The organism is Haloplanus natans DSM 17983, assembly GCF_000427685.1.
Taxonomy (GTDB): Archaea; Halobacteriota; Halobacteria; order Halobacteriales; family Haloferacaceae; genus Haloplanus; species Haloplanus natans.
On the sequence record NZ_KE386573.1, the window covers coordinates 1,767,914 to 1,823,130 of the forward strand.

Consider the following 55,217-nt stretch of genomic DNA (forward strand, 5'->3'; position numbering starts at 1 on the left):
GAAGTCGAGTCGATTCGACGAGTTCCGCTTGCGTGAGACGGCCCTCGTATTCGAGTGTCTTGACGACCAGTTTCGCGCTCGGTGGGAGTGCTCGTAACGACGAGACCTTCGTCGACGAGGGGACGGTAACGTGACCAGCCATTGGTACCGGGAACGGCGGGAATCGTCTTAACCCCGTAGCGCCTGTGCATCGTCGTCACACGCTCGGATTCGACCGTCGTCGGTCCGCGACGGAGTACTACTGACGGATCTCTCGGGAACGCGCGCTCTCTCGATGACGGATCGGTCCCTCCCAAAGAACAGATCCGGTCGCACACGACGTGATCGACTGACCTGGCGAAGAAACTGTAATGTATCCTGTTTGAACGCGGTTGCACACTCGCCGGGACTATTTGCCGTCGTTCGGTGAACGAACGATCGGTGACAGTCGATGGATACTGACCTCGGACCCACCGGGACGGAAACGCTCTGTGACGTGTGTACGACCGAACTGGATCGCGTATCGAAAGTCGGACGGCTCGCCGACCGGGAACTGGACCTCCTCCGACAGCCCAAACGTCGTATCAACGTGAACATCCCGATACGGATGGACGACGGGAGCGTGGAGGTGTTCCCCTCCTTCCGGATCCAGTACAACACCGCCCGTGGACCGACGAAAGGTGGGATTCGCTACCACCCGTCGGTGAACGCCGACGAAGTCGACGAACTGGCCTTCCTGATGTCGCTGAAGTGTGCCGTCGCCAACATCCCGTTCGGCGGCGCCAAAGGGGGGATACAGGTCGACCCGTCGCGGCTCTCGAAGGGGGAACTGGAGCGCCTCTCGCGGGGCTACATCAAGGAGTACCACCGGAACATCGGCCCGGAGACGGACGTCCCCGCGCCCGACGTGAACACCGACGGCCGGATCATGGCGTGGATGCGGGACGAATACGAGTCGATCACCGGGCGGCAGGCACCGGGCGTGATCACGGGGAAACCGGTCGAACTCGGCGGGAGCGAGGGCCGCGAATACGCCACCTCGCTCGGTGGGGCGGTGATCCTCGACGAGTTCGTGAACGAGAGGGGGATGACACGGAAGGGAACGACCGTCGCGGTTCAGGGGTTCGGAAACGTCGGCTCCTACCTCGCGGAGTTCCTTTACGAGCGCGGATACGATGTCGTTGCGGTCAGTAACGTCGACGGCGGAATCCACGATTCGAGCGGCATCGACGTGCCGGCGCTGTTCGATGCGTACGAGTCGAGCGACGACCTATTCGAGTTCGGTGCGGCGGAGATTACCAACGCCGACCTGTTGACACTCGACGTCGACGTGCTGATTCCGGCCGCCATCGAGAATCAGATCACCGAGGCCAACGTGGCGGAGGTTCAGGCGGATGCAGTGCTGGAGATGGCCAACGGACCGACGACGTCGCGGGCCGATGAACACCTTACCGAGCGGGGGATTCCGGTCATCCCGGACATTCTCGCCAACGCCGGCGGGGTCACGGCGTCGTACTTCGAGTGGGTGCAGAACACGACGAACGAGTACTGGACCGAAGAGCGGGTGCGTGAGAAGTTGGCGACACAGCTCCGAGAGGCGTTCGCCGACCTTCGGGAGATCAAAACGGCGTCCGGGACGACACGCACCTGGAGAGAAGCGGCCTACACGCGCGCCGTCGAGAGCGTGTTACAGGCGGAGGCGTACCGGGGCAACGTCGCGAGAGAGAACGCCGGGGACTGATCACCGTATGTCAGAGCCGGTCGGCTTAGACCCAGCTTCCTGTGATCGGGTAGGAATCACGTTCAATGGCCCAATGACCGGATCCGTCTGACCGCGGTATAGATGTAGCGAACCACGGGACGAAACCGCCACCTTTCGGGATCGTTCAAAATCAATATGATCCGTGAATCGGTATTCGATAGAGACGGTGCGAATCTGACTACAGAGGGCTACTGATAGGGGTTATCGTAACTGTCTATAGATTCTCGCCGGGACGGTCCGGCGAGAATCTCTGATGACTTCCAATAATCCCTGTGAGTTTTCTCGAAGAAAGCATCCTCAAATGAGGATATCGAAGGGAGATAATTGGTCACCCTTTGAGGTCGTGAACGGAACGGCAATCGCCGTCAGAGCATTCTCGTTTCCCACGTCGTTTCACACGACGAGACAAGAACAAGTTCCCCTCTGCTCCGAGCCTTCCGTTGGGCTGACGCATATCACTCAGCCACTTCTTCGGAGATAGCTCAGTGGTCGCTGAGACGAAGTTCGAGTCGGTCGAGGATTTCCCAGAGCAACGGAACTGGCTGGAGACTGCTGAAGGAGATAGGCTCATACACGTACTCGTCATTAGCCGCCGGACGTTCTTGATAGTGTACCCATCCGTCTACGTGCGGGTTTGGTTCGTGGTGCCACCCACAGTCGAAGCCGGAGCTATCGCTGTAGTGAAAGGCGAACTCTGGATCTGCGTCGGCAGTCTCGCCCGCGTACCAACGAATCGTGAGCGTCCTCTCGTCTGCTTCGCTGGCGAGGATGGCCGAATCAAGCGTCGCAACGACACGGATGAATTGGCCCGGTGGTTCCTCACTCGCATGGTGAACAGCAGGATGCCGCTCAATCGTACGTCCGAGTTCGAGTAGAATCGTATGCGATGCCTGTCCGGGGTCGTCGCCGCCGTCGAACGCGAACATCCGGTCAGGCGGGTGCTGGGGCACTCCCAGTGTAGTCGGAGTAGTGTTCGATAGCGTCCTCGACGAGCCGGAGGCGGTACGCGATGATGTCCCAGTCGTTCGCAATCTGGCGCATCTCTCGCGTTTTCTCAGCAGTGTCGACATGTGCCGCCCGCTCGCGAAGCTCGCTCGGTGAATCCGCGTCGTACTCGGTTTGCCATTCCTCAACCTGTTCTTGCAGGTCGCCACATACTTCGAGAAGGTCGTCGCGGTTGCGATTATCGAGCAAGTCACGGAGTGCCTGCATTCGCGTGTAGAGGGGGTCGGGTTCGTACTGTGTTGCGCTCCCTTCAGAGACGGTCCGGAGAACGTTCATTTCGACGAGCCGCTGGAGGTGGTCACGCGCAGTGTTACCCGCGACGTGAGCTTGCTCCGCAATCCAGTCAGCGGATTTGGCTTCGGAAACGGTAACCGCGACGGAGCGTACGCGGTCGAAGGCACTCTGGTGTTCTTTCCAGCGGTCGACACCCGGCGCTTCAGTCATACGCGGACGTTGGCCCGGAGGTACAATAATTCTAATGATGATGCAAACTATTGAACAGAGACTGGTGTGAAGAGAGTAGACTGACCGCGCGAGCCACGGAACTATTCAACGTCCAACGTGCCAGCACCTGTATCATACTCTACGGTGATTTTGACTCCAGCGAATCGCACGACGGAGGAGACCGGGATGACGTGACATAATGGACTCTACTCCAATATCGGAGGAAGGATTAAATATACCACGTCGCCGTCCGTTGGCTCCTAGGTGTTATGCGGCAGGATGGGCGCTGCAGGATTTTGAACCACGGTCGCTCGCTGCGCTCGCTCCCTGATGTAAATCCCTCGCGGTGCATCTTCCGCTCCTCACATCCGTTCGTCGCAGGAAGATGGGCGCTGCAGGATTTGAACCCGCGACAATCTGGTCCGAAGCCAGACACTCTGTCCAGGCTGAGCTAAGCGCCCCGTCGTCCGTAATCGGACACCGCCCGTTGATAAAGTAACCGATTCCATGGAGGACAGGGTTTACGCCCGAGCCGATACAACGACCGGCTATGACCGACGTAGAAGTCGAATACTGCGTTCCGTGCGGATTCCTCGACCGGGCCGAAACCGTACAGCACGCCCTGCTTACGTCGCTGGGCGAGGAACTCGACTCGGTCGCGCTGGTGACGGGCGAGAAGGGCGTCTTCCGGGTCAGCGTCGACGGGGAGACGATTTACGACAAGGACGAGGACGGCGACTACGACGCCGACGACCTCGTGCGGGCGGTCCGCGACCGAATGAGCTAAAACAGAACCCTTACCTCCGCACCGGCGCCAGATCGGGTATGTCCGAGGCCGAAACAGGGGCCGGAGCGGCACTCGTCGCCGAGGGCGTGTCGAAGCGCTACGGCGACACCGTGGCGCTCGACGGCGTGTCGTTGTCCATCCCCGCGGGCGAGGTGTTCGGGCTCGTCGGACCGAACGGCGCCGGGAAAACGACGCTCGTCCGCGCGCTGACGGGGACGACCCGGTGTGAGGGCTCGATCGGCGTCCTTGGGGCGGCGCCGAACGCCGTCGACGCCCAGCGTGTCGGCCTCCTCCCCCAGTCGTTCAACCCGGCGGACCGTCTCACTGCGCGGGAACTGATCGCCTACTACGCCGGGCTCTACGACGAGGCCCGCCCCGTAGCGGCCGTTCTCGAGGACGTCGGCCTCGCCGACGACGCCGACACGTGGTACGAGAACCTCTCCGGCGGGCAGCGACGCCGGGCCTGTGTTGGCACGGCGCTCGTCAACGACCCCGACGTGCTCTTTTTGGACGAGCCAACGACGGGTATCGATCCGGCGGGTCGACGGGCGCTGTGGGGGCTCGTCGACGACCTGGCGGCGGGTGGCACGACCGTCCTGCTCACCAGTCACTCGATGGCCGAAGTGGAACGGCTGGCGGATCGGGTGGGCCTGCTCCGTGACGGCTCGCTCGTCGCCGTCGGGTCGCCCGCGGAGTTGATCGCGGCCCACGGCGGCGACAGTCGCCTGCTCGTCGACGGCGCGGACGTCGACCCCGCGGCCGTCGCCGCCGCACTGGACGCCGAGGTGGGCGAACGCGACGGCCGGCTGGTCGTCCGGAACGTCTCGCTCGCACAGGTCGGCGAACTCGTCGCCGATTTGGAGGCCGCAGGCGTCGACTTCGACTCGTTTACCTGGGCCGAACCGAGCCTCGAAGACGTCTACCTCCGGCTCACGGGCGAGACGATGGCCGACGTGGACGCCGGCGAGACGGTCGACGCGGAGGTCGAGGCAGGTCGATGAGCCGGCTTCGCCGCATCCACTCGACGTTCCTCGCCGCCCTCCGCGCGTTCGTCCGGCGGAAGACGGCCGTCTTCTTCACGTTCTTCTTTCCGATCCTGATCATCCTGATCTTCGGCGCGCTGGTCCGGACGCAGCCGACCGGCGGCCTGTTCGCGCGGGAGCCGGCGTACTACATTCCGGGCTATCTCGGCGTCGTCGTGGTGTTCACGCCGCTCTCACGGGTCGGAAGCACCATCGCCCGTCACCGCGACGGCAACCGATTCGAAAAGCTGGCGACGACGCCGCTCCGGCGCTGGGAGTGGCTGCTGGCGCACACGCTCGTCAACGTCGCCATCATCGGCCTCGCCGCGCTGATCCTGTTCGTCCTCGTGCTCGGCGTGACGGGTGCGAACGTGGTCGTCGGCCCGCGGCTTCTGGTCCTCGTACCCCTGGTGGCCGCGGGCGTCGCGCTGTTCTGTGGCCTCGGCGCCATCATCGGGCGCGTCGCGAGTTCACAGGACGGCGTCATCGCCGTCAGCAACGCCGTTGCCTTCCCCGTCTGGGTGCTCTCGGAGACGTTCGTTCCGCCGTCGATGCTGCCGACCTGGTTCCGCTCGGTCACCGCGTTCTCGCCGCTAACGTACTTCTCTCGCGGCGTCCGCGCGGCGGCCACCGGCACTGATCCGACAGTCGCCGTCCTCGTCCTCGCGGCCCTGTCACTCGCCGTCTTCGTCGTCGGCGCCCTCGCTGTCCCGCGGACGGAGTGAAACGGTTCCAGCCGAGGGCTCGAGCGTCACAGGTCGGCGTCCTCCACATCGTCCGTATCCGCGTCTACCGCCTCGTCGAGCCACCCACGCCGCGCCGCGAGGGACTCCCGGAGTCGCGTCGCGAGGGTCCCACGGAGGCCGTCGGCGTCCGCATCGGCCACGTCGACGGCGGCGGCGTCGCTCCCGACCAGGGAGAGCGACCCCGCGGTGTCGGCGGTCACGGTCGCCACGTTCCACCGCCGCTGGAAGACCGTCCGCGAGTCGATCACGGTCTGTATCCGGTAGTACGGGACGACCTTGATTCGCCGGCGGAGGAACCCGTTGCGGGTGACGAGATGGTGGTCGCCGAGCCAGTAGCCGCGGTGGCGCCACTTGAGGTGAGCCGCGACGGGCGCGAGGAGTGCGAGCGGTACCGGCGAGTAGGGTGGCCACGGGAGGGCGTTCGCCGTGACAGCGTCGACGCCGTAGAGAAGGGCAGTGAGCGCGCCGAGGACGAGGAGATACCGGACGGCGTACCGCCGGCGTACGCGTTTTGGCGGCCGCCGGAACGCCGGCGTCCCGAACGACTCGATGCGATTGGCGAGGGCGAACACCCGGTCGCGACTGGCGAGGGGCACGGCCGCCTCGGAGCCGCTCTCGCCGCTGCCGGGCGCGTAGCCCGCCGTCTCGATCCTGAGCGACGCGTAACCGAAGTAGCGTTTCAGCGGGTCGTCGACGACGGTCAGGGTCTGCACCTTATCGAGCGGAATGGACCCGTCGTACCGGCGTAACAGGCCGCGTTCGTACTGGAGTTCGTCCTCGACCTGCGTCAGCCGGAAGTCGTAGTAGTTGAGGACGGCCGCGGCGGCGCCGGCCAGCCACGCAACGAGGAGGACGGCGAGGGCGACGCCCACGAGGCCGAGAGCGAGGACGATCACGCTCCCCTCCAGAGGGATGACCGACGACACCGCGGGGAGACTCCCCGAAACGAGGACGAAAAGGAGGCCCGGAATCCGAACGTCGAACGAGAGCGCGCCGACGAGGGCGAGTTCGCGCGACGAGAGGCCGAACAGTTCCTCGGTTGCGGGTGGGTCGCGCCCGTCGTCGCCCGCCTCGTCGCCGCCGCGTTTCAGCCGCCCGATTTCGCGCTGGAGGCGTTTGGCCTCCTCGAAGTCGACGAAGCGAAGCGAGGCCTCCGTCTCGCTCCCGCCGGCCGTCTCGAAGTCGACGGCCGCGATACTCAGAAACCGCTGGACGACGTTCCGGCTGATGTCGACGTTCTGTACCCGCCGGATGGGGATTTCGCGGTTGCGCCGCGAGACGACGCCCGAGCGGATGTCGAGGGTGTCGGCGCCGAGGTCGTACTCGAAGCGGCGGTAGTAGGTCACCTCGTAGGCGATCAGCGCGAGGAACACGAGGCCGACGAGAGCGATGCCGACGAGTCCCCCCGCCGGACCGAACACCCTCGACGCGCCCGAGGAGAGGATCAGCGCGGTGAAGACGATGCTCCCGCCGCGCTCGAGGATCCGGTAGGGGACCGAAATCGGGGAGAGCGTCCGACTCATGGGGACTGTCGGGCCTGTGTCTCCGTGGGTCGTCGGAACGGCTCGATGGTCCGCCAGCGCACGCCACGCCCCGTCATACGGCGTCCTCGCCTTCGGCGCGGATGGCGAGTCGCTTCAGCCGTTCCCGCAGGTCGTCGGCGCCGTCGGGCGTCAGGCCCGGAACCGACACGTCGGCGCCGCGGGAGCCGGCCGTGTAGACGACGGTGCTTGCGAGGCCGATCAGCCGCTCCAGTGGCCCGCGCGAGGAGTCGACGTGCTGGATGCGGACGAACGGGACGACGGTTCGAACCCGCGTGAAGACGCCGCGTTCGAGATAGAGGGCGTCCTCCCTGATCTCGTAGCGCCAGACGCGATACCGCAGGAGCGCGAGTCCGACGCCGCCGCCGAAGGCGACGAGGAACACGGCAGGCGGAATCCACACTGGCAGGGGGACGGCGAGACGGCTCACGGAGAACGCGACGAGGCCGAGCACGGCGGCCGTGATCGTGGCCTTCCCCGCCCAGACGACGCGAATCCGTGGATGGAGCCGGTTCATCGCCACCCACCACCGCGGCGGTCGAACATGCCCACGGCTTCCGGTCGGCGAGGCAAATAGGTGCCGGAGGCTACAGCGCGTCGAGCAACGCGTCGACGTCGCCGGCGGTGTTGAAGACGTGCACCGACGCCCGAACCGCGTCGGGATAGGGGAGCGACCGGATGTGGATGCCCTCGTCGGCGAGCCGATCGACCAGGCGCTCGGGGTCGTCGGCCGTGAACGTCACGAGCCCCGACTCGTACTCGCGGGGGCTCAGAAGACGGTCGCCCAATCCGTCCTTGAGGCGGTCGGTCAGGCGCTCGATCCGCCCGGTGATCGTCCCGTAGCCGAGGGCGTCGACGGTGTCGATAGCGGCGATCAGACCCCGGTAGGGCGCCGGCGAGGTGGTTCCCACCTCCAGGCGGGGGGCGCCGGGCGCGAGTTCCAGATCGGCGGCGCCGGTGTCCGCGACGCTCCGATACCCCACGACACCCGGGGTCAGCCCGTCGGCCACCTCGCGGTCGACGTAGCAGAAGCCGGCCCCCCACGGCCCCAGCAGCCATTTGTGGCCCGCGGCGGCGACGAAGTCAGCGCCCCACTCGCTCACGTTGACGGGCACCTGTCCCGGCGACTGGACCGCGTCGACGAGGACGCGCGTGTCGTGGTCGTGGGCGATGTCGACGATCTCCGAGATGGGGAGCTGTGTCCCGTAGTTCCACGTGATCGAGTTGCAACAGAGCAGGCGGGCGTCGGGATCGGAGACGGCGTCCGTGAGGGCATCGCGGTCGATCCGCCCGGCCTCGGTCTCCAGCACCTCCACCTCGACGCCCCGATCCCGGAGGTTCCACCACGGAATCACGCCGGCGGAGTGTTCGAGGTCGGTCCGCACGACGGTATCGCCCGGTTCCCAGTCGATCGCGGCGGCGACGCGGGCGATGCTGTCGGCCGTGCTCTCGGTCAGCGCGATCTCGAGGGGGCCGGCGCCGAGGAAGTCGGCGACAGCCGCCCGCGTCTCGTCGAACGTCTCGAAGGCGGCGGGGTAGGCCCCCTCCTCGATCGGAGCGGCGTACTCGTGGTGTTCGAGGAAGTCGGTCGTCGCCTCGACGACGTGCCGGGGAGCCGGTCCGGACGCGCCGGTGTTGAAGTAGACGGCGCGATCACACACCGGGATCGACGCACGGAGGTCTTCGGGGTCCATACGATACCGTGTGGCTGGCGGTCACCTGATACTGTCGACTGCAGCCGTTTCGAGATGGTCGCCGCCTCGCGGTGGCGCCTCGAGTGCCTCGCAGCCGACGGTTCCTATGGTGTCGTGGCGAGGCCGCGTTCGACCCGTCGCCGGGTACGCTCCAGCCGGCTACCGAGGTCCGCCAGCGAGGCGAGGACGGGGTAGGACGCCGACAGGTCGTGATAGAGGTACTCACAGAGGTCGGTCGGGACGCCGGGGAGGTCGTTTCGGTGACTCCGGAGCGTCTCCTGGCGTCGGAGGCCGACACCGTCGATGCGCGCTTCGAGATCCCGGGTCGCCGTCCACAGGTCGTGCAGCTCGTCGAAGCTCCGGGTGGACAGCGGACGGTCGTCGAGGGTGTCGAGGTCGGTCGAAAGCGCCTCGATGTCGTCGGCCGCCGTCGCGAGCGAGTCGGCCTCGCGATCCAACACGTCGAGAAACTCCTCGCGTTCTCGCTGGGCCGCGTCCGTCGCCGCCCTGACCGCGTCGCGCAACTCCGGCGTCAGCGCCGTCCCGCCGATGATCGCGGCCGCGAGGTCGTCGCCGAACTCGGCGGCGAGGCTCTCGGCGACCGTGTCGCCGTACTCCGCCTCGTAGTGTGGGGTCGCCATCACCGTCTCCGCGTACGCCGTGCGGAGGCGTGACAGCGACTGCCCCGACGGCCGCGGGTCCGCGACGAGTGGCGGCCCCGTCGAGACGGTCACGGTCGAAAGCCCGGCGACCCGTCCGTCGAACGCCGTCAGCGCGCTGCGTTCGTCCCGAAGCGTCGCCCGCTCGTCCGCGACGGCGTCGAGCGCCGCGTCGATCCGGGCCGTCATCCGGCGACACTACTCGTTCGTGGCCGCCGCGCGCCGGTCGATGGCCCGGCGGCGACAGCGTCGTCGGCCCACCCTCTCGGGCACGACTCACCGGCCGCATGCTCGTGTCTCATAGTACGCGACACTGGTTGTGTCAAGATAAAAATAACGTATATACTGTATAGACTGCCGTGAGCGGTCCATTGAGGAACGTTCCCGTGGGTATCCGTGGTCTCTCAAACGGCTGTTTGTGCCTTGGGAGGGGTTTTGGGCCGTCGTGGCGTATCGCGATCCATGAACCGACGACGACCGATCGGCGTGGTGCTCGTAGCGCTGGTACTGCTCGCCGGCTGTGGCGGTTCGGCCGGCGGTGCAGCGGGCGGCGGTGGTGACTCGGCAGCCCTCGCGGAGACGAACGTCGAGGCCGAACGAGCCGCGGACGCCGGCGGTGGCGACGGCGGCGACGCCGCTCGGACGGACGGCACGGCCGCGGCCGAGCGGTCGATCATCCGCACCGGCGAGGTCCGGTTGCGCGTCGAGGATTACGAGCGGGCGCGGACGAACCTGACCGCGGCCGTCGAGGCCCGCGGGGGCTACGTCAGCGACTCGACGAAGCAGGTCAATGACCGCGGCGAGGCGTCGTGGACCACCGGTCGACTCGTCCTCCGGGTGCCCGCCGAGAACTTCTCCGGTACGATGACCGCCGTCGAGAGCGAGGGCCGAGTGCTCGAATCGAGCACGTCGACCCAGGACGTGACCGATCAGGTGGTCGACCTGCAGGCCCGACTGGACAACCTCCGCGCCGAACGCGACCGACTCCGCGAACTGTACCAACGCGCCAACGACACCGAGGACGTCCTCGCCGTCGAGCGTCGCCTCTCCGAGGTGCAAACCGAGATAGAGCGAACCGAAGCGCGTCTCCAGAACCTCCAGCGCCGGGTCGCCTACTCCACGATCACTGTCGAGATGACCGAACCTCGGCCCGACCGCCCGGCGCCCGACCAGTGGTACGACACGCCCGTCCTCGCCGCCTTCCTCGACTCGGTCCACGGCGTCGGCGTCGTCCTCCGGGCGGCAGTCGTCGGCTTCGCCTACGCCGCCCCCTACCTACTCGTCTTCCTCGCGCCCTTTGCCGTCGTGGGTGCGCTCGTCTATCGCTTCCGTCGCCGCATCCTCGGCGGCGACGGGGAGTAGCGTTTTGCGCCGAGCGTCCCTAGCCCCGCTATGGCCCGGCTCTCCGCCCCGCTCGATATCGGGTCCGTCACCGTTCCGAACCGGCTCTACCGCGCCCCGCTGCTGGAGTGTGCCGGCAACGGCGACGACGCCGTCGACCGCCTGATCGACCACCTCGAACCCGCCGCGGCCGCCGGTGCCGGCCTCGTGTGTCAGGGCGCGACCATCGTGCGCGGCGAGGGCGGCTGTGCCGCCCCCGGCATGACCCGCGTCCACGACCCCGACTTCGTGTCCCGCCTCGCCCGCCTGACCGACCGCCTCCACGGCCACGGCGCGACCGTCGCCATCCAACTCGAACACGGCGGCCTGCGGAGCATGGAGACGTGGCACGCCGGCTACCGGCAGGAACATCCGAACCTCGGGCAACTCGCCGTCTCGCGCCCGCCGGCCCTCCTACGCGCCCTCGATGCCTTCGGCTTCCTCGACTACGACGCCCACGTCCTCACGACCGACGAGGTGTACGACCTGGCCGACGACTTCGGGCGCGCCGCGGGCCACGCCGCCGACGCCGGCTACGATCTGATCCACCTCGCCGGCGCCAACATGGGTATCGTCCACCAGTTTCTCTCCCCCTTCTACAACCGCCGCGACGACGAGTTCGGCGACAGCGTCCGCTTTCTGGAAGTCGTCCACGACGCCGTCCGCAACCACGCGGGCGACGTGCCACTCATGACGAAGGTGCCCGCGGAGACGGCGGCACCGGCCGTGATCCGACGCCGCCTGTCGAGCGAGGACGCCGTCGGGATCTGTCGCCGACTCGACCGGATCGGCTACGACGCCCTCGTCCCCGTCTCCGGCTCCGTCTTCTGGGATATGAGCATCGTCCGTGGGCGGTTCCCGGCGCGGGCGTGGCGCGACGACGGCTTCCGCGAGGGGTACGCCGAGGCGTTCGGCGGACCGCTTCGAGCCCGCCTCGTCGCCCTCGCCAACCGGGTGCAGGCCCGCTGGTACGACTTCGACCCCGCGTGGAACGCCGACCTCTGCCGGACGGTCCGGTCGGTGGTGGACGTGCCCGTGCTCTGTGAAGGCGGCATCCGCGACCGCCCGCGCATCGACCGTCTCCTCGGCGACGCCTGCGACATGGTGGGGATGGCCCGCCCCTTCTACGCCGAACCCGAACTCCCCGCACGCCTGCTCGCCGACGACGCGGCGAGTGCCGTCTGTGCCTCCTGTAATAACTGCGCGGTGCCGCAGGTGACGGGCGCGCCCGGCGTCTGCCGGACGCCCGCCGTCCTCGACGAGGCGGGCCGCCTCCGGAAGCAGGGTGCGTACGACCGGGACCGATAGTATTGCCCTAATCCCACAAAACTGTTAAGGCAGTTCGGCGACGACTGTGTGGTGATGAACGACACCGACGACATCGAACGGATTCGCGCGGAGAAACGCGAGCGGCTCGAACGCGAACGCGACGGGGCCGACAGCGCGGCTGCGGCGCCCGACGAACCCATCCACGTCGACGGGCCGGACCACCTCGCCGACCTAGCGGCGACGTACGACGCCGTGCTCGTCGACTTCTACGCCGACTGGTGTGGGCCGTGTCAGATGCTCGAACCCATCGTCGAGTCGCTGGCGGCGTCGACGCCGGCAGCCGTCGCCAAAGTCGACATCGACGCGAACCAGGAACTCGCCTCGCAGTACGGCGTCCGCGGCGTGCCCACGCTGCTTCTCTTCGCCGACGGTGACGCCGTCGAGCGCGTGGTCGGCGTCCAGAGCGAGGAACAGCTCTCGGACCTGATCGACGGATACGTCTAAGCCCGTTTCGAACGCGCCGCTACAGCCGCGCCCGTCGCGCCCGGAACGGCACCGCGGCGCCGGCGTCGACGACTCCCGCGATGGCGTCGGCGGCGCCGAGCAACCATTCGGCGCGTTCGATCCGTGACTCCAAGTCGCCCGGTCCGATACGGAAGCGCTCGACTAACTCCTCGGCGCTCGCCCCCTCGGTCCACTCGTGGAGGACGCGTGCCGTCTTCACCGCCGTCAGCCACCCCTCGAAGTCGTCCGTCTCGCCCATGCGGGTCGTGAACTCGTCGGCGTGGTCTTGTGCGAACTGATACATATCGGCGCGCTCGCGGTTGCCGAGATACGTATCCTGCATGTCCGGCGTGTCACAGATTATCTCCAGCGCCGTGAGCCCCGTCGCCTCCACGTCCGCCGCCGTTCGCAGGCCGTCGACGATCCGGGCGCCCGTCTCAGGCGTGACGTACTGCCGCGACACCTGGGCACCGAGGTCGGTCGCGGCCAGTCCGTCGTTGTCGACGATCATCCCCATCGCGACGAGATCCGCGACGGCAGTGTCGACGACGCCACCGAGGTCGCTCGTGGGCGTCCCGTGGGCGAAAAACGTCGCATCGAGCACGTCGAGGACGCCCTCACGCGACGCCGCGAAGTCCGAGGCGACGACCGAGAGGACGTGGGTCCGGAGCGCGTTCGGATCGGCGAGCTGGGACTCCACCCGCTCCGGTTCGGCGTCGACGTACCGCTCCCACAGCTCCTCGCGTGTCGTTTCGTCGCCGACGAGGATGGCTTCACCGTACGGGTCGAGGCCCGGGCGCCCCGCCCGCCCGCACATCTGGTGGACTTCGAGCGTCGGCAACCACTCGGTTCCCGACCCCGTGTATCGCTTCTGGTCACGGACGACGACCCGGCGCGCGGGGACGTTGACGCCGGCGGCGAGTGTCGGCGTCGCGCAGATGGCGCGCAGACGGCGGTCCCGGAAGGCGCGCTCGACCGCGATCCGGTGGGCGCTCCGCAGGCCCGCGTGGTGGAACGCGACGCCACCTTCGATGCAGTCCGCGAGGCGCCGCCCCGTCTCCGTGTCGTCGAGGTCACGAATCTCGTCGGCCACGTCCGGCGCGGCGCCGACCCCCGACAGGCGTTCCGCCAGCGTCTCCGCCTCGCGGCGCGACCGGACGAACGCCAGCGCCTGTCCCCCCTCGTCGACCACCTCGGCGACGAGGGCGTCCGTCGCGTCCGTGGCGTCGTCGGGATCACCCGGAATCGGCAGCCTGCGCTCCGTCCCGTCGTCGCCGGCTTCGCCGGCTGCCCGAGGCGTCTTCGACGCCTCGCTGTCGAACGTCACGTCGTCCGCGGCGTAGACGCCGGTCCGGAGATCGACCGGCCGCCACGTCGACTGCACCAGTCCCGCGTCGAGCCAGTCGGCGAGTTCGTCGGGGTTGGCGACCGTCGCCGACAGCGCGACGATCTGGACCCCCGGCGCCCGGCGCCCGAGGGTGGCCAGGGTGACTTCGAGGGTCGGCCCTCGCCCCTCGCTCCCGACGAGGTGCACCTCGTCGACGGCGACACAGGACAGGTCGGTGATCCAGTCGGCGCCGTTGCGGATGGCCGAGTCGACCTTCTCGCTCGTCGCGACGACGATGTCGTTGTTCGCCAGTTCGGCGGCACTGGAGTCGAAGTCGCCGGTCGAGATGCCGACGCTCACGCCGGGCAGATCCGAAAAGGTCTCGTATTTTTCGCGGGCGAGCGCCCGGAGCGGGACGATGTAGAGGCCCGGTCCGTCGGCGGTCAGCATCGCGAGCGTCGCGACGAACGTCTTGCCGCTGGCGGTGGGAACGGCGGCGACGAGGCGGCGCCCCTCGCAGACGCCGGCCTCGACGGCCGCGGCCTGTGGCGGGTAGAGCTCCGTGATCCCTTGGGACTCGAAGTGGTCGATAACGGCGGTCGACAGCGGGAGGTCCCGGACGCGCATCGGGTAGTCGTGGGGCGTCTTGATACTTGACCCCTCGGCCGACCCGGCGGCGTCAGGAGTCGTGGCGCGGCGGCAGTTCGCCGGTTCCCAACAGTCGCTCACGGAGCGTGCCGTCGCCCGCTGGCGGGTCGGGGAGAAGCCCACGTTCCCGAAGCTCCGGAACGAGGTGGGTCGCCACGTCCTCGAACGTCCGCGGGACGAGCGGCGCCATGACGACGAACCCGTCGGCGCCTGCCGCACCCCACCGTTCGAGTTCGTCGGCCACGGAGTCGGGCGTCCCGACGAGTTCCGCGGTCGGATACCGAGCGTACCGGATTGCGGCGTCTCGGACCGTCCACTCCCGGTCGTCCGCGAGGAACGTCGACAGGACGCCTCGAATACCCTCTACGCCGACCTCGCGGAGCGGCGCGTCGAGATCGTATTGCGCGTAGTCGTGGTTTAGATGATTCGACAGCCGAACCAGTCCGGTCTCCGGTTCGATCAGGTCGAGCACCCGGTCGTGGAGCGCCCGGGCCTCGTCGTCCGTCGGAGCCACGTACGGCGTGATCGCCGGATACAGGTTGTACGACGACGGCGACCGGTCGACCGTCGCCGCCCGTTCCGCCACGTCGTCGGCGTAGTCCTCGAACCCATCGAGCGAGAGGTGAAACGAAAAGAGCGCCTCGGCGTGGCGGACGCCGAACGTCCGGCCCCGGTCCGACTGGCCGGCCTGAAAGAGTACGGGTGTCCGCTGCGGCGTCGGCGCGCACAGGTGCGGGCCGGGTACGTCGACGTACTCCCCCTCGTAGTCGACGAAGGAGACACGGTCCGGGTCGGCGTACACGCCCGCCTCCGCGTCCTCGCGGACTGCGTCGTCGGCCCAGCTATCCTCCCAGAGCCGCCGACACGCCGCCACGTGTTCCGCGGCGCGGTCGTACCGCTCGTCGTGGGGGACGTACTCCCCGACCACGTTTGCGAACTCCAGCGACCCCGAGGAGGTCACCACGTTCCAACCCAGGCGACCGTCCGAGAGGTCGTCGATGGTCGAGAACTTCTTCGCCAGCAGATACGGCGGGTAAAACGACGTGGACGCGGTCACGACGAGCCCTAACCGTTCTGTCGTCGCCGCGAGCGCCGAGAGCAACGGGAGCGGGTCGTTCTCCGGCACCTGCTCGCCCCGGCGGACCGTCGGCTCGACGCTCCCCTGGTAGCGGTCGGCGACGTTGTACGCGTCGGCGAAAAACAGGGCGTCGAACCCCCCGCGTTCGAGCGTCGACGCGAGCCCCGTCCAGAAGTCGAGATGGCGGTAGCCGGCGGACTGCTCGTGATCCGACGCGCGCCACGCGTCCTCGACCGTCGGGGAGTGACTGCAGTTCGTGTACGCGATCAGATCGAACATTGACGTTACGTCTCCGGTTCAGTCTGAGAGGTGTATAGTCGTTTCGACGAAGCGTATCGAAAAAAATTTGTCTTCGAAAAAGGATATCGGAAAGAATTATTAACTTACGGTCCCGGACGGTAGAACACCCTCGGTTGATTCATGTCCCGGCGCGACGCGTGGCTCGGCCTCGACGACGCATCGACCCCCGAACGTGTGTTGTTCGCCGCGACGGCGGTTTTCGCCGTGGCTCTCTCCGTCGCCGGCATCCGGTATCCCGACGCTGTCGGACGGACGCTCGCCGCGACGTTCTCCTTCGTGCTCGAACGCTTCGGCTGGTGGTTCATCCTCCTCAGCTTCGTCCTGAGCGTCGGCGTGACCGCCTTCTGTCTCTCCCGACACGGCCACCGACGCATCGGTGGACCGGACGCGGACCTCGAATTCGGCCTGGCCGGTTGGCTCGCGATGGTGTTCACCGTCGGCTACTCCATCTCCGTCCTGTTTTGGGGAGTCGCCGAACCCGTCCTCGTCGCGTCGAACCCGCCGTCCCCGTCGCCGGTCGCCGGCGTCCCGACCGAGTCGCTCGCGCTCGCGTTCATGTTCCTGCACGACATCCTGCCGGGGCTGGTCGCGTGGTATCTCCCCTTCGCCGTCGCCTTCGGCCTGATCGTCCGTCGCGAGGGGTCTTGGCGCGTGAGCGACGTGCTCGCGCCCCTGATGGATCGTTCCCGGTACGCCGCGGTGTACTGGCTGGTCGACTTCGTCTCCCTGCTGGCCATCGTCGGCGGCCTCGCCACTTCCCTGGGCTTCATCGGACGACAGCTCTCCGCCATCGTCGGCGTGATCTACGGCGTCGAGTCGCGGGCAGTCACGCTCGGGCTGTTCGCCGTCGTCGCCGTCGTCTTCGTCGCCGACGTGTGGGTCGGTCTCCGTCGCGGCATCCGGAACGCAGCGCTTGTCGCCGTCGTCGCCAACCTCCTCCTGACCGTCGCCCTCCTGATCGTCGGGCCGACGCTCTTTATCATCGAACTCGGGCTGGACGCGATGGGCGTCTGGCTCGGCAACCTCCCCCGTTTGATGCTGTACACCGACCCGGTGTCGGCGGGCAACTTCCCCCAGCAGTGGACGAGTTTCTGGTGGGCGTGGTGGGCCGCGTGGGGCGTCTTCGTCGGAAGCTTCGTCGCTCGCGTCTCGAGGGGCCGGACCGTCCGCGAGGTGTTCGTCGGCCTCTGTGTCGCCCCCGTCTCCGTCCTCCTCTTCCAACACAGCGTCCTCGGCGGGTTGGCGCTCGCACCCGGGCACCGGGGCGCCATCGAAGCGGCCTTGGAGAGCGGCGGTAACGCGGCCGCGTTGGCCGCCGCCATCGAGACGGTTCCCTACACGGACGCTATCGCCGCCCTCGCGGCCGTCGCGCTGGTCGGCTACATCGTCACGTCGCTGGACTCGGCGGTGTACATGCTCTCCGCCATCAACCTCGGCGAGCGCGAGCCGAACGCACGCAACCGCGCGGCGTGGGGACTGCTCATGGTCGGTGTCGGCGTGATGACGACGTTCGTCGGCGGCGGAACGCGGGTTCTCGAATCCTTCTCGACGACGTTCGCGCTCCCCTTTACGTTCCTCTATCTGGTGGCACTCGGCGCGTTGTTCGTCCACGTCCGCGGGTCAGACGGGGCGGTCGCGCGGGAACGATCGCCGGCTCCTGAGCCCGATTCCGATCCGAATCCGGATTCGGATCCCGACTCCGGACCGACGGCCGCACCCGACGATTAGAGGTAGCCGTGCTCGGCCAGCCGCTCGACGCCCTCCTGCAGTCGCTCCTGACTCGCCGCGTAGGAGATGCGGGCGTAGCCGGGCGTCCCGAACGCGCTCCCGGGAACCGTCGCGACGTGGGCCTCCTCGATGGCGCCCTCGCACCACGCCTGGTCGTCCGAATCGACGGGGAGCATCATGTAGAACGCACCGTCACCGACGGAGACGTCGACGCCGTGGTCAGCCAGCAGGTCCGCGAGCATGTCCCGACGCTCGCGGAACGCCTCGCGCATCTCGACGACCGACTCCTCGGTGTTTCGCAGGGCCTCGACGCCCGCGTGCTGGACGAAGTTGACCGCACAGGAGACGGAGTGAGACTGGATCTTACCCGCCTGCGAGACGAAGTCCTCGGGCGCGGCGAAGTAGCCCAGCCGCCAGCCGGTCATCGCGTAGGCCTTCGAGAAGCCGTTGACCGTGAGGGTGCGGTCGCCCATCCCCTCCAAACTGCCGAGACTCGTCTGCTCGACCCCGTACGTGATCTCGTCGTACATCTCGTCGGAGACGACGGTGATGTCGTGTTCGACGGCGAGGTCACGGACGCCCTCGAGCGCCGCGTCGGAGTAGACGGCGCCCGTCGGGTTCGACGGCGAGTTGACGACGAGGAGTTCGGTGTCGTCGGAGACGGTGTCGGCCAGGTCGTCGAGCGCGGGTTCGAGCTGGAAGCCGTAGGGCGAGAGGTCGACGCGCGCGAGGTCGGCACCGGCCATCCTCGCCTGCGCCTCGTAGGAGACCCACGCCGGGTCGAGCAGCGCGACTTCGTCGCCCTCGTCGATCAGGGTGTGGAAGATTTCGTAGAGCGCCTGCTTGCCGCCGGGGGTGACGATCACGTTGCCCGCGTCGCAGTCGATGCCGTCCGCGCGAAGTTTCTCCGCGATGGCCTCGCGGAGTTCGGGGACGCCGTTCGAGGAGGTGTAGCTCGTGTGCCCGGCGTCGAGGGCGTCCGTGGCCGCCCGCTTGATGTTCTCCGGCGTGTCGAAGTCGGGTTCGCCGACCGAGAGGTCGACGACGTCGATGCCGTCCGCCTCGAGTTCGTTGGCGAGGTTGCTGATCGCGAGGGTCGCACTCGGCTCGACGCGCCCGACACGCGCCGCGAAGTCGAAGTCCGTCATGGTAACGTGCGTACCATCTCGACCGCCGCGTTTACCGCTTCCGCTCCTTTCTCGACGCGCTCCCGGGCTTCGGCCCCGCTCATTCCCGGCCCGCTGACGCCGAAGGTGACCGGCGTGTCGCGGTCGAGACTCACCCGCGTCAGCGCCGCCGCCGTCGCGTCCGCGATGACGCGGTCGTGGTCCGTGTCGCCGGTAACGATAGCGCCAAGCACCGCCACCGCGTCGATGTCGTCCCGGCGGGCGAGCCGATCCGCGGCGAGTGGCGAGTCGTACGCCCCGGGCACTTCGACTAGCTCCGCCACCTCGGCGTCGGCATCGGCCGCCGCCGACCGAGCCGCCGCCGCCATCGGCTCGGTGACCGACGCGTTGAACTGCGCCACCACCAGCCCCAGTGTAACCATATCCGGCGCGTCGGCGCGGCACGAGAAAGGCCTTACTGTCCCTGGGGCGCGTCGGCCGGCCCCGTCGGCGGATGCCGTCCGGACCGTCGCCACGGGACGGCCGCAGCGACGCCCCGCCCCCGAAAGGGAAAGAGTTGTTACCGCCGAGGCGACAGACGGTATCGATGCGTTTCGACGATCGCCGCCGCGCCCTCCGGGCGGTCCTCGCGATCACAGCCCTCGCCCTCGCCGTCCGCCTCGTCGGCCTCGGCACCCGAATCTTCCACTGGGACGAAGGCCGCGTCGGCTACTGGATCCTCCGCTATCACGAGTCCGGGCAGTTCGCGTATCGACCCATCGTCCACGGCCCTTTCCTCTTCGTCGTCAACGACTGGGTGTTCTCCGTGCCCGTCCTCGGCGCCACCGACTTCAGCGCCCGCCTCATCGTCGCCCTCGTCGGCGGCCTGCTCCCCCTCTCGGCGTGGCTACTCCGTGACCGCCTGCGCGACGTGGAAGTGGTCGCGCTGGCCGTCGTCCTCGCGGTCAACCCCCTGCTCGTCTACTACTCGCGGTTCATGCGCAACGACGTCCTCGTCGGCGCCTTCGCCTTCGTCTCCCTCGCGTTTTTGATCCGGGCACTCGACCGGGGCGACGCCCGCCTCGTCTACCCCGCCGCCGCCGCGATGGGCCTCGCCTTCACCACCAAGGAAAACGCCGTCGTCTACGTGCTCTGCTATCTCGGCGCTGGGGCGCTCCTGGTCGATCACCGCCTCTTTCGTGCCGCCCGCTCGGATCGGTCGGTCGTCCGCCTCGTTCTCGACGACTGGCGGACGGCGGTCGTCGACCGACTGACGCGCTGGGGCGGCTCGGTCCCCCACGGAATCGGGCTCGGCGCCGCCCACACCCTCGGCGCTGTCGCCGTCTTCCTCGTCGTCGTCACGTTCTTTTACGCGCCCCGACCCGAACTCTGGGCGGCGCTCTCGACGCCGAGCCGCCTCCCCGGCGTCGTCGAGACGGCGACGGTCGGGTCGTGGAAGTCGTTCTACAGCCTCTGGGTCGCCGGCAGCCACCAGAACCACGACTACCTCCCCTTCCTGTATGACTACCTCGAAACCCTCCTCTTCGGCGCGCCCTTCGTCCTCCTCTTTGCCCTGGTCGGCTTCGTCGCCGACGGCTACGGCGAGGACGGCTACCGCGACATCGTCGCCTTCGCTGCCTACTGGGGCGCGGTGAGCGTTCTCGGCTACCCCGTCGCGACGGACATCCGGGCGCCGTGGGCCGCCGTCCACGCCGTGATTCCGCTCGCCGTGCCCGCTGCCGTCGGTGTCGCCGCCGCCACAACGCGGGTGCGGGAGGCACTCGACCGCTCGGCCGCCGACGACGCGGACGGCTCGGACGGCCCCCTCGCCGGGTGGACCCGCCCGGCCATCCTCGCCGCCCTCGTGCTCTCCGGCGCGGCGGTGGGCGTCGTCGGCGCCAACGCCACCTACGCCAACAGCGCGTCCGACGACGAAGCCGGCGAGGTGATCCAGTGGGCCCAGCCCGAAAACGACCTCAAGGACACGCTCGAACTCGTCCGCGGCGTCGCCCGCGTCACCGAGGGCACCGACGTGCTGTTCGTCGGCACGCACTCGCCGGGGAACCCGAGCGACGTGCGGTTTTACGTCGCGAACGAGTCGACGCTCCGGCAACCCCGTCCTGGCGGCCCGTCCTGGCACACCCGCCTCCCGCTCCCGTGGTATCTCGAACGCTACGGCGCGAGCGTGACGAGCACCGCCCCCGACGCGGCGCTCCCGGCCGATCCGCCGCCAGTCGTCATCGCCGCGGGCTGGGACGAGGACCGCGTGGCCCGGCAGGTGTCGGGCTACGAACGCCACCGCCACGACTTCCGGCTCTGGAGCGACGAAATCGTCGTGTTCGTCGACCAGTCGGCGCTGGAGCGGGCGCGCGAGCGGGACGAAGTCTGAGCGGTCGCGGCACGATCCGGTCCCAGTCGATAGTATAAAACCGCGCCACACGGAACCGTGGAGCATGAACTACCACGCTGCAGCGGACTTTCTCTCCGACCTCCGGCGGTTCGCGCTCGATCCGGGCACGGGGTCGATCCGGGAACTCCTCGCTCACCTCGACGACCCTCACGAGGGCGTCGAGTTCGTCCAGATCGCCGGCTCGAACGGCAAGGGAAGCACCGCGCGCATGACCGAATCCATCCTCCGCGAGGCGGGCTACCGGACGGGACTCTACACGTCGCCCCACTTCGACGACATCCGGGAACGGGTCCGCATCGACGGCCGGAAGATAACCGAATCCGCCGTCGTCGAGTTCGTCGAGGAGGTGCGGCCGTTCCTCGTGCGACGGGCAGTCGAGGGCGATCCGATCACCTCCTTCGAAGCGCTCACCGCCATGAGTCTCTGGTATTTCGGTCGCTCGGACGTGGACGTGGCGGTGCTCGAAGTGGGGATGGGTGGCCGACTCGACGCGACGAGCGTCGTCGACCCCGTCGCCGCCGCGGTGACGGCGGTGAGCCTCGAACACACCGACATCCTGGGCGACACCCTGGACGACATCGCGGCGGAGAAGGTGACCGTCGCCCCCGACGACGCGCCGCTGGTGACGGGCGCGACCGACGAGGCGCTTGCGGCCGTCCGCCGGCACGCCACCGACACCCTCACCGTCGGCGTGGCCGCGGAGTCACCGGACGTGACCGTCCGCTACGACGGCGTCGTCAACCACACCGAAGCCGGCGTCGCCATCACGGCCGCGGACTGGGGCGTCGAGACGCGAGTGCCGATGCCTGGCGCGTACCAGGCGCGAAACGCCGGCGTCGCGGCCGTCCTCGCCCGACAGGTCGGCGCCGACCGCGTGACCGAGGCTCACCTCACCCGCGGCCTCCGGAACGCCCACTGGCCCGGCCGGTTCGAAGTCGTCGAGCGCGATCCGCTGGTCGTCCTCGACGGCGCGCACAACCCCGGCGCCTGCGAAGCGGTCGCGAAGACCCTCGCCGAGTACGACTACGATGCCCTCCACCTCGTCTTCGGCGCGATGCACGACAAGGACCACCGCTCGATGGTCGACGCGCTCCCGGCGGCCGCGTCGGTGCGGGCCTGTGCGCCGGCCCTGGAACGCGCCGCGGACCCCGCGGTGCTCGCGGCGGCCTTCGAAACGACGGGCAACGGGTCGGTGACGACGGCCCCCACCGTCGCCGCCGCCCTCGACGATGCCCGCACCGCCGCCGATCCGGACGACTGCGTGCTCGTCGTCGGCTCGCTGTTCGCCGTCGCCGAAGCGCGCCGCCGGTGGTCGCGTCTCGCGGTCACCCGCGAGGTCGACACCGTCGACGACGCGCAGGCGGCCATCGACCGCGCCCACCCCGACGCCGTCGACGCCGCAGGGGCGGCGAGCGAGAGCGTCAGCGAGGTCCTGACGGTCCCCCTCGACCGACGGGAGGCCCGGGCGCTCGACAGGGCCGCCGGCCGCGCCGGCGCCACGGCCGTCACCGCCGACTACCGGACCGGGCGCGAACTCCGCGCGGCCGTCGTCGCGGGGACGACTGCCGAACACCGGGCGCTCCTCGCGGAACTCGACGACCGGGGGCAAGGGAGCGTGGCCGACACCCTCCGACCCCGGATCGATGCGACGGACGGGGAACCCCGGGAGCGAGAGCGGCCCTACCCCTGGACCGACCGCCCGTCGGTCATGGGCATCCTGAACGTCACGCCGGACAGCTTCCACGACGGCGGCGAGTACTTCGACGAGTCGGCGGCGGTCGAACGGGCCGAGGCGATGATCGAGGCCGGCGCCGACGTGATCGACGTGGGCGGCGAGAGCACGCGCCCGGGCGCCGATCCCGTCCCCGTCGAGGAGGAGATCGGTCGCGTCCGACCCGTGATCGAGGCGCTCGCCGACCTCGACGTACTGGTGTCGATCGACACCCGCAAGGCCGCGGTGGGACGGGCCGCTCTGGAGGCCGGCGCCGACATCCTCAACGACGTGACGGGGCTGGAAGACCCCGAGATGCGTTTTCTCGCCGCCGAGTTCGACGTGCCGGTGATCGTCATGCACAGCATCGACGCGCCGGTCGTGCCCGGCAAGACCGTCACGTACGACGACGTGGTGTCGGACGTGATCGACGAACTCGCGGAGCGGGTGGCGCTCGCGGAGCGTGCGGGACTCGATCGCGAGCAGGTGATCGTCGACCCCGGCCTCGGCTTCGGCAAGAGCAACGTCGAGAACTTCGCCCTCCTCGACCGCCTGCCCGAGTTCCGATCGCTCGGCTGTCCCATCCTCCTCGGCCACTCCCACAAGTCGATGTTTTCTCACGTCGGCCAGGCGTCGGGCGAGCGCCTCCCGGCGACGATCGCGGCGACGGCGCTGGCCGTCGACCGCGGCGCCGACATCGTGCGGGTCCACGACGTGCCCGAGAACGTCGCCGCCGTGCGCACCGCCGTCGCCACCGGCGACGCCGCGGGCGTGCCCGACGACTGGCGCGCGTAGCGCGCCGCGTTTAACCGCTCGGCCCCCCTACGGTAGTGTGTGTGTACCCTGACGCTCGCGTGGCAGACCTTCCTCGACGCGCCGGTCGTCGTCGCCGCCAACCGTGACGAGCGGCGTGACCGGCCATCGGAGCCGCCAGGCCGGATCGAATCGAACCCCGGGGTCGTCGCCCCGCGCGACGCCCAGGCCGGCGGAACCTGGATCGGCTACAACGACGCCGGTGTGTTCGTCGGCATCACCAACCGCCCCGCCGAGGGGACGACGGCCGAGCGCTCTCGCGGCCTCCTCGTCGCCGACGCGTTGCGGGAACCGGACGCCACCGCCGCGGCCCGACTCGTCGAACGGTCGGTCGACACCCACGGCTACGACGGGTTCAACCTCGTCGTCGCCGACCGGAACGCCGCCTTCCTGTTCGAGTGGGACGGCCACCTCCGGGTGACCCAACTCGACCCCGGCGTCCACGTCGTCGTCAACAGCGGCGCGGCGCTCGGGGGCGGCGGCGCCGTGACCGACTCCTTCGTCGTCCCCGACGGCGACGCGCGCGCCGACCGGGCGGCCGGGCAGGCGGAGAACGCCCGCGCGGTCCGGACGGCGCTCACCCCCGAACCCGGCGAAGGGGCGACCGAATGGCTCGACCGCGCGGCGACGGTTCTCGCCGACCACGAGTTCGGCGTCTGTATCCACGGGAACGGCTACGGCACCCGGTCGTCGTCGCTGATCCGCCTCGGCGACGAGTCGACGTATCGGTTCGCGCCCGGCCCCCCCTGCGAGACGGCGTACGAGGCGGTCCAAACCGACGAAGGTCAAGTTTAAACCCGCGCCACCGATTTGTGGAGGTATGATCCGGACCGTAGACCCGGAGGTGGGTCGATGAGCGCGGCCGACGATGTCGACCTGTCCGCCGACGAACGCGCGGCGCTCGAACTCGTCCTCGAGACGCGCGGTATCCACCAGAGCGACCTCTGGAAGGAACTCGACGTGTCGTCGCGGAAAGGGAGCCGCCTCGCCGAATCGCTCGTCGAGGCGGACCTGATCCAACGCGAGGAGACCGTCTACAACGGACACAACACCTACTTCCTGATGCCGACCGCCGGTGACCTGGAGTTCGCCCTCCTGATGGCCGGCGACATGCTCTCGCCCTTTATCGGCGAGGAGGAAGTCGACCCCCGGAGCGACGCCTTCTCGCAGTGGCTGATGAATCTGGCGTACGAGGAGTACTGAGACGGTTCGTCGTGCGTCGGTATCGGTCGTCGTCGGTGACGACCGAACCCAGCGGGCACCGACCCACAACGGCGCCCGAGGGGCGTCACACCGGCGCGGGCACGGTCGACCGTCGAAAACGGAGATCCGAGACCGGAGACCGCAGGGTCGGCGTCGCTACTCCTCGTCCTCGTCCTCGTCGTCCTCGCTGGGGAGGAGTTCGAGGTCGGCGAGGTGGGTCTCGATCTCGTCGTTCGTGAGTTCGTGGAACGCCTCGGAGTCGATGCTGATCGTCGCCACGTCGACGCCGGCGGGTTCGAGGGTGTCGTCGTTGGTCGTAGCGAGGGCGCGTAGCGCGAGGGCGATCCCCCCGTCGAGGTCGAGGCCGTCCTCGTAGTTCTCTTCGAGGTACTCCTGGAGTTCGCCCCGGTTGGCGCCGATGGAGACCGCCTTCCACTCGTAGGGCGTCCCCGAGGGGTCGGTCTCGTAGAGGCGGGGCTCGCCGTCCTCGATGCCGCCGATGAGGAGGGCAACGCCGAAGGGGCGCGCACCGCCGACCTGCGTGTACTGCTGGATGTGGTCGGTGACCTCCTTCGTGAGCGTCTCGATGCCGATCGGCTCGCTGTACCGGAGGCGGTTGATCTGGGCCTGCCGGCGGGCGAAATCGATCAGCTGTCGGGCGTCGGCGACGTGACCCGCGGAGGCGATGCCCGCGTGGTCGTCGGCCTTGTGAATCTTCTCGACGCTCGTCGGTTCCATCAGCGGCGACCGGGAGCGCTTGTCCGCCGCCAGCACCACGCCCTCCTCGGTCCGAATGCCGATGCTCGCTGTTCCTCGCTTGACGGCCTCCCGCGCGTATTCGACCTGGTAGAGGCGGCCATCCGGCGAAAAGATCGTTATCCCGCGGTCGTATGCCTGCTGTTGGGCTTGTCCCTGCATTGTATCACGTTGACTCTAACTCGAGATCGAGTGCGGCCGCGCCCGTGAAGTCCCCCGGCCCGGATACGTCCACGTTGCCGTCGCGAACGTAGCCACGCCGACGGTCGTTCTCGAACACGACGCGTCTCTCGGCCCGCACTCCGGCCCGGCGTCCTAAATACCTTTCTTTCCGCGGACCACGGGACCAGTAAAGCCCGAAATACCGCCCCTCAAACCCTAAAACACTAATCTACCAAACTCATACGACACCACCAGTTATGAACCTTCCGACCCCCATCGACGTGAAATACGACTGTGGTAAATGGATCGGAGCCACCACCGACGACGACATACCCGAAACTTGTCCTGAATGTGGTGCAGAGAAAACGCGGGCAGTCCCCCGAAAATAGAAAAATCGGGCCGGCCTGTAACTATCTACAAAACCACCGGGATTTACTGTTATTGAATAAACACCTATACCCGGAGACAGCAGGTCGTTTTCTCCCCAACCATACTGCTGTCTTCCATTTACTTTCCAAACCGACACGGCCCTGATGATACTTGCCTCGCTGGTCGAATCTAAATGGTGCCGACACTCGCTCGTAGAGTTCCGACGTAGCAGGGACAAAATTCCGAGAATCGCCCTGTAAGTCGGCGGCTTAGTTTCTACTCAGAAAACGCCGCCCGCCTATCAAACAGACCGACTCGAACGCCTTCGCTACCCGTTCCGTAGACTTTGTAGAAACCCTCAAGAGGAGATGGGTTTCAGTAGGCGTGCTGAATAGAGGGCGCGTATGCAACATCATACCCAATCGAGTTTTACAATAACATTATCATCAATTCTCTCATAATACAGAATTATTAGTGTTGCTATCGGCTAATCTATAGTGTGAGGAGAATCACTTCGTCACGGGCCGTGTCACCCGTCATAGCCACGATTTTGATGGTTGCTATCGTGGTGATACTCGCTGTGACCGTCTCGGTGTTTGCACTTGAATTTACTGGCGAGATTAATCAGCCTGCTCCTACTGTTGCCCAATCAAGTGGCGAACTCGTCTATGACCTGCCCGGAAGTAATGACCAAATCGTTCGACTTACTCACCTTGCAGGCGACAGGTTAGATGTATCTGAGTTGGAAATTGCCGTGGATGCAACCGATGCCTGTGGGAAGCAATCCCGGATTGTTAACCTCCCAACAAACACGCTTGGGTCAGCAAATTACAACGGTGACGACATTTTCGATTACTATAGTCCGGACGGAGGGCAACTTGACACGAGTGCAGATGGTATTTGGAGTGCTGGCGAAACTGCTACTTTCCGACTTGCAAGCACTGAATGTGAACTAAATAAGAGTGACACGCTTACTATTCGCGTCGTCCACCTCCCGACGAACTCGGTCGTAATCAAAGAAACACTGACCGCGACGTAGCAGGCCTTCGAACGGTCAGAGGCCCTGATGGTATGAAACGTACTGCTTGTGCGCCTGACGCTCGCTGTGCCGAATCAACCCACACAGAAAGTGCAAATATTACCCCACCACCTGCTGACTTCATCCTCTGTATCTCGTACCGCCGTCTCATCAGCATATCAAGGTTCTAACGATCCGTTCCGTAGAAGTTGTTCTCAGAAAACGCCGCCCGCCCATCGAACAGACCACACCTCTACTAACCCTCCTGCGTGACTCTTGGAGACAACAGGTGTGTGAGGATCATTCCGTAGCACCAAGCGGTTACTCAGGACTCACAATATCGTTGCACACCGGACATTCAGCCCATATGCCGGTCGTTCCATCGTCTTTCTCGTATTCCACCAAGATATGGACGGTGAAAATACCCTCCTCACATTTGGGGCATCGTCCGTGTTGCGAAGTATCGGTGGTCATCAGGGGGAAGGAAGGGTGCGTGTGACACTTTCCCTTCCAATCGGCAGTAGACTGATACGCTGTATAAACTTTGTGCGGTATGTTAGCATAAACGAACTGTCGCCAATACTAATTCACTTGCACCACGATCCTCGAATTATGAGCTTCCGGACAGTACTCACTCACCTGCTCGGTGATACTGAGCCGAGTGTCGTAATTGAGTGCCGTCAATGTGGGACGACTGTTACTCCCGAGACGGAAACTTGTCCTGAGTGCGGCACAACTGAGTTCTGCCGGTACGAGATTCTATGATGATCTCAACTACTGCGTAGCCCTCCGAGGATTAACAGGGTGGAAGTACCCGAATGTCCACGATACCCGTTTCATAGGGGTTGTCCTCAGAAAACGCCACCTGTCCCATCAAACAGACCGATTCAAGCGCCTTCGATACCTGTCTCGTAGACCTTGTTGAACCTCACAAGAGGAGATGAGTTTCAGTAGGCGTGTTAAATATAGGACGTATATTCAGCAAGACTGTGTGCTTGACGGAGATTGCTCGATACAAGGAAGACACCTACTGATCAGCTTGTACACTCGTTCCAAAAAAGATGAAGGTCACACAGTTTCGGCTGTAATGTATTCGCCGCAGTAGACTTCAACCTGAGAGTTGCTGTAAGCGAATGAGACGTGTATATTGCTCCAATCTTCGCAAATTGTGTTGAGTGCATCAGGGTCTATTGACCCGTAGAGAGGTGGAAGATCATCAACAGCGGTATTTTCGACAATACTTACGAGATTAATAACTGCGTGGCCGGTATGCTCATCCGAAGCAATCTCATAATCCATTATTCTATTAAGACCGCCTAACTGAATAGTTCCTCTGCTTTTTCATATCAATCATAACATCGATGAACGACCGTCGTCTTAACTGAGGAAGATTTCAATAAGCATCTCCGTAGGAGTTGTTCTCAGAAAACGCCACCCGCCCATCAGACCAACCACGCCCTACTACCTTACTGCGTGACCCCGAGGTTAACAGGAGTGGAAGTACCCGAGCGTCCACGCTACCCATTCCGTGAGAGTTGTCCGGAAGAAAACCGGATAGCTTGTGCTGACTTTTCCACACGACGATGAACCGCCGGTTGCCATTCAAGCTCAACAACCATACTCTCCCCCAAATGATTGCGCTCTAGGGGGAAGATATGAGCCTCCACACAGAAAACCCGGCGCGCACTCCATCAAGGGCCGCGATGGTGTTCCTACTGGTTACAAACCCGCTGTACACCACTCGTTCTCGTAGAAACAGAACAGGCTACTCATAGAGGGCTACTCAGCTTGCTATGCCTGACTTAATGTAGGTGACTACTTGCCCTCCTCACTAAGCTTCCTCACATATAGAATAGAAGGGGGTTTATATACTTGATTTCGAGTGACTGCACCCCTCAGTATGCAGGTGGCCCTTGTTCTGCTACCAAGTTTTCTCTGGCATGGTCAGCAACTTCACTCTCAAACTTGGACATTTTATAGTTTTTACTCTTATTTGGCGATTCATTCTCAACTATTCTCTGAACTTGATAAAAGAATTTGTTAACAGTTTTGTCAGTACAGTTGTAGCTGACGCACGCTTCCCTGTACGCTTCATCACGTCCCTCTCCACGGTTATTCGGATGGCACTTCCGCCTTCCATCTTTGAACAATACGTATCCACAGACCGCTAACGCGACCCACTCTTTATTCCGACCAAATTTCGAGAGATTTAGAGCGGTAAAGATGCGAACTGCCCTATTTTGTTGTCCCTTATTAAGTTCAACTCTATCTGCCACCATTCTCATCTGCGTCTCGTTGAGATGGAACGTTTCATAGCGTCTATTCTGCCATTTTCCTCCATTCTGTAATCCGCCATTCACTCGATCAAGATGTTTGTATGTAGATTCTTTATGGGAATATCGCCAGTCAGATGGTGAATCCCAATATTCACCGTCGACAGTAGGAGTCTCTTGCCAGTTGATTATTGTCGCATTGTTTGTATCACAGTTTGATAAATCCGTACAGGTTTTTTCGTCGCTCTCAACGGTTTCCGGTTCAGGTGGCAACGGCGGAGAATCATCGCCTAGGTCGCCACTAATGAGATCTTTTGCAAACATTAGAAATTACACAGACGGAATGTATCCGTCCTCCTCAAGCTATAGACACATACATCGTATTTAAGACTGCTTGATATTGCGGCTTTTCTGTCATTTTTGTAGTAGATATTCTGAATCAAAGTTGTACTCCTCCATCGGAAGAAATCCCATTGTAACTTCTCCAAAATCTGCTCGCGCATTTTCGGCCTTACCACTCTACACCGCGTATCGCCGACTGATGATGTGCTAACTTCCTCCTTGATCAGCATACGGAAAGAATAGAATCGTGTTAGAAAGTACCGTGGTAGACGGACGCTTACCTTATATGTTATACATAGAGTGTTACACCTATGTTACTCATGCAAGTGTTACTCTGTATGAGTTACTCAGAAAACCAACCGCATTACAGGTAATAGTTAGTTCATGTAACCGTTGTATGAACCAAGTGAGAAACACAAGTGGAACACTAAGCGTAACTCTGTATGTTAAACATAAGAGAACACTAAGAGAAACACGAATGGAGGACACGTAAGGGATAACCCCTTCCCCCCTCCTCTCCTCAACCATTAGACACAGACATAGTATATAAAGACACCTGTGAAATTTCTTCTAGCATCCGAGCGCAGGTTACGAAGGCAGACCTGTCTTGCTCCTCATTCGCAGGTCGTCGAGTAGATCGTTGAGTGCGTCGGCGGGGACGTATTCTCCCGGCGGCGTTTCCTGTGAACCCACTCGGTATTCATTCATCCGAGCTTGGAACGCTTCGGCGGCGCTCTCGGATTCTCCGGGTAGGTTGGCTACCTTCTCAGGCACTCGTAGTCCGGCTGTGTCGGGGTTCATGTTCTCAGGGTGCTGTGAATCGGGTGCGACCATTGCGAGGTGTGTACGCAAGCCGTGGCGTCCTGCAAAGCCCTCGGTAGGTCACTCGTTGGGAAGATCTGGTCGCCACCATACAACAGCTCGACCACCGACCTTCTTCCGCTTGAGATCACCGCGTTCTTCGAGAGCGGTTAATTTGTTATGCGCAGTACGCCGGACTACTCCCAACTCCTCGGCTATCTCCGACGCCGTCCGGGGTTCGTGGTCGGTGAATACTGCGAAAGCATCGTCAGGTGATACCTCCTCGGTGTATGTTCCTTTCTCGCTCCGGCTCCTCTCGTCGCTCATTAGAATAGGATACTCCGGCAACCGCGATTAGTGTTCTGCCTATTCCTACGAACACTACCGGAATACTTATCTCCTGTTCCCTCGTAGGAATTGGTGAGAAGAACGGTTCCCTTGGGGCGCGTGAAAGCGTCCGGGTGGTAGTGACACCCGGAGCCGGCTTCTCAATGGACGAAAAGCCAATGGCAACTAACGAAAGCGGAAAAGAAAAGACTGCTGTTGAGTACCTGAACTTCGGCGCGAAGACGGCCAAGCGCGTGACGTGGGAAGCGTGGTCATTCCGCTTGGTCGGCCCGCTCCAAGTCTTAGTCACGAACGAATCCTACGGGGTCGAGAAGGACGCACACGCCTACGTAGTGGCCGTCGAGGACGTGGGTGGAACGATTGTACCCCGAGAGTGCGAATGCCCTGCTGACCGCTTCAGGGACGACTACGCGTGCAAGCACCGCGCCGCCCTTGCCACCGTAGCTGGCCCGGTGGTGATGAATGCAGCGGCGGAGTTCCCTGAGAAATCACTTGAAGGCCCCGACTCCGTCGACCCCACTCCGGTAACGGATGGTGGACACCGCGAGGATCAGAATTGTGACTGCGAGAGCTTAGGGGATCTCCCCTGCTGGCCTTGCTACCAGTCTGAGCGCAACAAGTAAATCAGCCAACAGAGATAGAACATTATGTGTTTCAACGAACCAAGTGAGAAGGCATTAGCCCTCAATAACGGCTATATCCGTGTGTTCAAGAATGACAAGTCCGAGACTGTGTGGGCATATGACCCTGTTAGAGGAACGTACTGCGGTGAGTTCGATGACGGCTTGCATTCAACTCCCCAATCGGTGCTATGGCCGAGTGAATTTAGCAACAGGACGGGCTGGCTTGACGTTCGAGAGCCACCACATCTGATTTACGAACCAGAGGGTACGTATGATGATTTCATCTCCGGTACGGAAAGGGAGTATCGGACTCACTTAGTCCGTGACGGGAAGATTCTTTGCAAAAATAAGATGACTGTTCCGCACCCCGATTCAGAGGACTTGACTCCGGTGTCTGAATTCTCGGAAGAGGAGCTTCTACGCCTATCCGGACAGATGTGTTCAAACTGTCCGGACATAGACCATATTCTCTCGGAGGAGGAAAAATAGAGTCGGGCTAACGACGGTCGGCGGGCTGGTGGTGATGGAAGTGGCGGCGGGGGTTTCCTGAGCAAATCACTCGTGTCTGCGAATTTGCTTGTGATCAATTAAACCCGTAGGCGTGGAAGGCCCACCGCGTAGTTGCCGGTACGGCTACGATTCTGATTGATCCGCAGGTAGAAGTGTGCGGGTAATTTCAGTTGGAGAATAGATACTACTAATGTATAGTGTCATCCCACCCTCAATTCTCAAAGACAATAATTTGGCCATCGAATTTATTCCAACTGCCGCCGAAAATGCTGGTAGCGCCGAATAAGAACGCGTAACGGCCCCCCGGACGCGATATGCCAGAAACAGGCCGTGGCCGTTCTGGTACTTCGGCGACTAAAAACAATGCAACTGAAACAACTACTTACCGAAGATAGGGCAGTCAGTCCCGTCATCGGCGTGATTCTAATGGTCGCAATAACCGTTATTCTCGCCGCTGTGATCGGGACGTTCGTGCTCGGCCTGGGAGATCAGGTCAGCGAAAGCGCACCGCAAGCCAGCTTCAGCTTCGACTTTTCCTCCGGTGGTACCAATGCCGACGTTTTCGATGGTGAACCAGGTGACAATGTCACAATCACGCACGAGGGTGGCGAGACACTCGAAGCGAGTAATATCGGGGTAGAGGGAAGTATTAGTAGTGGTGGTGTAACCGGCGGAGTGGCTAATGGCAACTGGCCCACCACTATTGAGGCAGGTAGTTCCTCAGAATGGGAAGGTGTCGACGCTGGCGAGACTATTCGTGTGATTTGGACGAATCCGGCCGGTGGCGCGACAAACACAATCGCGAAGGCGACTGCACCGCAGTAACGACTCGCGACGGCGACGACATTTTATCCGAAAAACACACCTACTCAGATGATGGACCGCTGGCCGCTTACTGAACAGTCACTCGCTCGCACCTACCGCTCATCGTATGATGACGCATATGAGGCGATTCTCGACTACCGCAGGGTGCAGTCCTATCAGGAATCTCATCCTGATGCAGGGAGTTACAAAGTCGCAAATGCGTTGGAATTGCCTCGCGGTCGGATTCGAGGATGGATGGATGAGACAACACCAGATGCTCTGAGTGGTGTTCGTCGAGCCCAAAAATTGGGGTGGTTCGACGTTGATTCCAATGATCCTGCTGACCCACTTTTGAGAGCATTCATTCAACTTTTGGCGGGCGTCTACGCAGGGGGATCAATTCGATCTTCGGGATGGATGCCCCATTGGACAATTAACGGGCCAATTAATCGAATTAAACAGTCTCTCGACACACTTGGTATGGAGTACCGACAGATACATATTCAGGATGCACAACGGGCAACCGAACTCGTCCCACGTACTGACGGTAGTCTTCTTGCTCGATCTCTTTCCGTATTGGGCGCTCCAACCCAATCAAAAAACAAATCCTCTATTGATTCCCTTCCCGCATATCTGTTTGAACTCCCACTTGAAATTCGTCGGGAGTTCGCAGGCGTCTACGTTGCATACCGACAGAGCGGCGACAGCCAAACAATCAGTTTGCAAGAAAATAGAGCTGACTCGTATCACCGTAATCTTGCGAAACTCATCACCAGCGTTATTGATGATCCTGATTCTGTGACCGTCGGTGAGAGAGGAATCTATATTTCTGCGGATGTTCGCGATAGTTTATTTCTATAATTACGACTCATCACCAGCAATCAATTTTGCCAAATATCTCTCGGTCTAAGGCTTCTAAGGGATTCAGAACTCGTCCCTGATTACGATTGTTCCGTTCATCCCCCGGCAGATTCTCGTCTTAGATACTCTGATAAATCTCGCACACCCGTCGTGACGCAGTAGTTGCGAATTTGCTCGGCTTCCCACAAGGTCGCGGCCCGTTTTCTCCGGACAACATCCGTGGGAATCACCAAGTCGCCTATTACGACAGCGCGAAATTCTCACAACGAGTGGGACGACTTACTTGGGATCTCGACCGGGCGGGACTGACGAGGTCGCAACCGGAGGGGAACAACTGTAATCACCATTGTCAATAGTTTTATATACAATCTCTGTGTCTCTAAGATAGAGAGAAGAGAATCCGGCTTTTTGCGGTGTAAGTTGCGGTGCTAACGGGTAGAACGACCGATACACATATATAGAATGTATGTGTTTACGAACTGCGGAGAGAGGGTTGTTCTGCAAACTTACTGATTACTGAGCCGGAGGTAACTCTCTCTGATAAAAAGTGGAAGGCGCGAGCGAGTTGTATCACGCGGCGAATAAGGAGCTTGGACACCCGGAAGACCATCGGCGGATTCGGGCGTAACTGAGTGTTGGCGGGCGGCGTTTTCTGAGAGAAGCAACAATGTCTACTGAGAAGTTTAGCCTGTTTAGCGGTGCCTTTGATCGACAGTCGAGTGACGATGATCTGCGAGAGTCGTTAGAGCTTATTGCGAAGCGAGAGACGGATATGGGTCAGGTAGCCCGATGGTGGCTGATAGGACTTAATCACCGCGCTCGTTAAGCATCCCGTAGATAACGTCTTTAATTGACGTAGATTCGTTTTCAGTAAAGTTTCGGAGCATACTTTTCATAGCCGCTCGTTCTTCGTCGCTTAGATCGGGTTCAACAAGTTCTTCAATCATCATATTGTGAACCTGATCTTTGGTAGCTTTCGCGTCGGCGGCGACAAGTTCGCCACAGGCGGAGCAAGCGCGGGCGTTCGGTTTTAGTGTACGACCGCAGACGGGGCATATTCCGGGGGTGATAGGGCTTTCATCGTCTTCGTCTCGGATACCTATTTTTTCCTCGGTGCTTTTAATGTAATCTTCGTTAGAGATGTGCTGGTAGGTAGTTGCCATTACGTTGCTGTCTTTCGAGTGTCCTAACAGGAATTTGATCTCGTCGTCGTCAAACCCGTGGTCGCGCTTCATCACCGTGACAAAGTAGTGGCGCATTTTGTGGGGTTTGACTGATTTTTTGATACCTGCTTGTTCCGCGTATTTCTTGAGTCCCCGGCGGATGCTCCGCTCGGTGATGGGTCGATCAAGACGAGTTTGGCTGTTTGAGGGGTCGCCTATGAACACGTAGGTTTCGGGTTCGTCGCCGCGAGGGTGGTACTGTAACCAGTCCTGGATGTAGCGTCGAGCGCCGAGTAGGGGGCGTTTGAGTCCTCGTTTGTCAGCACCTTTGAGTCCGTATTCTTCGTCGTTGAGGTAGTAGACGCCGTTTTCTGCGTCTATGTCTTTCACGCGAAGCGTGGTGAGGGCGTGTAGGCGCTGTCCGGTGAAGATCAGCATTTCGAGGATAGCCCGCCAGCGTGGGTCGGGCATTTCGTCTCGGAGGGCAGAGATTTCTTCGCGGGTAAACATATCCCGGTCGTCGTAGGCGGGGGTGTTCGCCTTTTTGAACATATCTATGTCGCCGTGTTTGACACCGAGATCGTCGTGGTATTGGTAGAAGCATTTGGCCGCACAGAGGAATTTGTTGACTGTTTGCCGACTGTATCCACCTTCTTTGCTGTTCGGATGAAACCCGGTGTCCATGTCGGCGGCCAGCGTGTTGAGTTGTTCTGCGTCAGCAGTCAGGTAGTCGATGCCGTCAAGGTCACGCCAGCGGAGTAGGACGCTAATGTATTGGTAGATGGTTCCGGGGGCGTACTCTTTGTGTTCGCCGTTGGGTGCGATGTATTTGTCGCGCGGGTTTCTTGAGTCGAGCGCGTTGGCAAGGCCGATAAGTCGTCGTGCGAGGTCGGGATCGAGGTCGCCGTTTTGGGAGTTATCCCGTATTTTTTGGATTTCTCGGTCGAGTCTGACGGCGGGATTGTCGGCGTTGTCGATGACCATTACGATTATTACTTCTGGTCATACCTATTTAAAGAAATCGGTTTTACAGGACGCTTAGGGCTTTAGATACCTTTCTTCACAGGCACGGACCGTTCCGGAGACGCCGCGGACCCACAGACCGATCGGGTGGCCGTTCACCTCGCTCACGCAGGCCAGCGCCGCCCGCGCCGGCCCCACCTCGCCCCGACGGACGCGCACCACCGCCTCGCCGACCCCGGCGCCGAACTCGAAGCGGAGGACTCGGAGGTCGGCGTCGGCGCTCCCCGGATCGCCGAGCAAGTTGCCCGCCGCGTACCACACCGCCCGCTGGAAATCGCCGCGTGTGAGATCCGCGTCCGGCCACGCCTCCAGCCCGACGGCGAGGTAGCGCCACCGCGGCTGCAGGTGTTTGGGCAGGTGTTTCATCCGTCGTGTCGCCCCCGTTCGACGCCCGGCCCGACGAACGACTCGGACTGTCGGTGGCGGTTTCGCTCGGCGAGTTCGCCCCACTCGTGAAGTCCCGTCCGGACCGTCTCGGGGTCGAATCCGACCGCCTCGCCGACGGCGACCAGTTCCCGCGGTGCCCGGAGTTCGAGGTGGGTGGCCGGATTGGCGCTGACGACGAAAGGAGCGTCCGCGTCGGCGACGAGTTCGCGGAGTTTTCGCAGGTCCCGGAGCGCCCGCACGCGCTTCCCGCCCGTGGCTCGGAGGACCGGCCCGAAGTCAAACTCGATCCGGACGCCGTTCTCGGCGGCGCAGTTGGCGAGGACGTGGTTCACGTCGCCGTCGCCCGCCATCGGCCGCGTGAGTACGTCCACACGCTCCTGTTCGACGGCGAAGCGGTTGAGGCGGTCGGTTCCCCCGCGGACCGAGAGGAGGGTGTGCTCGGAGCGCAGGCCGCCGACGGCGCCGCTGGCGCGCTCCGGGTCGGGGGCGACCACCTCGACGGCGTCGACGGCGTCGATGCCCGACGCCTCACGGACCGCGGCGTAGTCGGGCGTCGCGTCCCGCGACCGGATCACGACGCCGTCGTAGCCCGTTCGGGCCGCCGTCGCGGCGAACCGGGCCGCCGTCGTCGAGCCGTCGGGGTGGGCGTGGACCGCCTCGTACATGCTTCGGTCCACTCGCTCCGGGCGCTTGGGGGTTGCGCTTGCGGCCGCCAGTCAGCACTCGTCGAGGACGCCGGCCCCGACGCCCGCCGACGCGTCGACGGCGACGAACAGCGCGTTATCCGTACAGCCGTTCATCGAGAAATCGACGGCCGTCTGCGTCGCGCCGTCGAGGGTCACATCGACCGCGTACTCGCCCGCAGCGACGACGTTCTCGTACTCCCGTTCGGTCCCCGCGGATACCTCGAAGCGCTCCTCGGCGACCAGTTCGCCGTCGGAGAGGAACTCCACGTCGACGGCGTGGCGTCGGTCGTCGCGGTTGTCGATCCGAACGTCGACGTGGCCGGATCGCAGGGCGTCGAGACAGCCCGCGAGGGCGAAGGGCACCGAGCCGACGGCTCGACACAGGGTGCGGCGCGTGGGGACCATACGTCGAGCCAGTGGTGCCAGTAGGAAAAGTTTCAGCCCAGCAACGACCCGAGCGCCGCCGAGAGCGCCGTCGCCGCGCGCTCCACTTCCGCAACGCGGACGTACTCGCGGTCGGCGTGGGCGACGGGACCCTCGTCGTCGGCGAGGACGCCCGGCCCGAAGACGACGGTCGGCGCCGGCGCGAAGTAGGACGCCTCGGTCGCGGCGGTGAAGGGGCGGACGGCGCCGGCCGCGCCGTCGGTGACGCGGTCGGCCGCGGCGGACAGGTGCCGGACGATCGGCTTCTCCGTGTCCGTCGCGAACGCTTCGAGGAAGGGCGTCGGGCGCTCGGTCGGCGCAAAGTCCACGCCGACGGGGTCGGGCGTGGCGTCGTCGACGGCGCGTTCGAGGGCGGCGGCGAAGCCATCGGCCGTCTCCGGCGGGACGCTCCGCCGGTCTACGGTGATCGCACAGTCGGCGGGCACCTGATTGGTCGCCTCGCCGCCGTGGACGACCGTCGGCGTCAGCGTCGCCGGGCCGAGGTCGGGATGGGGGTCGCGGTCCGCGTCGAAATCCCGGATCGCCGCCAGCGCCCCCTCCGCGGCGGCGACGGCGTTGACGCCCGACTCGGGTTCGGCCGCGTGGGCGTTCCGGCCCGAGAGGCGAATCGTCCCCTCGAATCGACCCTTCGCGGCGGTACAGACGTCGAGTCCGGTCGGCTCGCCGACGACGTAGGCGTCGGCGGTCGGTGCCGAGAGGTCGGGGAGGACCGAGAGGTCGAGCGCCGCGGCGCCCGTCGAGTACACCTCCTCGTCGGGCGTGACCGCGAGGGTGAGTCGGCCGTCGTCGCCGTCGAACGAGAGAAACGCCGACAGGATGGCCGCGAGCGGCCCCTTCGCGTCGCAGGAGCCACGGCCGTGGATCACGCCGTCCTCGCGGGCGTAGGGAACCGGCGGGGACACCGTGTCGATGTGGGTGTTGAGCACGACGTGGGGCTTCCCCGACCCTTTCGTGGCGAGCGTGTTGCCCGCGTGGTCGACGATGGGGTCGGCGCCGTGGTCGGCGAGGGTGTCGACCAGGAACTCACGCATCTCCGTCACGTCCGCGTGGGAGTCGATGCGGACGCCGGCGTCGAGGAAGTCGACGGGATCGAACCCTCCGTCGCTCACGGCTGTGGGACCTCCAGATCGATCGCGAACTCGCGTTCGACAGGGCCGGTGAGCGTCGCCGGGGCGTCCGAGGGGACGACGATGACGAGGTCACCGCCGGGCGGCGACACCCGGACTGGTCCCTCTGTGTCGAGGCGGCCGGTGCGCTTCGCGGCGGCGACGACCGCCACCGCCCCCGTCCCGCAGGCGAGCGTCTCCCCCTCGACGCCGCGCTCGAAGGTGCGCTGGCTGAAGGCGGCCGGGTCGCCGGGCGCACCGTCGCGGATGTCGGCCTCGTCGCCCACCTCGACCCGCGCGGCGAGCGTGACGTTCGCCCCCTCGGGGAAGACGGCGGCGTGACGGACCGGCGGTGCGACGGTCCCCAGATCCACGGCGTCCACGTCGTCGACGAACGCGACGGCGTGAGGGACGCCCGTGTTCACGGCGGTGACGGGCAGGCCCGCGACCGACTCCTCGATCAGCGGGCCGTCGCGGTCGGGCGAGAGCGGCACCTCGGCCGGATCGAACGACGGGACCCCCATCTCGACGGTGACGCCCTCGCTCTGGACGACGGCGCGGCGGTCGCCCGCGGGCGTCTCGATCAGGACTTCGCGGGCGCCCGTCTCACGGGCGGCCCAGACGGCGGTGACGCGGGCGCCGTTGCCACACATGGCGGCGGTCGACCCGTCGGGCTGGACGAGCGTCATCGTCACCCGGACGGGCGACGCCGTGGGGTCGAGGTCCAGAAAGAGAACGCCGTCGGCGCCGGTTCGCTCGCCACCGACACCCGTCTCGCGGTCACAGTGAGTGCGCGCGAACGCCGCGCGGTCGACCACCGGCGCACTGGCCGGGAGGACGAGGAAGTCGTTCTCGGTGCCGTGGTACTTCTCGGCCGTGACCGTCGTCATTCGTCCACCTCCAGATCGGTGACGTGTCCGATCGTCTCGCGCTCGCGGGCGATCCGAACGCCGTCGCCGATTCCGCCGGCTTCGCCGTTACCGGACTGCGTCCGGTTGCCCGAGGAGCGTCGCTCCTCGCTGGCTTCGCGAGGCGTCTCCGACGCCTCGCAGACGACTTCGGCGGGTCGTGGCCGGGAGTTGTAGGTGCTCGCCATCTCGTAGCCGTAGGCGCCGGCGTTGCCGATGGCGAGCAAGTCGCCCCGGCGTGGCGTGGGCATCGATCGCTCCTCGCAGAACAGGTCCGCCGTCTCGCAGACGGGGCCGGCGACGGTGACCGGGCGTTCGGGTCGCTCGTCGGTCAGGTTGCGGATGGCGTGGTAGGCGTCGTACATGGCCGGACGCAGGAGCGTCGTCATGCCGGCGTCGACGCCGGCGACGACTGGCACGGTCCCCTCGCCGTCGCCGACGGCCTTGACAGTGTTCACGCGCGTCAGGAGGACACCCGCGTCGGCGACGAGGTAGCGACCGGGTTCGATGGCGAGTCGGGCGTCCACGTCGCCGAGTGCCTCGCGGGTAGCCGCGGCCACCGCGTCGAGGTCGAGGGGCGGTTCGTCCTCACGATACGGGACACCGAAGCCGCCGCCCACGTCGACGAACTCCAGGTCACCCACCTCGCGCGCCAGATCACCCATCCGGGCGACGAGTTCGCGGTGGGCGGCCAGGTCGTCGCCGGAGATTCCGCTCCCGGCGTGGGCGTGGATGCCCACCACGTCGAAGTCGGCTCGGGCGCCCGCGAGGAGTTCCGGGGCGCGGTCGTAGGGCACGCCGAACTTGGCGTGGCCGCCGGTCGTCACCTTCTCGTGGTGGCCGGCGCCGACGCCGGGGTTGACGCGAAGGGCGAGTCGGCCGTCGAAGCCGCGTTCGCGGAGGCGGGAAACGGTGTCCCGGGCGCCGGCGACGACGGTGAGGTCCGTCCCCGCCCGCCAGCGATCGAGGACGACATCGAGATCCTCGGCCGGTGGGTTGACCGCGGTGTACTGCACCGCGTCGTAGCCGGCGTCGATGGCGCGCACCACCTCGCCAGCGGACGCACATTCGGCGCCGAGACCGGCGTCACGGACGGTTTCCAGCACCGCCCGGCCGGTGTGGGCCTTGACGGCGTAGCTCACCGCGGCGTCGGGGAACGCACCGCGGAGGCGCCGTGCGTTCTCCCGCACCCGGTCGAGGTCTGTGACGTAGAGCGGGGTGCCGTACTCGTCGGCCAGATCGGTGAGGTCGGCGGCCGACCAGTCGGCGAGGCGTCGCACGGTCGGGCCGGCCGCCTCGCCGCTCATTCCCGCAGCGCCTCCTCCCGCTTCGTCGCGTCGCGCGTGTCGGCCTCGATGTCCATGGCGACGACCGCGGGCTTGTACGCGCCGCCCGCGAACAGGTCGTGGTCGCCGATCGAGGACTCCACCATCCGGGTGAACGCCCGCCGCTCCGGGGGCAGGTGGCCGTAGCAGACCTCCTCCTCGACGAGGTCGTAGACGGGGATGCGCGGCGAGAGCAGCGTGTTCTCGCCCACGACCGTGTTCTCGCCCACGACGAACCCGCTCGTCACCCGACAGCCAGCACCGAGGGAGGCGCCGTCCTCGACGATCACCGGCGCGTCCTCGACGGGTTCGAGGACGCCACCGATGAGCGTGTTGGCACCGAGTTTGACGTTCGCGCCGATCTGGGCACAGGAGCCGACGGTGTCACAGGAGTCGACGAGGGTGCCGTCGCCGACGTACGCGCCCACGTTGACGAAGGAGGGACTCATCATGATGCAGTCCGAGCCCAGATAGGCGCCCCGGCGGATGGTCGTGCCGTCGGGCGTGTTGCGGGTGCCGCGCTCGCCCAGGTCGGCCGTCTCACGGAGGGGAAGCACGTCGTGGTAGTCGACGCCGCCGTAGGAGCGAGCCTCGGTGGCCCGGAGGCCGAAGTTGAGCAGGATACCCCGCTTTACCCACTCGTTGGCCTCCCAGCCGTCGCGTCCCTTCTCGGCTGCGCGGACCTCGCCCGCCTCTAGCGCGTCGAGGAAGGCATCGAGCGTGTCGTAGTCGTCGGCCGTCGCCGTCTCGGCGTCGACGGCGTCGTCGTCGTAGCGCTGCCACAGATCGGATACGTCGGATTCCAGTGTCATATCGTGTCCTCGAAGTCGTACTCGCCGGCCGGGCGGCCGACGAGCCAGTCGGCGGCATCGAGCGCCCCGGCGGCGAAGACGCCCCGGGATTCCGCGCGATGCGTAAGCGTCAGTACCTCGTGATTCCCTGCAAGTAGTAGTTCGTGTTCGCCGGTCACGTCGCCGGCGCGGCGGGCGTGGACGCCCACCTCACCCTCCTCGCGGGGCTGTTCGCCCTCGCGGCCGTGGACTCGCTCGCTCCCGTCGGACTCCGTCCGACTCCCCGAGGAGCGTTGCTCCTCGCGAATCTCGTCGACGTCCTCCAGAATCGAGAGCGCCGTCCCCGAGGGGGCGTCCCGCTTGCGGTTGTGGTGTGTCTCCGTGAGTTCGGCGTCGTAGTCGGGGAGCGCCCCGACGGCTTCGCGGATCGCCCGCCGGAGCGCCATCACGCCACGCGCGAAGTTCGACGCGCGGAGGACGGGCACCGACTCGGCGGCGTCGGCGAGCACCTCCAACTGTGACTCGGGAAACCCCGTCGTGCCGACGACGGCGGCGACGCCCGCCTCGGCACAGGCCTCGACGTACCGCGTACTGGGGTCGGGGAGGGTAAAATCGACCAGCACGTCGGGGTCGCGGTCGTCGAGCAGACGGGGGAGTTCCGCCTCGTCTTCCACCTCGTGGCCCGCGACGGCGCCGACCGACGTGCGGTTGACCGCGAGGACGACCGCCATCCCCTCGCGGTCGGTGGCGGCCTCGATGACCTCGCGGCCCATGTGGCCGCCGGCGCCCGTGACGGCCACCTCGATCACGCTTCGGCCTCCAGCGGGTCGAGGTCGGCGAGGACGGCTTCGAGGTCCGGCCGAAGCTCCTCCGAGAGGCGCGTAAGTGGCAGGCGGACGTGACCGGGGCCGTAGCCGCGGATCGCCATCGCCTCGTTGACGGGAACCGGGTTGGTCTCCCAGAACAGGGCGCGCATCAGCGGGCCGAGTTCGTGGTGTCGCTCGCGGGCGGTATCGTAGTCGCCGTCGAGCGCCGAGTGGACCAGATCGACCGTCCGCGCGGGTTCGACGTTGGCGACGACGCTGATGGTGCCCGTCCCGCCCACGGAGAGCGTCGGCAGGATGAGACCGTCGTCGCCGGCGAGCACGTAGAACTCCTCGTCACGGGTGCGCTCGACGACTTCCGACACACGGTTCAGGTCGCCGCTAGCGGCCTTGTAGCCCAGGATGTTCGGGTGCGAGGCGAGTTCGACGGTCGTGTCCACCTCGATGTTCCGTCCCGTCCGGCCGGGGACGTTGTAGACGATCTGGGGCAGGTCCACCTCGTCGGCGATGGTTCGGTAGTGGTCGTACATCCCCGCCGGTTCGGGCTTGTTGTAGTACGGCGAGATGAGGAGGAGGGCGTCGGCGCCGGCCTCGGCGGAGCGACGGGAAAGGGAGAGGGCTTCGGCGGTGTTGTTCGATCCGGACCCGGCGATGATGGGCACCTCGTCGCCGACGGCGTCGACGACGGCTTCCACCACCTCGATGTGTTCGTCGTGGCTGAGCGTCGCGCTCTCGCCGGTGGAGCCGACGGGCACGAGGCCGTCGACGCCGCCGTCGACGAGTCGTCGGGCGTCGGCGCGAAGCGTTTCGAAGTCGATGCTGCCGTCCTCGTAAAACGGCGTGGTCATGGCGGGGTAGACTCCGCGGAACTCGGTGAGTGTCATATGCGTGCGTGGGGTATCGGCGCTGTTAGTCGTGTCGGAACGGTGCGACGGACGAGCCGTCCGGTCGGAGTGCGCCCGAGACGGGGTCGCTACCCCCGCCTGGAGCGCCGGTTACCGACCGCGTTTTTTCAGAAAAGTCGCGAGGCCACGCGTCGCTGGCGAGGGGCGGACGCCGCCGGCGACGCGAGGCGCGTTCACAGTTTCCGTCGCGGTGTCGAGCAATTTATACTTTGGGTTTCGGGTCGACGGTACCGTTCGGAGTCGGGCGTCAGCGAGGCTCATAGTGTTTATTGTAACTGGTTACCGGTGGGTCGCCGGACCGTCTTGGTGACTCACCGGTACTGACTTGCGATAAACACTATCAGTGGTCGTCTTCGCGCCACTTGTGTTCGCACTCGGTACAGACGAAAAACCGGGTCTCGGACTCGTCGGCCGCGCGGATCTGTTGCATATACCAGTAGGCCTCGTCGTTGTCACACTCGGGACAGTTTGCACTCGTCGTCGGCAGGCCGCTGGAGCCGCCCCCGGACTCGATGATCTCCGACTCCTCCTGGGCCTGTGTGGTGACCATCTCGGTTTCCGTCGCCGCGTCACGCGGCGTCTCGTGTCCACACTGCGTACAGACCCACACGCCGTCGTCCGTCTGCATCATCGATCCACATTCGTCGCAGAACTTCATGGTGACTCGAAGCCTGACTCCGGACGGTCTTTAACCCACGGATGTGCCGGTTTCGTGTAGGTCAGTCCCGATATCCAAAACGGCGGCTACGCGTCGCCGTCGGACTGCCCGGGTTCGCCCACGGACTCGATCGGGAGGACGTTCTGGAGTTCGGCGAACAGTTCGTCCGGGCCGTGGAGGGCGTCGCTCCCGACTTCGGAGACGAGTTCGCCGAGGTTGGCCTCGCCGTCGGCGAAGGTGACGGTGACGTCGACGTACTCGGCGGCCGCGTCGTCGCGGGTGACGGGGTAGTCGAGTCGCTCGAACAGGGACTCGACCCGACTCAGTTTTACGCGTTCGCTCATGGCCGGGCGTACGACCCCTCGGCACTTAGAGGTGGGCATAGGACGTGCTGGCGGCGTGTACGAACCGTCGAACTGCCGTCTCGCGTCGCCACGTCGGCGATGGCACGGCGGAAGCCGTCTCAGCGAATGGTAAACCGCAGCAGGACGTGGGCGTCTTCGCCGACGAGTTCGCTCGGTTCCCGGCCACCCGCCCCGTCTTTATCCACCTCCGTCGGATTCCAGACGAGACGGATCGTCACCCCCTCCAAGTCGCCGTTCGCCCCGAAGCGGATCGACTCGCCCACGTCCCAAGTGTCGCCGACGCCGACCTGATCGTCACCCTCACTGAGCTTTTCGCCGACGGTTGCGTAGCTGGGGTTCGGTGCGGTGTCGGAACCTCCGAGGTCGACCGGCCTGCTCGCGACGAGCAACAGCCGGTCGGTACGGAGGGAGTCCCCGTGAGCGAGGGTGACGGTGACCACGTCATCCGAGGGCCCGTTCTCCGCTTTTTGATGATCGAACGCGGCCGTCGGCGGTTCGGCGACCACATCGGCGAGTGTTCCGAAAGCGACAAACAGTGTCGTTCCGAGTAGAACGACCAGTGCGACCATCAGAATCGTCGACACACCCGAGGTGACGGCTCGGTCCCTCCCGCCGACCGCGAGCGTCTTCGGTTGGCGTCGGCGGGTCATAGCGTCATTCGAATAACTCGGTATTCCCCGGAAGCGGTCTTAACGATTACGGCCCCGATCCGAGCGGCCACGTTCACAAGGAGCGCCGGCTGTCAGGCGGATTGGCGGTCGAACGTGAGTGGTGCGGCCGCTGCCGGAAGGGCGGAAGGTATCACTCGAAGTCGGGGTCGCGCTTCTCGACGAACGCCGCCATGCCCTCTCGCTGATCGTGGGTGCCGAACAGGCCGCTCCAGGCTCGCCGCTCCACGTTCAGCCCCGATTCGATGCCACCCTCGTGGAAGGCGTTGAGCGACTCCGTGGCGGCGTAGAGGGCGTGTCGGGGTTTCGCTGCCAGCTCGGCCGCCATCTCGTCGACGTAGTCGTAGAGTTCGTCGTGGGCGACCAGGTCGCCGACGAGACCCCGCTCGTGGGCGTCCTGTGCGTCGAGGCGCTCGCCGAAGAGGATCAGCCGGCGTGCCGTCTCGTCGGGGACGAGTCGCTGGAGGAGCTGCGTGCCGCCCCAGCCGGGGATGATACCGAGGTCGATTTCGGTCTGACCGATGACGGCTCGTTCGCTCGCCACCCGGAGGTCACAGGCGAGCGCGAACTCGCAGCCGCCGCCGAAGGCGTAGCCGTTGATGGCCGCGATGGTGACGCCGGGATAGGAGAGGATGTCACGGACGACCTGCTGGCCGCGTTCGGCGTAAGCGAGCGCCTCGGGCGTCGAGAACTCCTTCATGTAGTCGATGTCGGCGCCGGCGATGAACGCGTCGTCGCCCGCCCCCGTCAGGACCAGGACGCGCGCATCCTCGCTCTCGGCCTCGGCGATGGCGTCGCCGATTTCGTCGAGCGTCTCGCTGTTCATGGCGTTCAACGCGTCGGGACGGTCGACCGTGAGTCGGGCGACGCCGTCGGTAACGTCGAGCGTAACGGTGTTCCAAGACACGCCGAGTGCGACGACGGCCAGGAGCGTAAACGTTCGGGGTCGGTCGCGAGGGTACTGTTTAGATTAGCGTACTTGGATTGGGGACACCTCGAAAGCCCCCGGCGTCTCGGCTCCCAGGACTCGCTGCGCTCCTCACTGCGTTGCGGTGCTTGCGTCGTCCGGGTTCGCCGAGACGCCGGCCCCTTTCAGTCCCACCCGCATCGGCTGGCCAACCGGCCGCCGCCGGGCGGGACTGAAAGGGGCGACTCGTCATCGGGCGGCGGAGCCGCCCGATTGCCCGAGGGAGCTTTGCTCCCTCGCTGCTGGAGGAAGGCGGCCAACGCAAGGACCGCAGGCCGGAGGCCGAGGACCGCAGCGAGGCCCCCGACTCCAGCGAGTCGGGGCTTTCGAGGTGTCCCCAATCCAGGTACGCTAATCTAAACAGTACCGTACCGAGCGGACTGAGATATATAGCCGAGGCCGCCGAAGGTGTCGCCATGTCGACGATCAAGGACAGCGTCCACGACCACATCGAGGTGACGGGCGTCGCCGAGGAGTTGCTCGACACGCCGGCGATGCAACGGCTCCGGCGGGTTCGCCAACTCGGAACCGTCTCGTTGGTGTATCCGTCGGCGAATCACACCCGCTTCGAGCACAGCCTCGGCGTCTACCACCTCGCGAGCGAGGCGCTCGATCACCTCGGCGTGGCCGGGCGGACGGCCACGCGGGTCCGCGCGGCCGCCCTCCTCCACGACGTGGGTCACCCTCCCTTCAGCCACAACGTCGAGGAACTCCTCCATCGCCACACGGGGAAGTACCACGACGACGTGGCCGACCTCCTCGCGAGCGGACGAGTGGGCGCCGTCCTCCGCGATCACGACATCGATCCGGACGATATCGCCGAACTCGTCGCCGGCAAGGGTCGGTACGGCCAACTCGTCTCCGGCGAACTCGACGTGGACCGCATGGACTACCTCGTGCGCGACGCTCACCACACTGGCGTTCCCTACGGCACCATCGACCACGGTCGGCTGATCCGGGAACTCGCCTTTGTCGACGGCGAACTCGTCCTCGCCGAAGGGAACGTCCAGACCGCCGAGAGCCTCCTGCTCGCACGCGCGCTGATGAACCCGACCGTCTACCAACACCACGTCGCCCGCATCGGCAAAGCGATGTTGCGCCGGGCCACGGAGCGCCTACTCGACGAGGACGAGTACGACGCCGCGACGATCCGCCGGTGGGACGACGCCGACCTGCTGGTGACGCTTCGACGCACCGACGCGACGGTCGACTTCGCCGATCGACTCTCGACGCGCGACCTGTTCAAGCGGGCTGTGTGGGCCGAACTCCCCGACGTGCCCGAAGCGTTGCTTGACGCCGACCACGAGCGCATCCGGGCCCTCGAAGCCGACGTGGCCGCGGCGGCCGACCTCGACGCCGACTCGGTCGTCGTCGACGTGCCGCCGCCGCCGGAGATCCGCGAATCGTCGTCGCGGGTGGTCGTCAACGGCGAAATCAGGCGCTTGGATCGGCAGTCACCGCTGGTGAGCGCGCTCCGGGTCGCCGGCCGCAACCAGTGGCGCTTCGGCGTCTACGCTCCCGCCGGCGCCGTCGACCGGGTCGGGCGCGCGGCCGTCCGGACCCTCGGTCTCGACGTGGACGGCGCCCCCATCTCGGAGGTTCGGGGCGGCCTCGACGCCACCCTCGACGAGTTCGGGTGAGGGAAGGTACGTTCAAGAGTCGCGCACACCTCAGTTGGTGTATGGAGGTCGAAGGTACCGTCCTTCGTGGCCGCACGCTCGGGCCGATCGAGGGACGTGTCGTCGTCGAGGACGGCCACATCGTCGCCGTCGAGGAGGCGACCACCGAGTCCGACGCCATCGTCTGTCCGGCCTTCGTCAACGCCCACACCCACCTCGGCGATTCCATCGCCAAGGAGGCCGGCGCCGGCCTCTCGCTCGACGACCTCGTCGCGCCGCCGGACGGCCTCAAACACCGACTCCTTCGTACCGCGTCGGCAGACGAGACGGTCGCGGCCATGCGCCGCTCGCTCCGATTCATGGAACGTTCGGGCACCGCGGCGACCGTCGAGTTCCGCGAGGGTGGCGTCGCGGGCGTCGACGCGGTTCGGCGGGCGCTCGACGGGCTAGCTATCGAGGCCATCGTCCTCGGACGGGAGACGACGGCGGCGATGGTGGCCGGGGACGGGTTCGGCGCCAGCGGCGCCCGCGACGACGACTTCACCGCCGAACGCGCCGCGACCCGCGAGGCGGGCAAGCCGTTCGGTATCCACGCTGGCGAGCGTGACGCCGCGGATCTGACCCCCGCCCTCGACCTCGATCCGACCTTCCTCGTCCACGTCGTCCACCCCGAACCCGGTCATCTCGACCGGATCGAACGAGAGGGGATCCCCGTCGTCGTCTGCCCGCGGTCGAACCTCGTCACCGGCGTCGGGGTGCCCCCCATCGCCGACCTGCGGGACCGGACGACGGTGGCGCTCGGCACCGACAACGTCATGCTCAACAGCCCGTCGATGTTCCGCGAGATGGAGTTCGCGTCGAAGGTGGGGGACCTACCGGCCGACGACGTGTTGCGGATGGCGACGGTCAACGGCGCCGAACTGGTGGGCCTGAACTGCGGGGTGATCGAACCCGGTCGAGCGGCGAAACTACTCGTCCTCGACGGCGACTCGGACAACCTCTCGGGGGCTCGGGACCCCGTTCGCGCCGTGGTTCGGCGGGCGGGTGTCGACGACGTGACACGCGTCATCCTGTAGATGCCGCGCTCGTGTGAAGAGTTATACACTGACGTGTGTTACTATCCGACATGGGCACCTACGACCGGATTCTCGTCCCGACCGACGGCTCCGATGGCGTGGAGCGGGCGATCCGACACGCCGCCGAGGTGGCCGCGAGCAACGGCGCCACGCTCCACGGGCTCTACGTCCTGAGCACCGACGCGTACGCGGGACTGGCGATGGAATCCTCGTGGGAGAGCGTCGACCGCCTCCTCCGCGAGGATGCGGAACGAGCGGTCGAACGGGTGCGCGACATCGCTACGGAGGCGGACGCGACCATCCCGGTCGAGACGGCGGTGGTGGAGGGCAAGCCCAGCCACGAAATCGTCCGCTACGCCGAACGCGAGGACTGTGACCTCGTCGTGATGGGCACCCACGGCCGCGGCGGCATCGACCGTCTCCTCCTCGGCAGCGTCGCGGAGTCCGTCATTCGGGCGTCGTCGATTCCGGTGACGGCGGTTCCCGTCGGGGCCGAAGGGGAGGCGTAAGTCAGGCGGGGCGCAGGTGTTCGCAGTCGCCGGCGTGGACGGTCCGGTCCCCGTCGTCAGTGCGGACGACGAGCGCCCCCGGGAACTCGATGTCGACCGCCTCGCCCTCGACGACGCCGCCGGGCGTGTCGACCCGTACCTCACGGCCGAGGGTGACGGCGTACTCGCGCCACGTGGGGAGCACGTCGTCGGGGTCGAGGGCGTGGAACTCCTCGACCATCCGCTGGCAGAAGCGACGACGGTCGGCGCCGTCGGCCGCGGGCCGACTCCCCGAGCGTGGCTCCTCGTCCACTTCCACTCGCACGCTCGTCGCCGTCTCCGGTAGCTCCGCCGCCGGCACGTCGACGTTCGCCCCGATGCCGACGATCAGCCACGAGATGCGGTCGGCCTCGCCTTCCATCTCGGTCAGGATGCCGGCGAGTTTCCGTTCCGATCCGGCCACCAACACGTCGTTCGGCCACTTGATCACGGCGTCGACGCCCGCCTCGCGGAAGGTTTGGGTGACGGCGACGGCCGCCGCGAGCGTGCAGATCGGCGCGTGGGCCGGCGGCCGATCCGGACGGACGAGGAGGCTGGCGTAGACGCCACCGGCGGGCGACGACCACGGACGATCGAGGCGGCCGCGCCCGCCGGTTTGCTCGCCCGCGACGACCAGAACGTCCGTCGCCCTTTCGGCCGCCAGTTCCCGCGCCCGGTCGTTCGTACTCGGGAGTCGGTCGTGGTAGTCGACGGCGTAGGGCGCGTCGAGGCCGAACGCGATGGCGTCGCCGCCGTAGTCGGGGACGGTGCGCACGACGTAGCCGTCGGCGCTGCTCTCGATGTCGAACCCCGCCTCGCGGAGCGCCTCGACGTGTTTCCAGACGGCCGCCCGGGAGACGCCGAGGTCGTCGGCGAGCGTCGGGCCGGAGACCGGCCCCTCGGCGTCGGCGAGCGTTCGGAGGAGCGAGCGACGACGGTCGCTCATTCGAGGACGATCAACGGATCGCCCATGTCGACGCTCTCGCCCTCGCTCACCAGCACCTCGCTGACCGTGCCGCCGCCCTGGGCGACGATGTCGTTTTCCATCTTCATGGCCTCGAGGACGAGCACCACGTCGCCGGCCGCCACCTCGTCGCCGGGAGCCACGTCGACCGAGAGGATCGTGCCCTGCATCTCGGCGGTGATCCGCTCGCCGTCGCCGGCGACGACGGTGCCGCCGTCGTCGTCGCTCGTGGCGGCATCGGGGCGTTGCATCCCGCCGCCCCCGCGTCCGCCGCCGTCACCGCCACCCGTCGGGATGGCGGGCGCGCCGCGTTCCTCCAGGTTCACCTCGAATCGCTTCCCGTTCACCTCGACCGTGAAGTCGCGCTCGGTCACTTCCTCGTCGTCACCACCGTCGTCGGTCTCGTCGGGACCCCAGCGCTCGACTGCCCGTTCGATGCGCTCGGGATCGAGTTCCTCGTCGAGATAGTTCGTCGTGTGGGTGCCCTCGGTGAACCGTTCGTCGGTCACCATCAGCCGGTGGAAGGGGATGACGGTGTGAAAACCCTGAATATCGAACTCGCGGAGGGCGCGTTCGGCGCGGGCGAGACACTCCTCGCGGTCGCTTGCGTCGACGATCAGCTTCGCGATCATGGAGTCGTAGTCGCCGCCGATGTCGTCGCCCTGTCGAACCGCGTCGTCGACGCGGACGCCGATACCCCCGGCGGGATCGTACGTCGTCAGCGTGCCCGTCGCCGGCGCGAAGTCGCGTGCGGCGTTCTCGGCGTTGATCCGGAACTCCATCGCGTGGCCCTCGATCTCGACCTCGTCCTGGCTGAAGCTGATCTCGTTGCCCGCGGCGACGCGAAGCTGTTCTTTCACGATGTCGATGCCCGTGATCTCCTCGGTGACGGGGTGTTCGACCTGGATGCGCGTGTTGACCTCGAGGAAGTAGAACTCGCCATCCTCGACGAGGAACTCGACGGTGCCGGCGTTGGTGTAGTTGGTCTCGCCGACGCCGCGGCGGGCCGCCTGTCCGATCCGGTCGCGCAGGTCGTCCGAGAGCGCCGGGCTCGGTCCCTCCTCGATCACCTTCTGGTGGCGACGCTGGAGCGAGCAGTCCCGTTCACCGAGGTGGCGGACGTTGCCGTGCTGGTCCGCGACGATCTGCACCTCGATGTGGCGCGGCGCTTCGAGGAAGCGTTCGAGGTAGACGGAGTCGTTGTCGAAGTACGCCTCACCCTCGCGTTTGGCCGCGGCGAGTTGGTCCTCGATTTCGTCCGGGCTCTCGACTATCTTCATCCCCCGCCCGCCGCCGCCACCTTCGGCCTTGATGGCGATCGGGTAGCCGTTCTCCTCGCCGAAGGCTTCGACTTCGGCGGGGTCCTCGACGGGATCGGTCGTCCCGGGGACGACCGGCACACCGGCGGCGGTCATCACCTTGCGTGCCTTCGTCTTCTCGCCGAGACGCTCCATCGCCTTCGAGGGCGGCCCGATCCACGTGCACTCGCTCTCCTCGACACGCGCCGCGAACTCGGCGTTCTCGGCCATGAATCCGTAGCCGGGGTGGATGGCGTCGGCGTCGGCCTTCCGTGCCGCGTCGAGCACCGCCTCCTGATCGAGATAGGAGTCCGCCGCCCGCGCCGGCCCGACGTTGTACGCCTCGTCGGCGTAGCGGACGTGGCCCGCGTGCTTGTCGGCCTCGCTGTAGATGGCGACGGTTCGAACGCCCAGTTCTTCGCAGGCGCGCATGACACGCACCGCGATCTCGCCCCGGTTGGCGACGAGAACCTTCCTGAACATGTCCCCTTGTACGAACATATGCCCCGTTAGTGTATCGGTCGGTGGGGTGGCTCGGCACGCCCGTCACAAGCCCGTGACGATCCGTCTCCGAGACCCGGTGAGACGATTACGAAGACAACTTTCGGGGCGACGACTGTTCGTCCGGTCAGTTCTCGACGAGCGCCCCCGTGCCACTGAATCCAAACGGCCTTATGCGAGAGAGCCGCACGGCTAAGTAATGTCAGTACGAGTCGGCATCCTCGGTGCGACCGGCGCAGTCGGACAGCGATTCATCCAGCTTCTCGACGGCCACCCGACGTTCGAACTCGCGGCGCTCACCGCCAGCGAGGAGAGCGCGGGCAAGCCATACCGCGAGGCGGCGAAGTGGCGCGTCGATTCGCCCATCCCCGTCGACGTGGCCGAGATGACGGTCCGTCGCACCGACCCCGAGGCGGTGCCGGACGACGTCGATCTGCTCTTCTCGTCGCTCCCCTCGAGCGTCGCCGTCGACGTCGAGGAGGACTTCGCCCGCGCGGGCTATGTCATCTCCTCGAACTCCTCGAACGACCGCCTCGCGGAGGACGTACCGCTGACGATTCCGGAGATCAACCCCGACCACCTCGACCTGATCGAGGTCCAGCGCGACGAACGCGGGTGGGACGGCGCGCTCGTGAAGAACCCGAACTGCTCGACGATCACGATGATTCCGCCGCTGGCGGCGCTGGACGGGTTCGGTCTCGAACGCGTCAACGTCTCCACCCTGCAGGCCGTCTCCGGCGCGGGCTACTCCGGTGTCACCTCCATGGAGATAATCGACAACGTCCTCCCCCACATCGGCGGCGAGGAGGACAAGATGGAGACGGAGTCCCGCAAACTCCTCGGCGAGTTCGACGGCGCGGAGATTGGGTGGCACGACGTGGAGGTCGCGGCGTCCTGTAACCGCGTTCCGACGCTCGACGGCCACCTCGAGAACGCCTTCGTCGACCTCGCGGACGAACCCGACGTGGACGAAGTGGAGGAGGCGATGCGGGAGTTCCCCGGTATCGACCTGCCGAGCGCCCCCAACCAACTCATCCACGTCTTCGACGAACCCGAACGCCCCCAGCCCCGGATGGACCGGATGCGCGGTCAGGGCATGCAGATCTGTGTCGGCGGCGTGCAGTCCACCCGCCGCGGTGTCAAGTTCAACTGCCTCGCGCACAACACCGTCCGCGGCGCCGCGGGCGCCAGCGTCCTGAACGGCGAACTGCTCCACGAGAACGGCTACCTGTAGCGTGGCGCCGTAAACGGGGGATCTCTTTTTCGCTCGCGACGCGTCAATCCATCAGCCGCGCTTCGGTGAAGGAGATATAGGCGAAAAAGGAGAGCGCGAGCAACAGCATCCCCGCCATCATGAACACGCCTTCGTAGATGTACTTCAGGATCAGCAACACGGCGGAGACGAGGATGGTCCGAAAGAGGAGGGCGCTCAACAGGACGTTGAGTTCGGGCACGTTCGTCCCATGTTGGTGTGCGAACAACAAAAAGCCGCCGACGGTCGGCGCAGAAACCAATGGCTCATAACCCCACCGGATCGTGTGTTACCCATGAGCACTGAGGACGGGTCGGACGCGGAGACGGACACAGAGGCGGCGGACACCGACGACGAGCGTCCGCTGTCGGAGGTCGGCGTCGGCGACGGCCGCGAGAAACACCTCCACGTGGTAACCGAGAGCGGCAAGGAGATCGATCACGAGGAGGTGTACCTCCGCCACACCGAGACGGAGTATCTCGTCTCGCCCGACGTCGACTTTCCGCCGGCGGAAACGACCCGCTATCGAAAGGAGAACATCGACCGCGTGAAGGTCACCCAGCACCACTCGAACTGTTTCATCACGACGGCGACGGCGGGCGAGGGGCCGACACTCGACTCGCTCCGAGGCTTCCGGGCCGACGTGATGGCGCCCTCCCGGACCGGACGGGCACTGCTTCGGATCTACGAAGCGACGAGTCCGCCCATCGCGGCGACGCTCGCTCGTCATCCGGAGTCGACGGCGACCCGCCTCGTCCGCGGGCTTGTCGACCGCTGTGGCGGCCTCGCCGACCGGCGGCGAGCGGCGTCGGGAGACGGGGAGCGGGCGGCCCTGTCGCTCGCGCTGATCACGCTCTACGTCGTCGGCGTCTGTCTCGGGGTGCTCGCTCACGGCTGGCTTCGCACCCGCGAACGGTGGCTTAGCTGAAGAAGCGCTGGACGTTCTCCAGCGGGTCGAATCCGGAGCCATTCTCGACGACGACGTCGAAGGGACGGCCCTCGGCGACTTCTCGGAGCGATTCGGCGAGGGCGTCGGGGTCGTCCTCCTCGTGGAGTCTGATCGCGTGTGAGCGCGACCCGTCGGCCGGGTAGACGGTGAGCTTCGGCCGTCCCACGAAGCCGCCGCGATGGAGGAGCACGCGGTCGATCCCCCGGTAGTTCAGCCAGTGGACGGTGTCGGCCTGGAGGAGGACTTCGTCGATGCCGTGGACCTCGTACACGTCCTGCATCGCGCCCGCCTCTCTGCGGTGTTTTTTGAATCCGAGCCCGAACATCGGCGTGATGTAACTGTACTCCACGATGTGGAGGCCGTCGTCCGCGAAGAACATGTCGACGAGCCGAAGGGGGAAGGAGCCGGCCATGCCGAAGTGAACGTGGAGTTCGGTCTCGATGTCGGTCGAGGGCAGGTCGTCGTACTCGTCGTATGCGACATCTTCGACCCCCGGATCCTCGAACTCCACCGTGCCGGTGTCGTCGGTTTCAGACGCCATCCGCGCCCTCCAGTTCGGTTCGATAACCCATGTATGCAAAGAGGAACGCACCGAGTATAAAGAAGGCGCCGGCAGCGCGATTGACTTCGAGGATAGCGTAGATACCGATGGCGAGCCCGAGAACAGCGGTGGCGACGGACGCACGGAGGCGCAGGGAGTACGACTCCGTCGATCCGTCGACGCCGGTACCGGCCTCGGCATGGTCGCGACCGACCCGCCGTTCCCCGATGTAGGTCACGATCATCAGCGCAAGGCTCGCGACGACGATGGCGGTCCGCGCCCCGGGC

Annotated in this window: 57 protein-coding genes, 1 tRNA gene and 2 pseudogenes (2 of these 60 running past the window's edge); 22 read left to right on the forward strand and 38 right to left on the reverse strand. The window is 65.4% G+C overall.

What is annotated here, in order from left to right; genetic code table 11:
• Positions 1-142, reverse strand: partial view of a winged helix-turn-helix domain-containing protein gene (locus HALNA_RS11220; protein WP_049936464.1) — the 5' portion only. Its footprint begins 119 nt before the window's first position; the window shows 142 of its 261 coding nt (coding positions 1-142); the start codon lies at positions 140-142; its stop codon lies beyond the left edge, outside the window.
• 288 nt (positions 143-430) lie between these two features.
• Here HALNA_RS11220 and HALNA_RS11225 point away from each other — a divergent pair, with 288 nt between their 5' ends.
• The gene (locus HALNA_RS11225; protein WP_049936465.1) at positions 431-1,720 is read left to right on the forward strand and encodes a Glu/Leu/Phe/Val family dehydrogenase; all 1,290 of its coding nucleotides are present in this window, start codon (positions 431-433) and stop codon (positions 1,718-1,720) included.
• A 321-nt stretch (positions 1,721-2,041) separates the two neighbouring features.
• Here the strand turns inward: HALNA_RS11225 and HALNA_RS21670 are convergent.
• The 4 genes and pseudogenes from HALNA_RS21670 to HALNA_RS11240 form a co-directional block, all read right to left on the reverse strand.
• A pseudogene (locus tag HALNA_RS21670) lies at positions 2,042-2,200 on the reverse strand (type II toxin-antitoxin system PemK/MazF family toxin); the annotation flags it as partial.
• Positions 2,201-2,223: 23 nt separating this feature from the next.
• The gene (locus tag HALNA_RS19405) at positions 2,224-2,667 is read right to left on the reverse strand and encodes a hypothetical protein (protein WP_157573514.1); all 444 of its coding nucleotides are present in this window, start codon (positions 2,665-2,667) and stop codon (positions 2,224-2,226) included.
• Positions 2,668-2,671: 4 nt separating this feature from the next.
• Positions 2,672-3,190, reverse strand: coding sequence for a DUF7342 family protein (locus HALNA_RS11235; RefSeq protein WP_049936467.1), 519 nt, complete (start codon positions 3,188-3,190; stop codon positions 2,672-2,674).
• A gap of 386 nt (positions 3,191-3,576) precedes the next feature.
• Positions 3,577-3,651 (reverse strand) — tRNA-Arg (locus HALNA_RS11240).
• An 89-nt stretch (positions 3,652-3,740) separates the two neighbouring features.
• On the opposite strand from HALNA_RS11240, the gene HALNA_RS11245 reads away from it, so the two are divergent.
• The 3 genes from HALNA_RS11245 to HALNA_RS11255 are packed head-to-tail and all read left to right on the forward strand — an operon-like array spanning position 3,741 to position 5,724.
• Positions 3,741-3,977: a SelT/SelW/SelH family protein gene (locus HALNA_RS11245; RefSeq protein WP_049936468.1), complete on the forward strand. Its 237-nt coding sequence runs from the start codon at positions 3,741-3,743 to the stop codon at positions 3,975-3,977.
• Between the two features lie 38 nt (positions 3,978-4,015).
• Entirely contained in the window at positions 4,016-4,978 is a 963-nt protein-coding gene (locus HALNA_RS11250) for an ABC transporter ATP-binding protein (RefSeq protein ID WP_049936469.1), read from the forward strand.
• Positions 4,975-5,724: an ABC transporter permease gene (locus HALNA_RS11255; RefSeq protein WP_049936470.1), complete on the forward strand. Its 750-nt coding sequence runs from the start codon at positions 4,975-4,977 to the stop codon at positions 5,722-5,724. The genes HALNA_RS11250 and HALNA_RS11255 overlap by 4 nt, the downstream gene beginning before the upstream one ends.
• A 26-nt stretch (positions 5,725-5,750) precedes the next feature.
• On the opposite strand, the gene HALNA_RS11260 is transcribed toward HALNA_RS11255, so the two are convergent.
• From HALNA_RS11260 to HALNA_RS11275, 4 genes are all read right to left on the reverse strand, one after another.
• Positions 5,751-7,268: a PH domain-containing protein gene (locus tag HALNA_RS11260; protein ID WP_049936471.1), complete on the reverse strand. Its 1,518-nt coding sequence runs from the start codon at positions 7,266-7,268 to the stop codon at positions 5,751-5,753.
• A 73-nt stretch (positions 7,269-7,341) separates the two neighbouring features.
• The gene (locus HALNA_RS11265) at positions 7,342-7,803 is read right to left on the reverse strand and encodes a PH domain-containing protein (RefSeq protein ID WP_049936472.1); all 462 of its coding nucleotides are present in this window, start codon (positions 7,801-7,803) and stop codon (positions 7,342-7,344) included.
• Between the two features lie 70 nt (positions 7,804-7,873).
• Positions 7,874-8,980, reverse strand: coding sequence for an aminotransferase class V-fold PLP-dependent enzyme (locus HALNA_RS11270; protein ID WP_049936473.1), 1,107 nt, complete (start codon positions 8,978-8,980; stop codon positions 7,874-7,876).
• A gap of 104 nt (positions 8,981-9,084) precedes the next feature.
• The gene (locus tag HALNA_RS11275; RefSeq protein WP_049936474.1) at positions 9,085-9,828 is read right to left on the reverse strand and encodes a DUF7260 family protein; all 744 of its coding nucleotides are present in this window, start codon (positions 9,826-9,828) and stop codon (positions 9,085-9,087) included.
• A gap of 273 nt (positions 9,829-10,101) precedes the next feature.
• On the opposite strand from HALNA_RS11275, the gene HALNA_RS11280 reads away from it, so the two are divergent.
• From HALNA_RS11280 to trxA, 3 genes are read left to right on the forward strand one after another with little or no spacing between them, the layout of a single operon-like run.
• Entirely contained in the window at positions 10,102-11,001 is a 900-nt protein-coding gene (locus HALNA_RS11280; protein WP_049936475.1) for a DUF4349 domain-containing protein, read from the forward strand.
• Between the two features lie 30 nt (positions 11,002-11,031).
• Positions 11,032-12,327: an oxidoreductase gene (locus HALNA_RS11285; RefSeq protein WP_049936476.1), complete on the forward strand. Its 1,296-nt coding sequence runs from the start codon at positions 11,032-11,034 to the stop codon at positions 12,325-12,327.
• A gap of 54 nt (positions 12,328-12,381) precedes the next feature.
• Positions 12,382-12,792 (forward strand): thioredoxin, encoded by a 411-nt coding sequence (trxA, locus tag HALNA_RS11290; RefSeq protein WP_049936477.1) that lies wholly within the window; start codon positions 12,382-12,384, stop codon positions 12,790-12,792.
• Positions 12,793-12,811: 19 nt separating this feature from the next.
• Here trxA and HALNA_RS11295 read toward each other — a convergent pair whose 3' ends face one another.
• Positions 12,812-14,746, reverse strand: a complete 1,935-nt coding sequence (locus HALNA_RS11295; protein ID WP_049936478.1) for a DEAD/DEAH box helicase — start codon at positions 14,744-14,746, stop codon at positions 12,812-12,814.
• A gap of 52 nt (positions 14,747-14,798) precedes the next feature.
• Positions 14,799-16,124, reverse strand: coding sequence for an NtaA/DmoA family FMN-dependent monooxygenase (locus HALNA_RS11300; RefSeq protein WP_049936479.1), 1,326 nt, complete (start codon positions 16,122-16,124; stop codon positions 14,799-14,801).
• A gap of 141 nt (positions 16,125-16,265) precedes the next feature.
• Between HALNA_RS11300 and HALNA_RS11305 the strand changes: the two genes are divergently transcribed.
• Positions 16,266-17,873: a BCCT family transporter gene (locus HALNA_RS11305; RefSeq protein ID WP_049936480.1), complete on the forward strand. Its 1,608-nt coding sequence runs from the start codon at positions 16,266-16,268 to the stop codon at positions 17,871-17,873.
• Here HALNA_RS11305 and HALNA_RS11310 read toward each other — a convergent pair.
• Both HALNA_RS11310 and ribH read right to left on the reverse strand, forming a co-directional pair.
• Complete coding sequence (locus HALNA_RS11310; RefSeq protein WP_049936481.1) at positions 17,870-19,021, reverse strand: pyridoxal phosphate-dependent aminotransferase; 1,152 nt, start codon at positions 19,019-19,021, stop codon at positions 17,870-17,872. The two genes, HALNA_RS11305 and HALNA_RS11310, sit on opposite strands and share 4 nt — an antisense overlap.
• The gene (ribH, locus tag HALNA_RS11315; RefSeq protein WP_049936482.1) at positions 19,018-19,422 is read right to left on the reverse strand and encodes a 6,7-dimethyl-8-ribityllumazine synthase; all 405 of its coding nucleotides are present in this window, start codon (positions 19,420-19,422) and stop codon (positions 19,018-19,020) included. The genes HALNA_RS11310 and ribH overlap by 4 nt, the downstream gene beginning before the upstream one ends.
• Before the next feature lie 164 nt (positions 19,423-19,586).
• On the opposite strand from ribH, the gene HALNA_RS11320 reads away from it, so the two are divergent.
• The 4 genes from HALNA_RS11320 to HALNA_RS11335 all read left to right on the forward strand — a co-directional run bounded on the left by HALNA_RS11320 (position 19,587) and on the right by HALNA_RS11335 (position 25,116).
• Entirely contained in the window at positions 19,587-21,368 is a 1,782-nt protein-coding gene (locus HALNA_RS11320; protein ID WP_049936483.1) for a flippase activity-associated protein Agl23, read from the forward strand.
• Positions 21,369-21,432: 64 nt separating this feature from the next.
• Entirely contained in the window at positions 21,433-23,895 is a 2,463-nt protein-coding gene (gene folP / locus HALNA_RS11325) for a dihydropteroate synthase (RefSeq protein WP_049936484.1), read from the forward strand.
• A 39-nt stretch (positions 23,896-23,934) separates the two neighbouring features.
• Positions 23,935-24,708: an NRDE family protein gene (locus HALNA_RS11330; protein ID WP_049936485.1), complete on the forward strand. Its 774-nt coding sequence runs from the start codon at positions 23,935-23,937 to the stop codon at positions 24,706-24,708.
• 57 nt (positions 24,709-24,765) lie between these two features.
• Positions 24,766-25,116, forward strand: coding sequence for a helix-turn-helix transcriptional regulator (locus HALNA_RS11335; protein ID WP_049936486.1), 351 nt, complete (start codon positions 24,766-24,768; stop codon positions 25,114-25,116).
• A 156-nt stretch (positions 25,117-25,272) separates the two neighbouring features.
• On the opposite strand, the gene psmA is transcribed toward HALNA_RS11335, so the two are convergent.
• Both psmA and HALNA_RS21390 read right to left on the reverse strand, forming a co-directional pair.
• Entirely contained in the window at positions 25,273-26,034 is a 762-nt protein-coding gene (gene psmA, locus HALNA_RS11340; RefSeq protein WP_049936487.1) for an archaeal proteasome endopeptidase complex subunit alpha, read from the reverse strand.
• Positions 26,035-26,038: 4 nt separating this feature from the next.
• Positions 26,039-26,173 (reverse strand): hypothetical protein, encoded by a 135-nt coding sequence (locus HALNA_RS21390; RefSeq protein WP_281172109.1) that lies wholly within the window; start codon positions 26,171-26,173, stop codon positions 26,039-26,041.
• Between the two features lie 729 nt (positions 26,174-26,902).
• On the opposite strand from HALNA_RS21390, the gene HALNA_RS11345 reads away from it, so the two are divergent.
• Positions 26,903-27,442 (forward strand): type IV pilin, encoded by a 540-nt coding sequence (locus tag HALNA_RS11345; RefSeq protein ID WP_211226014.1) that lies wholly within the window; start codon positions 26,903-26,905, stop codon positions 27,440-27,442.
• 300 nt (positions 27,443-27,742) lie between these two features.
• Here HALNA_RS11345 and HALNA_RS21775 read toward each other — a convergent pair whose 3' ends face one another.
• The 4 genes from HALNA_RS21775 to HALNA_RS11350 all read right to left on the reverse strand — a co-directional run bounded on the left by HALNA_RS21775 (position 27,743) and on the right by HALNA_RS11350 (position 31,164).
• Positions 27,743-27,895 (reverse strand): DUF7837 family putative zinc-binding protein, encoded by a 153-nt coding sequence (locus HALNA_RS21775; protein WP_449404868.1) that lies wholly within the window; start codon positions 27,893-27,895, stop codon positions 27,743-27,745.
• A 594-nt stretch (positions 27,896-28,489) separates the two neighbouring features.
• Positions 28,490-28,720, reverse strand: a complete 231-nt coding sequence (locus HALNA_RS19995) for a HalOD1 output domain-containing protein (RefSeq protein WP_157573515.1) — start codon at positions 28,718-28,720, stop codon at positions 28,490-28,492.
• A gap of 596 nt (positions 28,721-29,316) precedes the next feature.
• Entirely contained in the window at positions 29,317-30,018 is a 702-nt protein-coding gene (locus HALNA_RS20000; protein ID WP_157573516.1) for a hypothetical protein, read from the reverse strand.
• Positions 30,019-30,918: 900 nt separating this feature from the next.
• Complete coding sequence (locus HALNA_RS11350) at positions 30,919-31,164, reverse strand: HTH domain-containing protein (protein WP_049936488.1); 246 nt, start codon at positions 31,162-31,164, stop codon at positions 30,919-30,921.
• A 179-nt stretch (positions 31,165-31,343) separates the two neighbouring features.
• On the opposite strand from HALNA_RS11350, the gene HALNA_RS11355 reads away from it, so the two are divergent.
• The 4 genes from HALNA_RS11355 (at position 31,344) to HALNA_RS20010 (ending at position 33,983) form a co-directional block, all read left to right on the forward strand.
• Positions 31,344-31,808, forward strand: coding sequence for an SWIM zinc finger family protein (locus HALNA_RS11355; protein WP_049938042.1), 465 nt, complete (start codon positions 31,344-31,346; stop codon positions 31,806-31,808).
• A 24-nt stretch (positions 31,809-31,832) separates the two neighbouring features.
• Positions 31,833-32,297: a hypothetical protein gene (locus HALNA_RS20005; RefSeq protein ID WP_157573517.1), complete on the forward strand. Its 465-nt coding sequence runs from the start codon at positions 31,833-31,835 to the stop codon at positions 32,295-32,297.
• Between the two features lie 384 nt (positions 32,298-32,681).
• Positions 32,682-33,143, forward strand: a complete 462-nt coding sequence (locus HALNA_RS11360) for a type IV pilin (protein WP_049936489.1) — start codon at positions 32,682-32,684, stop codon at positions 33,141-33,143.
• 51 nt (positions 33,144-33,194) lie between these two features.
• Entirely contained in the window at positions 33,195-33,983 is a 789-nt protein-coding gene (locus HALNA_RS20010) for a hypothetical protein (RefSeq protein WP_157573518.1), read from the forward strand.
• Positions 33,984-34,789: 806 nt separating this feature from the next.
• On the opposite strand, the gene HALNA_RS11365 is transcribed toward HALNA_RS20010, so the two are convergent.
• The 14 genes and pseudogenes from HALNA_RS11365 to HALNA_RS11430 form a co-directional block, all read right to left on the reverse strand.
• Positions 34,790-36,130, reverse strand: coding sequence for a tyrosine-type recombinase/integrase (locus tag HALNA_RS11365; RefSeq protein ID WP_049936490.1), 1,341 nt, complete (start codon positions 36,128-36,130; stop codon positions 34,790-34,792).
• Positions 36,131-36,193: 63 nt separating this feature from the next.
• Positions 36,194-36,535: pseudogene (locus tag HALNA_RS11370) on the reverse strand (Rpp14/Pop5 family protein); the annotation flags it as partial.
• Complete coding sequence (locus tag HALNA_RS11375; protein ID WP_049936491.1) at positions 36,532-37,221, reverse strand: RNase P subunit p30 family protein; 690 nt, start codon at positions 37,219-37,221, stop codon at positions 36,532-36,534. The gene HALNA_RS11375 and the pseudogene HALNA_RS11370, both read right to left, overlap by 4 nt.
• 51 nt (positions 37,222-37,272) lie before the next feature.
• Positions 37,273-37,647, reverse strand: a complete 375-nt coding sequence (locus HALNA_RS11380; protein WP_049936492.1) for a hypothetical protein — start codon at positions 37,645-37,647, stop codon at positions 37,273-37,275.
• Between the two features lie 32 nt (positions 37,648-37,679).
• Entirely contained in the window at positions 37,680-38,795 is a 1,116-nt protein-coding gene (locus HALNA_RS11385) for a M20 family metallopeptidase (protein WP_049936493.1), read from the reverse strand.
• A complete protein-coding gene (dapF, locus tag HALNA_RS11390) occupies positions 38,792-39,682 on the reverse strand; it encodes a diaminopimelate epimerase (protein ID WP_049936494.1) in 891 nt (296 codons plus the stop codon). Before dapF ends, HALNA_RS11385 begins: the two co-directional genes overlap by 4 nt.
• Positions 39,679-41,007, reverse strand: coding sequence for a diaminopimelate decarboxylase (gene lysA, locus HALNA_RS11395; RefSeq protein ID WP_049936495.1), 1,329 nt, complete (start codon positions 41,005-41,007; stop codon positions 39,679-39,681). Before lysA ends, dapF begins: the two co-directional genes overlap by 4 nt.
• Positions 41,004-41,837, reverse strand: a complete 834-nt coding sequence (locus HALNA_RS11400) for a 2,3,4,5-tetrahydropyridine-2,6-dicarboxylate N-succinyltransferase (protein WP_049936496.1) — start codon at positions 41,835-41,837, stop codon at positions 41,004-41,006. Before HALNA_RS11400 ends, lysA begins: the two co-directional genes overlap by 4 nt.
• Positions 41,834-42,625 carry a 4-hydroxy-tetrahydrodipicolinate reductase gene (gene dapB, locus HALNA_RS11405; protein ID WP_157573519.1) on the reverse strand — a complete coding sequence of 264 codons (792 nt, stop codon included), beginning with the start codon at positions 42,623-42,625 and terminating at the stop codon, positions 41,834-41,836. The genes HALNA_RS11400 and dapB overlap by 4 nt, the downstream gene beginning before the upstream one ends.
• Entirely contained in the window at positions 42,622-43,524 is a 903-nt protein-coding gene (gene dapA / locus HALNA_RS11410) for a 4-hydroxy-tetrahydrodipicolinate synthase (RefSeq protein WP_049936497.1), read from the reverse strand. Before dapA ends, dapB begins: the two co-directional genes overlap by 4 nt.
• A gap of 361 nt (positions 43,525-43,885) precedes the next feature.
• The gene (locus HALNA_RS11415; protein WP_049936498.1) at positions 43,886-44,203 is read right to left on the reverse strand and encodes a transcription factor S; all 318 of its coding nucleotides are present in this window, start codon (positions 44,201-44,203) and stop codon (positions 43,886-43,888) included.
• 86 nt (positions 44,204-44,289) lie between these two features.
• Positions 44,290-44,547, reverse strand: coding sequence for a DUF5789 family protein (locus HALNA_RS11420; RefSeq protein ID WP_049936499.1), 258 nt, complete (start codon positions 44,545-44,547; stop codon positions 44,290-44,292).
• A 119-nt stretch (positions 44,548-44,666) separates the two neighbouring features.
• Positions 44,667-45,218 carry a type IV pilin gene (locus tag HALNA_RS11425; protein WP_049936500.1) on the reverse strand — a complete coding sequence of 184 codons (552 nt, stop codon included), beginning with the start codon at positions 45,216-45,218 and terminating at the stop codon, positions 44,667-44,669.
• Positions 45,219-45,369: 151 nt separating this feature from the next.
• Positions 45,370-46,143, reverse strand: a complete 774-nt coding sequence (locus tag HALNA_RS11430; protein WP_049936501.1) for an enoyl-CoA hydratase/isomerase family protein — start codon at positions 46,141-46,143, stop codon at positions 45,370-45,372.
• 476 nt (positions 46,144-46,619) lie between these two features.
• On the opposite strand from HALNA_RS11430, the gene HALNA_RS11435 reads away from it, so the two are divergent.
• From HALNA_RS11435 to HALNA_RS11445, 3 genes are read left to right on the forward strand one after another with little or no spacing between them, the layout of a single operon-like run.
• Complete coding sequence (locus HALNA_RS11435) at positions 46,620-47,843, forward strand: HD domain-containing protein (RefSeq protein ID WP_049936502.1); 1,224 nt, start codon at positions 46,620-46,622, stop codon at positions 47,841-47,843.
• Between the two features lie 41 nt (positions 47,844-47,884).
• The gene (locus HALNA_RS11440; RefSeq protein WP_049936503.1) at positions 47,885-48,898 is read left to right on the forward strand and encodes an amidohydrolase family protein; all 1,014 of its coding nucleotides are present in this window, start codon (positions 47,885-47,887) and stop codon (positions 48,896-48,898) included.
• Between the two features lie 50 nt (positions 48,899-48,948).
• Positions 48,949-49,407, forward strand: coding sequence for a universal stress protein (locus HALNA_RS11445; RefSeq protein WP_049936504.1), 459 nt, complete (start codon positions 48,949-48,951; stop codon positions 49,405-49,407).
• Position 49,408: 1 nt separating this feature from the next.
• On the opposite strand, the gene HALNA_RS11450 is transcribed toward HALNA_RS11445, so the two are convergent.
• Entirely contained in the window at positions 49,409-50,371 is a 963-nt protein-coding gene (locus HALNA_RS11450) for a biotin--[acetyl-CoA-carboxylase] ligase (RefSeq protein WP_049936505.1), read from the reverse strand.
• On the reverse strand, positions 50,368-52,170 hold the full coding sequence (locus HALNA_RS11455) for an acetyl-CoA carboxylase biotin carboxylase subunit (RefSeq protein WP_049936506.1): 1,803 nt from the start codon (positions 52,168-52,170) through the stop codon (positions 50,368-50,370). The genes HALNA_RS11450 and HALNA_RS11455 overlap by 4 nt, the downstream gene beginning before the upstream one ends.
• 217 nt (positions 52,171-52,387) lie before the next feature.
• Here HALNA_RS11455 and asd point away from each other — a divergent pair, with 217 nt between their 5' ends.
• Complete coding sequence (asd, locus tag HALNA_RS11460; protein WP_049936507.1) at positions 52,388-53,422, forward strand: aspartate-semialdehyde dehydrogenase; 1,035 nt, start codon at positions 52,388-52,390, stop codon at positions 53,420-53,422.
• 43 nt (positions 53,423-53,465) lie between these two features.
• Here asd and HALNA_RS20015 read toward each other — a convergent pair whose 3' ends face one another.
• On the reverse strand, positions 53,466-53,642 hold the full coding sequence (locus tag HALNA_RS20015) for a hypothetical protein (protein ID WP_157573520.1): 177 nt from the start codon (positions 53,640-53,642) through the stop codon (positions 53,466-53,468).
• Positions 53,643-53,735: 93 nt separating this feature from the next.
• Here HALNA_RS20015 and HALNA_RS11465 point away from each other — a divergent pair, with 93 nt between their 5' ends.
• A complete protein-coding gene (locus HALNA_RS11465; RefSeq protein ID WP_049936508.1) occupies positions 53,736-54,368 on the forward strand; it encodes a CFI-box-CTERM domain-containing protein in 633 nt (210 codons plus the stop codon).
• On the opposite strand, the gene HALNA_RS11470 is transcribed toward HALNA_RS11465, so the two are convergent.
• Positions 54,361-54,930: a hypothetical protein gene (locus HALNA_RS11470; RefSeq protein WP_049936509.1), complete on the reverse strand. Its 570-nt coding sequence runs from the start codon at positions 54,928-54,930 to the stop codon at positions 54,361-54,363. The genes HALNA_RS11465 and HALNA_RS11470 overlap by 8 nt on opposite strands.
• A protein-coding gene (locus HALNA_RS11475; protein ID WP_049936510.1) for a hypothetical protein crosses the window boundary here: on the reverse strand, positions 54,920-55,217 show its 3' portion. 146 nt of this gene lie beyond the right edge of the window; only the last 298 of its 444 coding nucleotides appear in the window; its start codon lies beyond the right edge, outside the window; it ends in the stop codon at positions 54,920-54,922. Before HALNA_RS11475 ends, HALNA_RS11470 begins: the two co-directional genes overlap by 11 nt.

Coding starts and splice junctions, on each gene's coding strand:
- HALNA_RS11225 (WP_049936465.1), top strand. CDS start 431: ATGGATACTGACCTCGGACCCACCGGGACGGAAACGCTCTGTGACGTG.
- HALNA_RS19405 (WP_157573514.1), bottom strand. CDS start 2,667: ATGTTCGCGTTCGACGGCGGCGACGACCCCGGACAGGCATCGCATACG.
- HALNA_RS11235 (WP_049936467.1), bottom strand. CDS start 3,190: ATGACTGAAGCGCCGGGTGTCGACCGCTGGAAAGAACACCAGAGTGCC.
- HALNA_RS11245 (WP_049936468.1), top strand. CDS start 3,741: ATGACCGACGTAGAAGTCGAATACTGCGTTCCGTGCGGATTCCTCGAC.
- HALNA_RS11250 (WP_049936469.1), top strand. CDS start 4,016: ATGTCCGAGGCCGAAACAGGGGCCGGAGCGGCACTCGTCGCCGAGGGC.
- HALNA_RS11255 (WP_049936470.1), top strand. CDS start 4,975: ATGAGCCGGCTTCGCCGCATCCACTCGACGTTCCTCGCCGCCCTCCGC.
- HALNA_RS11260 (WP_049936471.1), bottom strand. CDS start 7,268: ATGAGTCGGACGCTCTCCCCGATTTCGGTCCCCTACCGGATCCTCGAG.
- HALNA_RS11265 (WP_049936472.1), bottom strand. CDS start 7,803: ATGAACCGGCTCCATCCACGGATTCGCGTCGTCTGGGCGGGGAAGGCC.
- HALNA_RS11270 (WP_049936473.1), bottom strand. CDS start 8,980: ATGGACCCCGAAGACCTCCGTGCGTCGATCCCGGTGTGTGATCGCGCC.
- HALNA_RS11275 (WP_049936474.1), bottom strand. CDS start 9,828: ATGACGGCCCGGATCGACGCGGCGCTCGACGCCGTCGCGGACGAGCGG.
- HALNA_RS11280 (WP_049936475.1), top strand. CDS start 10,102: ATGAACCGACGACGACCGATCGGCGTGGTGCTCGTAGCGCTGGTACTG.
- HALNA_RS11285 (WP_049936476.1), top strand. CDS start 11,032: ATGGCCCGGCTCTCCGCCCCGCTCGATATCGGGTCCGTCACCGTTCCG.
- trxA (WP_049936477.1), top strand. CDS start 12,382: ATGAACGACACCGACGACATCGAACGGATTCGCGCGGAGAAACGCGAG.
- HALNA_RS11295 (WP_049936478.1), bottom strand. CDS start 14,746: ATGCGCGTCCGGGACCTCCCGCTGTCGACCGCCGTTATCGACCACTTC.
- HALNA_RS11300 (WP_049936479.1), bottom strand. CDS start 16,124: ATGTTCGATCTGATCGCGTACACGAACTGCAGTCACTCCCCGACGGTC.
- HALNA_RS11305 (WP_049936480.1), top strand. CDS start 16,266: ATGTCCCGGCGCGACGCGTGGCTCGGCCTCGACGACGCATCGACCCCC.
- HALNA_RS11310 (WP_049936481.1), bottom strand. CDS start 19,021: ATGACGGACTTCGACTTCGCGGCGCGTGTCGGGCGCGTCGAGCCGAGT.
- ribH (WP_049936482.1), bottom strand. CDS start 19,422: ATGGTTACACTGGGGCTGGTGGTGGCGCAGTTCAACGCGTCGGTCACC.
- HALNA_RS11320 (WP_049936483.1), top strand. CDS start 19,587: ATGCGTTTCGACGATCGCCGCCGCGCCCTCCGGGCGGTCCTCGCGATC.
- folP (WP_049936484.1), top strand. CDS start 21,433: ATGAACTACCACGCTGCAGCGGACTTTCTCTCCGACCTCCGGCGGTTC.
- HALNA_RS11335 (WP_049936486.1), top strand. CDS start 24,766: ATGAGCGCGGCCGACGATGTCGACCTGTCCGCCGACGAACGCGCGGCG.
- psmA (WP_049936487.1), bottom strand. CDS start 26,034: ATGCAGGGACAAGCCCAACAGCAGGCATACGACCGCGGGATAACGATC.
- HALNA_RS21775 (WP_449404868.1), bottom strand. CDS start 27,895: ATGACCACCGATACTTCGCAACACGGACGATGCCCCAAATGTGAGGAG.
- HALNA_RS19995 (WP_157573515.1), bottom strand. CDS start 28,720: ATGGATTATGAGATTGCTTCGGATGAGCATACCGGCCACGCAGTTATT.
- HALNA_RS20000 (WP_157573516.1), bottom strand. CDS start 30,018: ATGTTTGCAAAAGATCTCATTAGTGGCGACCTAGGCGATGATTCTCCG.
- HALNA_RS11350 (WP_049936488.1), bottom strand. CDS start 31,164: ATGAGCGACGAGAGGAGCCGGAGCGAGAAAGGAACATACACCGAGGAG.
- HALNA_RS11355 (WP_049938042.1), top strand. CDS start 31,344: ATGGCAACTAACGAAAGCGGAAAAGAAAAGACTGCTGTTGAGTACCTG.
- HALNA_RS20005 (WP_157573517.1), top strand. CDS start 31,833: ATGTGTTTCAACGAACCAAGTGAGAAGGCATTAGCCCTCAATAACGGC.
- HALNA_RS11360 (WP_049936489.1), top strand. CDS start 32,682: ATGCAACTGAAACAACTACTTACCGAAGATAGGGCAGTCAGTCCCGTC.
- HALNA_RS20010 (WP_157573518.1), top strand. CDS start 33,195: ATGGACCGCTGGCCGCTTACTGAACAGTCACTCGCTCGCACCTACCGC.
- HALNA_RS11365 (WP_049936490.1), bottom strand. CDS start 36,130: ATGGTCATCGACAACGCCGACAATCCCGCCGTCAGACTCGACCGAGAA.
- HALNA_RS11375 (WP_049936491.1), bottom strand. CDS start 37,221: ATGTACGAGGCGGTCCACGCCCACCCCGACGGCTCGACGACGGCGGCC.
- HALNA_RS11380 (WP_049936492.1), bottom strand. CDS start 37,647: ATGGTCCCCACGCGCCGCACCCTGTGTCGAGCCGTCGGCTCGGTGCCC.
- dapF (WP_049936494.1), bottom strand. CDS start 39,682: ATGACGACGGTCACGGCCGAGAAGTACCACGGCACCGAGAACGACTTC.
- lysA (WP_049936495.1), bottom strand. CDS start 41,007: ATGAGCGGCGAGGCGGCCGGCCCGACCGTGCGACGCCTCGCCGACTGG.
- HALNA_RS11400 (WP_049936496.1), bottom strand. CDS start 41,837: ATGACACTGGAATCCGACGTATCCGATCTGTGGCAGCGCTACGACGAC.
- dapA (WP_049936497.1), bottom strand. CDS start 43,524: ATGACACTCACCGAGTTCCGCGGAGTCTACCCCGCCATGACCACGCCG.
- HALNA_RS11415 (WP_049936498.1), bottom strand. CDS start 44,203: ATGAAGTTCTGCGACGAATGTGGATCGATGATGCAGACGGACGACGGC.
- HALNA_RS11420 (WP_049936499.1), bottom strand. CDS start 44,547: ATGAGCGAACGCGTAAAACTGAGTCGGGTCGAGTCCCTGTTCGAGCGA.
- HALNA_RS11425 (WP_049936500.1), bottom strand. CDS start 45,218: ATGACCCGCCGACGCCAACCGAAGACGCTCGCGGTCGGCGGGAGGGAC.
- HALNA_RS11435 (WP_049936502.1), top strand. CDS start 46,620: ATGTCGACGATCAAGGACAGCGTCCACGACCACATCGAGGTGACGGGC.
- HALNA_RS11440 (WP_049936503.1), top strand. CDS start 47,885: ATGGAGGTCGAAGGTACCGTCCTTCGTGGCCGCACGCTCGGGCCGATC.
- HALNA_RS11445 (WP_049936504.1), top strand. CDS start 48,949: ATGGGCACCTACGACCGGATTCTCGTCCCGACCGACGGCTCCGATGGC.
- HALNA_RS11450 (WP_049936505.1), bottom strand. CDS start 50,371: ATGAGCGACCGTCGTCGCTCGCTCCTCCGAACGCTCGCCGACGCCGAG.
- HALNA_RS11455 (WP_049936506.1), bottom strand. CDS start 52,170: ATGTTCAGGAAGGTTCTCGTCGCCAACCGGGGCGAGATCGCGGTGCGT.
- asd (WP_049936507.1), top strand. CDS start 52,388: ATGTCAGTACGAGTCGGCATCCTCGGTGCGACCGGCGCAGTCGGACAG.
- HALNA_RS11465 (WP_049936508.1), top strand. CDS start 53,736: ATGAGCACTGAGGACGGGTCGGACGCGGAGACGGACACAGAGGCGGCG.
- HALNA_RS11470 (WP_049936509.1), bottom strand. CDS start 54,930: ATGGCGTCTGAAACCGACGACACCGGCACGGTGGAGTTCGAGGATCCG.